This window comes from Planotetraspora thailandica, assembly GCF_016863335.1.
Taxonomy (GTDB): Bacteria; Actinomycetota; Actinomycetes; order Streptosporangiales; family Streptosporangiaceae; genus Planotetraspora; species Planotetraspora thailandica.
This window is the reverse complement of record NZ_BOOR01000004.1, coordinates 112,168-167,679: the sequence shown is the minus strand read 5'-3', so window position 1 is coordinate 167,679 and position 55,512 is coordinate 112,168. Positions and strand designations below refer to the sequence as shown.

Genomic DNA, 55,512 nt, shown 5'->3' with positions numbered 1-55,512 from the left:
CTCGCCCCGGCGAACCCGCTGCGCGGCGTGGCGGCCGACTCCGCCTACCTGACCAGCATCCTCGCCACGCTCAGTGGCCCGCTGGTGCTCGTCGCGCACTCGTACGGCGGGATGGTCATCACGAATGCCGCGACTGGCAACGCCAACGTGAAGGCGCTGGTCTACGCTGCCGCGTTCACCCCCGATGAGGGTGACACGCTGCTGGGTCTTCAGACGAAGTACCCGGGAAGCAAGCTGGACGAGACGGCGCTGGACTTCCGCCCCTACGGTGGGGGCCTCGTCGATGGATACGTCAAGCACGAGGTCTTCCGTGACGTGTTCGCCGGCGACCTGCCGAAGGCGACCACCGAGCTGATGTGGGCCGGTCAGCGGCCGAGTGACTTACGCGCGCTGCAGGAGCCCTCCGGCGCGCCGGCGTGGAAGGCGATTCCTTCCTGGTACCTGGTGGCCCGCAACGACAAGGTGCTTCCGGCCGAGGCGCAGCGGTTCATGGCGCGGCGGGCCGGAGCGCGTGTCACCGAGGTCAACGCCTCGCACGTCGCGATGATCTCGCAGCCTGCCGTGACGGCCGACCTCATCAAGAGCGCCGCGCGCTGAGGTCGGCGATGCTCGAGCGTTCGAGGCGCCGGAATGAGATCCCTGTCCAGAAGGGCCCAAGCCGTCTCAGCGAAGGCAGCGAGACCACACGGAGGAACCACGTGAGCGACGCTGCGGGGCAGCGCGGTCCGGCCCTGGATGACGAGCAGGCCCGCCGGCTCGCCGAGTACGGCGAGGTGGAGCACGCCGAGGCCGGCCAGGTTCTGTACGCGACCGGCGACGACTCCTACGACTTCTTCCTGCTCCTGACAGCCACCGTGGACATCGTCCGGAACGCGACGGCGATCGAGCCAGAACGTCTGATCTACCACGGTGGCCCCGGCGATTTCCTCGGCGAGCTCAACCTGCTGACCGGTCAGTACGTCTACCTGACCGCTCGAGTGGTGACCGCCGGGACACTCGTCCGGATCGGTGCGGTGATGTTGCGCCGGGTCCTCGCCGAACAGGTCGACATCGCCGACCTGTTGCTCGAGGCGTTCCGGGAGCGACGCGAGTTCATCCGCTCGGTGGCCGGCAACGCCCTGGAGATCGTCGGCCGGCCGGACGCCGCGGAGACGCTCGAGCTGCGCACCTATGTGACGCAGTTGCTCCTGCCGCATTCCTGGCTCGATGCGACCTCGGAGTCCGGGCGCTCGCTGATGACATCGGCCGAGCTCGCAGCGGACGAACTTCCGGCGGCGATCGTCGGCGGCTCGGTGCTGCGACGCGCGACGCCCGGAACGGTCTCGGAGGTGCTCGGTCTCACCTACCGGGCCGACGGACATCCCGTTGATCTCGTGGTTGTAGGCGCGGGCCCGGCGGGTCTTGCCGCCGCCGTGTACGGGGCGTCCGAAGGCCTGGTCACCGTGCTGCTGGACCGCAGTGGGCTCGGCGGCCAGGCCGCCAAGAGCGCCCGGATCGAGAACTACCTGGGCTTCCCGCACGGGGTCAGCGGCGCGGACCTCACCCGGCTGGCGATGGTCCAGGCGCTCAAGTTCGGTGTGCGGATCTACTCGCCATGCGCGGCGGCGGGACTCGATCTCTCCGACGATCGCCGGTCAGCCGTCCTGCTGGAGGACGGCTCACGCATCGAGTGCCGCGCGGTGATCGCCGCCACCGGGGCCCACTACCGGCGCCTCGACATCCCGCGATGGGCGACCTTCGAGAAGTCGGGCTGCATCAGGTACGCGGCGACCGAACTGGACGTCCGAGAGTATGAGAACCAGCCGGTGACGGTCGTCGGCGGCGCCAACTCGGCGGGGCAGGCAGCCCTCTCCCTTGCCGCCCACGGCGCGACGGTGGATCTGATCATCCGAGGCGACGAGCTTGGAGTTCGGATGTCGTCCTACCTGACCGACCGAATCCGCGCGCATTCTCGGATCCAGGTCCACACCAGCAGCACGGTTCGCGAACTGGCCGGCGACGACACTCTCGCATCGATCGTCGTCGAGAGGTCCGGTGGACGCCGAGACTGGCTGGCGTGCCGCGCGCTGTTCTGCTTCATCGGCGCCGACCCGGTGTCGAGCTGGCTGACCGGCGTGGTCAAGGACGACGACGGCTTCATCCTCACAGACAGCCGGTTGCCCACCGGATCGTCCCGTACGCCACTGCCGTTCCAGACGAGCGCACCCCGGGTCTTCGCGGTCGGCGACCTCCGCTCGGGCTCGACGAAACGAGTCGCCACCGCCATGGGCGATGGTGCGAGCGCGGTCTCATCCGTCCACGCGGCGCTCGCGAGCGACTGATGTTCATCGGCCGCCGTGAGCTTTCGTCTCTGTCGATGTTCGAAGAGCCGAATCGAATTGCTGAACGTGGCACAGACGCGGCGTCCCGGGGACGGCGGGGAGCACTGCACTGAAATGACTGAGCCGCTGCGGACGCTCGCGACGGTCGGACTGCCCGTCGCTGTCTGACTCGCCCTCTCTTCTGGCCGCCGACCCAGATGCGTGCCTCTCCGGCCTGCACCGGGGAACGGACCCATACTGACCTCGTACGTCGAGGTGGTTACGAAACGAAGCAGAGAGCCCCTCCCGAGGAAAAGGCTCTCTTCTACCTCTTCTCTCAGCGCTCAGTCTTGGCTAGAGCATCTAGAACAATTGTTGCTGCTGGCGAGTCAATGCGAAATCCGCCGCTTTCCTGTGAGATAAGCGAAACGAATCCGTATGATTCCCGCGAAACTGTTCACGCGCCTAACCGCAGCGTCAACCTTCGCCACCGAAGTCCCACGGTCGGATGGGGTTGGATGCCGGATTAGGGTCACCATGAGTCCCAGGCCTGAGCGCGGCGATGGCGTCGAGGATGCGCTCGAGCCCCTGCTGGAAGCGCTCGCCGGGGGCGAGATGGGCGGTGCGGGAGTCCAGAACCGACTGGCTGAACAGCGGGAATGCGCCCGATTCGACGACCTGGCGCACGTACGGTCCCATGTAATCCCGCTTCCAGCGCTCGGGGTCCAGGCCGGTACGGCGAGCCTCCTCCAGCCAGCCGATCTCGCGGCGGATCGCGCTGTGGATGTAGTCGTTGAGCATGCCGACGAATCCGGTGATGTCGTCGATGTCGAGTCCGGTCCTCTCGAACGCGCCGAGCGCGAACTCGTGCACGCGCAGCAGGTTGGGGCCCAGCGTCGGCCGGCTGGTGAGCAGCGCGATCAGCCAGGGATGGCGTAGGCCCGCGGCGCGGATCTGCCGGGCCAGTAGCGTCAGGGCGGAGCGCCAGTCACCGGAGGGGCGGTCGGGGAGCTCGATCTCGCTCATCGCCAGGTCGATCATGAGGTCGAACAGGTCGTCGCGCCGGGGCACGTAGCGGTAGAGCGACATGGCGCCGGTGCCCAACTCGCACGCGATCCGCCGCATGGTCGCCGCTTCGACTCCCTCTGCGTCGGCGATCCGGACGGCGGTCCGGGTGATCTGATCCCTGCTGTAGCCAGGACGCCGCCCCGGCCCGGAGCGCTCGTGCCGCTCCGGCTGCATCCAGATGCTGGTCGGTTCCTCGTCGGCCACCCGTGCCCTCTCTCCGTATTTGCGTACATGGTACCTGAATGACTATGGTCCATTTCGAGTACGAGGTACGCGAAATGGAGGACGCATGGATCGATCTCTTCGCATGGCCGTGATCGGCGCCGCCACCGCGATCGCGTTGAAGGAGCGAGCATGCCGCACAGCGTGACAGTCCAGATCGTGGCGGATGTGATCTGCGCGCACTCCTATCTTGGCTACACCCGCTTCGCCCGCGCCGCCGACCGGCTCAGGGCCGAGGGGGTGGAGGTGACGGTGGAGTTTCTGCCCTTCGAGCTCGCCCCGGGTGCGCCCACCGACGGACGGCCGCTGCTCGCCGTCCTGGAACAGACCTTCGGCCCCGACGCGGTGGCCGGCGCGCTCGCCTTCGCCGAACACGCGGCCCGAGAAGGCCTCCGGTTCGAGTACGGCAAGGCGATCGCCACCGGCACCTTCGAGGCACATCGCCTGATCGCCGACGCCGCACTCCAGGACAAGGCCGAACCCATGGCGGAACGCCTCTTTCGCGCCCACTTCACCGACGGACTGCACGTCGGCGACCCCGCCACCCTCGACCAACTGGCCGCCGAGGTCGGCGTCACAACCGGCCGCGTGCCTCCCGCGACCGTGCGCGCCCGGCTCGGCCGCGTACGTCGCCTCGACATCACCGGCGTGCCGGTTTTCCGCATCGAGAACCTGCCCCCGCTCACCGGATCCCCGACCGAGACCACGCTGCTGGCGACCCTGCGGCAGGCCGCCGCTACGAAGGGAGGACACCGTGAGCGATGACCCGACACGGCCGGCGGTCGTGGGCGCGGGTCCTACGCGGCGCCGAGGCCACCATCCCTGCACGGTAGGAAAGGAAGGCAGAGCACGTTGATATTGACCGGAAAGACGGCATTGGTGACCGGCGCGAGCCGGGGCATCGGCCGCGCCATCGCCACCCGGCTGGCTCGCGAAGGCGCCCGCGTCGCCGTGCATTACGGCGGCAACCAGGCGGCCGCCAAGGACACCGTCACCGCCATCGAAGCGGCCGGCGGGCAGGCCTTCGCCGTCCAGGCCAAGCTGGGCGCGCCAGGTGACGCCGAAGCCTTGTGGGCCGGCTTCGACGCGCACGCCGACGGGGTGGACATCCTGGTCAACAACGCGGGCATCCTCGGCGGCCAGACCGAGATCGACGGCGTCACCCGCAACGGCTTCGAGCGCCTGTTCGCGGTCAACGCCACCGCCCCGTTCTTCATCACCAAGCTCGCCCTGCCGCGGCTGCGCGACGGCGGCCGGATCATCACCGTGGGCACCATGCTGACCCGCGGAGCAGCGATGCCCAGAGCCCTCGACTACGCCATGTCCAAGGCCGCACTCGACGTCCTGACCACCGCCCTGGCCAAGCAACTCGGGCCACGCGGCATCACGGTCAACATCGTGGCCCCCGGGGTCATCGACACCGACATGCACCAAGGACGCCTGGTCGGCGAAGCCTTGGCCTGGCTGTCGTCGCAGACACCCCTCGGCCGGCTGGGCACACCGGAGGATGTGGCCGACACCGTCGCCTTCCTGGCCTCCGACGACAGCCGCTATGTCACTGGACACCGCCTCGACGTCTCCGGCGGGACGACCATGTCATAGCGCCACACAATCGAGCCGTCCGGCGTACGTCTGCCCGTCCCGGTGAGCAGACGTACGCCGCGCGGTCCCCGCCGTTGACCCGAAACCGGCCCGAGCCGTTGAACGAGGTCAGCGGGGGGTGAGGAGGCAGAACTCGTTACCTTCCGGGTCGACGAGGACCGTCCAGTGGAGGTCGGACTGGTCGATGCCTGGGTCGGTGGCGCCCAAGGTGCGCAGGCGGGCTTCCTCTGCCGACAGGTCGTCGCCCGGGTAGGGGCAGATGTCGAGGTGGACGCGGTTCCACACGGTCTTGGTGTCGGGGGTGCGGACGAACTCCAGGTAGGGGCCGACGTCCTTGGCAGAGCGCATGATCGCGTAGTCGTCGGTGACCTCGTGCAGGGTCGAGTCCATCGCCTCGCCCCAGAACCGGGCCATCGCTCGAGGGTCGGCGCAGTCGACCACCACTGCGGCGATCGGCCCGGTGCCCTGGTAGAGCGGCCGGGGCTCCAGGACGCAGAATTCGTTGCCCTCCGGGTCGGCCATGACCGTCCAGGGGACGTCGCCCTGGCCCACGTCGGCGGGCGTCGCGCCGAGATCCTTGAGGCGCCCGACCAGCTCCGCCTGATGGGCGGCCGAGGTGGTGGCCAGGTCGACGTGCACCCGGTTCTTCACCGTCTTGGGTTCTGGGCGGGCGATGATGTCGATGCAGACGGCGGAGGGGTCGGGGTAGGCGAAGCCGACGGGTTCGAGGCTGGTGCCGAACTCCTCGCTGTCGCTGCCCCAGCCGAGCGCCTCCGCCCAGAACCGGCCAAGCGCGGCGGCGTCCCGCGCCTTCATATTGATCTGCACCAGTCTCGTTGCCATGCCGGAGAGCCTAAAGGCTGCCGTCACCTGGGCCGCCGCTGTCAAAAACCCTGCGCGACTACTGACAAAACTCTGTTTTTGTGCTGGTAGAGCTGCTAGGCCAATGGCGTCCCAGCCACTCACTCGACTGCGGCCACCCGAGGTTCTCCCACGGCCCAGGCGCGCCCGTCCGCTGGTGACGACCACGGCCGTAAGGGCGTGCCAGGGCACGATCGCGACGAATGACGGAGCCCTAAGGGGGCATTTGCAACATTTGCACCATGACAGCCGCTCTTACAGATCTCTAGAGTCGTGTCACGTGTGATCTTCGGCCGCGCGGTTTTCCAACTGCACTGCCGGCCCCTAAGGGAGGGTCTGGTGAAAGCGAAATCCCTCATGGCGGGTGCGGTCGCTCTGGCAACGGCTGCAGCACTGCAGCTGTCCGGAGCTGGCTCAGCATTCGCAGACAAGCCGTCCGACCCGAGTCCGTCCAGCAAATCCGCTCATGGCGGTCCGGTCATCGACGACGTGCACAACGTCCCGACGACCGCAGTCGCAGGCCACGTCACGTTCATCGACAACGTCAAGGGCGTCAGCGGCTACTCGGGTCTGAACTTCATCCACTACGACAAGTACGGCTACGACTTCATGTTCGCCAACGGCACCGGCGGCCTTGCCGTCTGGTCGCTGAAGGACCCCAAGCACCCGGCCCTGATCTCCAAGATCACGGCGGCCGAGCTGCGCCAGCCGGGGGACACCCAGGACAGGTTCTGGGAAGGCGAGAACATGACCGTCGACCCGAAGCGCAAGCTGGTCTTCCTCAGCCGGGACCCGCGCGGCTTCGGCGGCACCGTCTCCACCGGTCAGTCCGGCGTCTACATCGTCGACGTCAAGAACCCGTGGAAGCCGGAGACCGTCATCTTCCAGCCGGTCCCGGCCGGGCACACAGCCACCTGCATCAACGACTGCACGTACCTGTGGTCGGTCGGTCCGGCCAACACGGGCACGCCGGGCCAGGACCCGTCCTGGAAGGGCGTGCCGATCCGGGTGACCGACATCCGCGACATCAAGCACCCGCGTACCTTCGACGGGGCGCTCGACCTCGGCCGGTTCGACGGGACCACGGACTACGTGCACAGCGTCGACGTCGACAAGAACGGTGTCGCCTGGGTCTCCGGTGAGGGCGGCGTACGCGGCTACTGGACCAAGGGCAGGCACTACGACCCGGTGCAGAAGCGCAAACGGGTCGCGACGGCGTACGACCCGGTGCCGTACGCGGGCGGCACCGTCGTCCCCACCAACCCGGCGGGCACCGCCTTCTTCGACTTCTTCGACCACAACGCCTACCACAACACCGAGAAGCTCGGCTCCTTCGACAAGGGCGAACTCCTCTACATCACCAACGAGAACATCACGGCCTGCTCCCAGGCGGGCGAGTTCAAGATCGCCTCGCTGAAGGGCAGCTACGACGGCGAGAGCTGGCGGTCCACGCCGGAGAAGCCGTTCCGGCTGAACCTGATCAGCCACTGGTCGCCGTGGGGCAAGGAGGGGTCGGCGACCACCGGTAGCTGCTCCGCGCACTGGTTCACGGTGAACGGCAACATCGTCGCGCAGGCGTGGTACGGCCAGGGCACCCGTTTCCTCGACGTGTCGGATCCCAAGAACCCGACTCAGGTCGGCTACTTCCGGGTGCCGGCGGGGGAGGGCGTGACCGCCGGCTCGGCGTCGGCCGCCTACTGGCACAACGGACTGGTCTACGTCGCGGACTACAACCGAGGCGTCGACGTGCTCCGGTTCGACGGCAAGCTGGCCGGAAAGCCGGACAAGAAGATCTGCTGGAACTCGTGCGACAAGTGACCGTCTGAGTCGAAAGCCCCGGCCCGAGCGTGGCGACGCTGCGCTCGGGCCGTCTTTCGGTGGCGACGGGCATGGAGGTAGGACGGGCGTGGAGGTGGACGGTGGGACGCCGGGGTGCCATGCGCGCGGTCGCGCGGGACTGGTGGTGAGCGGTCTGCTCGGCGCCGGCTCCGCCTCCGATGAGGGCAGAGGCGCCCCGAGGCCGCGCGGCGAGATCACGTTTGGGGTGCCGACCCCTCTCTCGGGCGACGGCACGCTGCGTACGGACCAGCGCGGATGACGGGCGGTGTGCACCTCGCGGGCCGTAGTCGGGCCCGGCTGATCACGCGGCTGGCGGTGGTCGCGATCCTCGTGGCGTGCGGCCTGGTCGCGGATCTCGTCTCCGCCGCGGTCACGCATCCGGCGTACGCGCACGCCTACCTAGTAGAGACCTCGCCGGTCGACGGCCAGGTGCTGCGCTCGCCTCCGGCCGACGTCAGGCTCAGCTTCAACGAGGCGGTGAGCTTCAACCAGCGGTCGTTCCAGCTGCTCGACGTGACCGGGAAGAAGCTGGCGATCGGTGCTCCCGGTTACGTGGACGGGAAGGCCAACACGGCGCGGGTGAGCCTTCCGGCGAGTTTGGTGGAGGGAACCTACGTCCTGGCCTGGCGGATCACGTCCGCGGACTCGCACGTGGTGTCGGGGGCGTTCAGCTTCAGCATCGGCCGCCCGAGCACGCTGGCCGCCCCGGTGGAGGATGATGTCAGCCCTGCCGTTCCCGTCGTCGACGCCGTCGGTCGCGCCCTTGCGTTTCTCGGTCTGGCTCTCGCCCTCGGTGGTGGACTGTTCGTCGCCGTGCTCTGGCCCGCCGGCCGCGACGACCGCCGCGCCCGGGGCATCGTGTGGTCCGGCTTCGCCGCCTTGACCGCGGGCACCGTGGTCGTCCTGCTCGTACAGGGGCCGTACGCCGCGGGCACGTCGCTGACCGGGGTGTTCGACCCTGAGTTGCTCGGCGCGACGCTGTCCACGCGGTTGGGTCACGCGCTGTCGGTGCGGCTGTTGATCGTGCTCGCTCTTGGTGTGGCCTTCTGGATCGCTGTACGCCCCTCCTCGTCCCTGGCTGACGTCCGGACGGACGGCGCCAGGACGTCTGGCGTCGGAGTGGCCGGCCTCGGGGCCGCCTGCGCCGTCGCCCTGCCGTTCACCTGGACGCTGGCGGATCACGCACAGACCGGCGAGCAGACCTGGCTGGCCGTACCTGCGACCAGCCTGCACCTGCTCGCCATGGCTCTGTGGCTCGGCGGCCTGATCGCGCTCGCGGCCTGCGTGCTCCTCCCAGGGAGGGGGCGGAAGCCCACCGGCGCCATCTCCCTGGAACCCGCGCTCCCAAGGTTTTCCACGCTCGCGCAGATCTGCTTCGCGGTGATCGCGGTGACGGGGGTGTATCTGGCCTGGCGGCAGGTGGGAACGTGGGGTGCGCTCGGCGGGACGGACTTCGGGCGGCTGCTTCTCGGCAAGCTCGCCGCCGTCCTCGCCGTGGTGGGTCTTGCCGCAGGAGCGCGGCGGTTCGTGCGGCGGCGCGGACGCGACCCCCTCGGCCTCGATGCCGCCCCTTACACCGCGGTGCGCCGACTGCGCCACTCGGTCGCGGGTGAGGTCGTGCTCGGGGTCGCCGTCGTGTCGATCACGGCCGTGCTGGTCAACACCGCCCCGGCCCGCACCAGCTACGCGCCGCCGGTGCATACCACGGTCCCCATTCCCACGACCGTCGCGAACGCGGCCGGCTCAGCCGCCGGGCTGGGGGGCGGCTCGGTTGAGGTGAAGATCGAGCCCGCGAAGCCGGGAAGCAACGTGGCCGACATCTACATCACCGGGCGGAACGGCTCGCTGGTCGCGGTGCCCGAGGTCTCGGGTGCGCTCGAGTCGCGCGACCGCAGCGTCCCGGCGCTGCCCGTCAAGGTCTCCGCGGCCGAACCCGGCCACTATGTGGCGAACTCGATGTCCATCCCCTACCCGGGGGAGTGGGTCCTGCGGCTGGACATCCGAGTCTCCGACTTCGACGAGACACCCGTGCGTGTCCCGTTCACGGCACACTGAAAGGCTGGTAACACACATGCGAGGCGCTGACAGGAAGGCGTCCCGGTTCCGAGCGACCATGACCGCTGCCGGCATGATCGCCCTCTGTGTCCTGGCGGGCTGCTCCAACGGGGCTCCGCAGCCGCTGACCAAGCCGCCCTACACCGTGACCTCCATCCGGTCCGGCCTCGTCAGCCCCAGCGACCTGGGAAAGGGCGCCACCGAGTTCGAGGACACCGACCACGCCTCGCACGTCATCTACACACCCCCGAACAGCATCCCGACCTGTCCGTACGTCCAGCGCTCGGAGGACGCCAAGGTCGACGTGCAGCCGGCGATCGAGCCGGTGGGTGGGAATCCGACCGGGCGGTTCATCGTCGGCCCGCAGCGCGTGGGGCCCTCATCGCTTCCGGTCGTCACCCAGGGCGCAGTGGTCTTCCAGAGCCCCTCGCTCGCCGGCGGCACGATGGACACCGTCGTGGCCGAGTCCGCCAAGTGTCCGGAGGCGTTCAGCGTGCTCGGCGGGCCGCCGTCCGTCGTGGGCGCTTACAAGGTCGGCAGCCAGCCGATCGAGATGGATGGGTGGAAGGGGTTCGCCCAGCATCTCGTGCACACCTCGCCCCCAGAGATGAACGCGGACACCTACGACGACCTGGTCACCGTCGTGGTGCACAAGGCCAACGCCATCATTTACGTCGGCTACGCGCAGATCAAAGCGGTAGGCCAGCGTGCCGACACCGACGAGAAGGTCAAGGCGTTGATGACGACGACGCTGGCCCGCCTCGGTTAGCGATCTTCCATGAAGATCACCTATTGAGGGTCGAAGAACAGTGAGAGTCTTACCTGCTGGAGGAGCGTTGAGCGCTAGAGCCCCCCTGACGGGCACTGCCGTACCCATCACGCCCGCGCTGCGGATGGGGAACCTGGGCCCGGCACACGCGGGCACGTCGCCCGGTCCGGTCGGCTCCGGCACGGTCGGGGCCGCCGAGGCCGAGACGACCGGCGCCCGATCGTCTGACATGACCCGGAGAGTGCGTATGCTGCGCCGCGCCGTACGTGGCCTTGTAACCGTGGGGGTGGCGGCCTGCCTGGTCGGCGTCATGCAGGCGGTGGCGTTCGCGCACGTGACGGTGAACCCGGAGACGGCCACCCAGGGCGGCTACGCCGCATTGACGTTCCGCGTCCCCAACGAGCGCGACGACGCGAGCACCACCGAGATCGAGGTTCAGCTCCCGACCGACTCCCCGCTGGCTTCGGTCTCGGTGAAGCCACATCCCGGCTGGTCGTACGAGATCACGAAGATCAAGCTGGCCACGCCGATCGAGGTGCACGGCGCGCAGATCAGCGAGGTCATCGGAAAGATCACCTGGACCGCGGCGGATTCGAAGTCAGCGATCAAGCCGGGTGAGTACGACGAGTTCTCCGTGAGCGCCGGACCGCTGCCCGAGACCGACCGTCTGGTGTTCAAGACGCTCCAGCACTACAGCGACGGCGAGGTGGTGCGCTGGATCCAGGAGCCGGCCTCCGGTGCCGACGAGCCGGAGCGGCCTGCGCCAGTGCTCCGGCTCGTACCCAAGGGGGACACGGCATCATCTTCGTCGACGGGCACCGCCCGGGCGGCTCTGGCCGCGAGTAGCACGTCTGCGACCGGGTCGGGCGCGGGAGTTCCGTGGGCGGTCGGGCTGTCCGTGGCCTCGCTGGTGATCTCCCTCGCGTGCGCAGCGACGATGGCCGTGCGGTCGCGCCGGACGCGATAACGCCTGCTCCTGCGGGAGTCGCGCCCGGATGGAGGGGTTCTGCCCCTGCGCTTGCCGATGGGGATGATCAGGTCGGGCTGGATCTGCCGTGCCCGCTGGGGTCGTACATCCCCGCCAGGGTCCGGCGAGCTTGGTTTCGGTGCTCACGTGATCACCGGGCGGTCCGCAAGGGTGCCTTGGGCGGCGCGTCAGTCCGAGGTGCCGCTGCGCCGGGCGTAGGCACGGGCGGCGCGGGCGCGGTCGCCGCAGCGGATGGAGCACCAGTGGCGCCGGCCGTGGGTGCGCATGAGGAACCGGTCGCAGGGGGCGGAGCCGCAGGCGGCGAGGATGCCGGCGTCGGGACCGGTGAGCAGGTCGGCGGCATCGGCGGCGAGGGTCGCCAGTGCGTGGTTGACGGCCAGGTCGATGGGGTGCGCCTGGATGCGGCGCAGTCCCTGGGCCCCGTCCCAGGCGAGGAGGGGTGCGGTGGGTACAGCCGTGAGTGCCTCGTTCACCGCGCGCAAGGAGCCTTCGGGCGGGGTGGTGCTGTCGACGCGGGCGGCGAACAGAGCGCGTACGTGTGCGCGAAGCGCGCGCATCCGCTGTGCGCACACCTCGTACAGCTGCACGTCCGGGGTGGACAGGTCGTGCGCGGCGAGCCAGCGCATGGCGGATCCGGGGGTGGCGAGCAGGTCGTAGCTCTGGCCGGCGGGCAGGGTCGCGGCGGTGTCGGCGAAGTCCAGGGAGCGGTACTGGTCGGCACCTGGAGCTGGGGGCAGAGCGATCTGCGCTGTGTCGGCGGCCAGGGTGTCGTCCATGCCTCTCATGGTAGCGATTGCATTTTTCCGTGATGGTCGCCTAGCCTTGTGTCACGTTAAACACGGCTTTTTTTCGTGAGAAGTGAGGGAGACGTGATGTCACAGCTCAATGCCGATCAGTTCCTGGTCCGCACGTACGGCGGCCCGACCGCCTTGTTCGAGTACGGCGGCCTGCGGTTTTTGACCGACCCGACGTTCGACGGCCCCGGCGACTACGGCCTCCGCGTGATCCTGACCAAGACCGCCCCCTCCACCGGCACCCCCGCCGACCTCGGCCCCATCGACGTGGTCCTGCTCTCCCACGACGCGCACGCCGACAATCTCGACACCTCCGGCCGTGCCATGCTCACCGACGTCCCCCTCACCCTGACCACCCCCAGCGGCGGTGAGCGCCTCGGGCAGAAGGTCAAGGGCCTGGCCGACTGGGAGACGGTCGAGTTGGAGCGCCCGGGTGGCGGCACTATCACCGTCACCGGTGTTCCCGCCATCCACGGCCCCGGCCCGCGCGAGGAGGTTGAGCCCTTCACCGGCCAGGTCGTCGGCTTCGTCCTGACCGGAGAGGGCCTGCCGACGGTCTACGTCAGCGGCGACAACGCGTCCCTCGACGCCGTCAAGGAGATCGCCGAGCGCTTCGCCCCGGTGGACACCGCCATCCTGTTCGCCGGCGCACCTCGTCATCCCATGCTTTTCGACGGCAACCTGCTCGTCCTGGACAGCGCGCAGGCCGCCGAGGCCGCCCGGATCCTCGACGCGCGCCGTGTCGTCCCGGCCCACCACGACAGCTGGGCCCACTTCACCGAGGGCCGAGAGGACCTGGAGGCCGCCTTCACCGCCGCGGGCCTGGCCGACCGCCTGGACCAGGACTGGACGCAGCGCTCCACAGCCTGAACCGCCGCCCAGAACCGAGACATCATGCCGGGGTGGGGCCCGGAACACGCCGGGCCCCACCCCGGCAGCAACCCCACTGTCAGAACGACCTGCGCTCACCAATGAGGACGCCCCGGGCGGGGGAAGGTCTCAGACTGATAACTTGCGGGAATTGAACATCTCCCAAGTGATCGGTCATCCTCGATCGCAACAGATCATCTTTTCTGACTTTCTATTTCTAGAAATCCAGAAAAACGCCTAAAGTGGCGGCTCATGACGACCCCCGCGACCCCCGTCACGACGCCCTGCAAGCACTGCGGAAACCCGATCGAGCAGAGGAGCGGCCGGGGGAGGCCCAAGGAGTACTGCCCGGAGGGCGACTGCCAGGCGGCGGCGAAAAGAGAACGGGAGATACGCCGGTCGACGCCTGGCCTCGACGGCGCGCTCGCACGGGTCGAGGATCTGTACGACCGGATGGAGAAGGGGCTCGCCGCGGCGATCGCGCCCCTCGCTCAGGTGCTGGCGGAGGAACTTAGCCCGGCCGGCGTGGAGGCGAAGCTGAGCGCGGTGCAGGCGGAGGCGCACACGCGCATCGCGATCGCCCACACCGAGCGCGAGCAGGCGCTGGCCCAGGTGCGGCTCGCACGGGAGACCGTTGAGGAGGCCAAGGCGGAGGCCGAGCAGTCACGCCTGCGGGCCGAGGAGGCGCACGCCGAGCGTGACGGCGCCTTCGCCGACGCCGAGACCGCCCGCGAACAGGCGCTGGCGGCCTTGCGTGAGGCGTCGGCCACCGAACGCCGTGCCAGGCAGGAGGCCGAGGAGGCGCATCTCCGTGCCGATGCGGCCGAGGCCGCCCGCGACCAGGCGGTGCGTGAACTGGCCGAACGGCTGGAGAAGGCGAATGCGGACATGCGCCAGGCGGAGGCGAGAGCCGTACAGGCCCGGCAGGGACGCGAGCGCGCCGAGGAGGAGGCGCTCAGCGCGAACGAGAAGGCGGAGTCGGCGCAGCGTGCCCGCCGGGAGGCGGAGCAGGCCGCGGCCGCGGCGCTCGCCCGCGCCGAGGCGGCCGAGGCCGAGCGCGACCGCGCGGTGTCCCGCGCGGAAGCCGAACGTGACCGGGCGGTGGCCGTGGCGGAGGCTCAGCGTGATCAGGCGGTCGCCCGGGCGCAGGCCGCCGAGTCCGACAGGGTGGTCGCGCTCGCGGATGCGGCCAGGGCGGGGGCCGAGACCGCCCAGGCGGCGGCGCGTGAGCAGGCCGCGGCCGAGGCACTGGCGCGCATGACCGGCGACGCCCGTACGGCGGCCGCCCAGCGCGAGCGCGCCATGAGCGAGCTGGAACTGGAACGCTCACGCCTGAGCGACCTGCGTGCCCAACTGGACGCCGCACGGACGGAGGCGGCCGAGCTGCGCGAGCGGGCGGTCACCGCTGAGCTGCGTCTTCGCGACCTCACCTAGATGCCGTCGCGACCCGACGTGGCATGACCCGACGGATATGTGCTGGTGCTGCGACTGGAAACGATCACCGGGTTCGTGCCTCGACGAGGCCGTGTTCAACGCTCCTCCGTAGCCGCCTTGCCTTCTCGCCTATTCCTGCGAGGGCGCTTTCACGTGAATACGACAGAAAGCGTCTAAGGGGCGAAGCGGTCAGACAGTGGCGAAGTCGGTATTGGTGAGCCTCGCGGACACGTTCCACAGCTCCGGACCGAGTTCGGGGTCACGGGCGGCGAGGCCCGGCCGGTGGATCTCGGGGTTGCCTCGGAGATGGCCCATGCCGTCGGGGCCGACGTAGGAGCCGCCGGGAACATCTGCCGTCGCGGCGTAAAGAGCGGGATAGGCACCGTGATCGGCGTCGTTGAACATCCATAGCGTGGCAAGGAAGAACATCTTCCTTACCCCGGTGACGTGATCATTGAGACTGGTTCGGGCGATGCCGGGGTGGGCGGTAATCGCGCGGATGCCGCTGCCGGCGGCTTCAAGCCGGCGTTGCAGTTCTGCGGTGAAATACACGGTGGCGAGCTGGGAGTCGCGGTAGGCCTGCAGGGCGTTGTACTTGCCCTTCGTGCCGTCGACGTTGTCGAGCTTGATCTTTCCGCCGATGTGGAGCTGGGAGGACATCGAGACGACGCGACTGGTCGATGCGTCACGCACGTACGGCAGGAGCAGGTTGGTGAGTGCGAAGGCACCGAGGTAGTTGGTGCCCATCTGGAGTTCGAACCCGTCGACGGTGCGGCCTTCGGGGACGAGCATGATTCCTGCGTTGTTGATCAGGATGTCCAGGTCGACGGACCAATCGTCGGCGAAGGAACGAATCGAGGCCAGGCTGGAGAGGTCGAGCCGGCGCACTTCGGTGCTGCCGGGAAGCTCAGCTGCGACTTTCCGGCCTTTGTCGGCGTTGCGGACGGCGAGGACGACGTGGGCCCCGGCTCGTGCGAGTTCGCGCGCTTCGACGATTCCCAAGCCCGAGCTGGCGCCGGTAACGATGGCAGTTCTCCCTCGCAAGTCGGGAATGTTGTCGGGTGTCCACCGGTGTCTGGCCATGGTGGGGCCTTTCTGGACGGTTGATCAATTGGAGTGATCGCTGCCCACGACCTCGGCTGCCGGGTCTGGGCTGCTGCAGTTTGGGATGTGCCGACAGGAGTGCAAGCACGCTGGGGCCAGCCGCGCGCTTGGTTCGCCGGAAGCCTCGACAGGCGCGGGGGAGTCGACGCTCACGCGCACGGGCCCCTCCCATGGGATGATGTAGATGCAACACCATTGGAGACAGACTACGGGCACTGGTGATGTACATGCAACACATGCGGGATGGAGAGACGATTGCCGCACAGGCACGGCGCATGGCCTTGGAGGTGCGGCGCTCCTGCCTCGGCGTACGGATCGGGCGGCTGAACCGGCTGGTGGCACGTCGTTTCGAACACGCTCTGCGCCCGCTCGGGCTATCCCTCGCTCAGGTGGAGGTGCTTGGCGCGCTCGTCCTGATCCAGGACCCGGCCCGTCCGGCCGACCTCGTCAACCTGCTCGCCGTCGAGCGGTCGACCATCAGCCGCAATCTCGCGCTGCTGGAAAAACGCGGCTACGTCACGACGACCAAAACGTCTCCCACGGGACGCTCGCAGCGAGTCACCGTCACTGCGGAAGGCCAATCCGTGCTCGCGCATGCCGAGCAGGCCTGGGCCGAGGCGCAACGGGTTGTGGCCGACCAACTGGGTGCCCACGCCCTGCCGACTCTCGATGCGTGGCTGGAAAAGCTGGCGAGCTCAGACGAGGAGGGATACCCGTCTCCCTGAAATAGGCTGCTCGGGGCGGGCAGGCCCCACGAGGTGCTTCCCCTGCCTCGCGCGAACCACGTGGTCATGAACGGAAACCTGCTCCTCCACGAGCTGGACTTCTTCCGCCGCTCTCGACCTGCCCGCAAAGAACGTCCGTTAAGAGGGTCCGGTGGGGAATCGTGTCGAACCGGTGGAAGCTGTTCGGCGTGGTGCGACCCGGCGAACCGCGGTGGACACCGCCTCCGGCTCCGCCGTACGAAGCTCTGCCTGAGCCGCCGGAAGATGCCGGCCGCGTTCGAAGACGTGGAACGCGGCCCGGCACACCAGCAGCGCCGCGGCGAACGCGGGGAGCCACGCCAGGCGGGGGACGATCCAGCCGGGGTCGTCGGGAGCGGTGTGCAGGCCGGGCAGAGGACCACCGGCGAACAGGCCGATCCCGGTGACGGCGATCATCGCGGTCTGGTGCCACAGGAAGATCGTCACCGCCGATAGGTTGACGAGTGCGACCACCGCCCACGCGGCAGGGCGCCGCATGACCCGGCGCAACCGGCCGAGGAGCAACAGGGCCGCTCCGCATTGGGTGAGCCCGAAGGCGGCGGCCGCAAGCGTGGGCGGGGACTGGTTGGAGATCGGGGCGCCGGGCACGCCCACCATGGCGGCCGGGTAGCCGGCCCACAGGATCAGTGCTGCGGTCGCGGCGCCGCCGCCGAGCAGCAGCGCCCATCCCGTCGCACGGCCGCGCAGCCGGCCGCGCGCCCATGCCGTGCCCAGGCAGTACGGCACCAGCCAGCCCGCCGCCACGTTGGTCCAGGCGAGCCAGGAGGGGCCGCCGAGGCCGTAGCGGACCACGTCGACAAGCGCGACGACGGCGAGCGGCCACACCGGGTGCAGGCCGGTGACCAGCGGGGTCGCCGCCGTGAGCGCCGCGAAGACCAGCAGGAACCACATGGGCGACAGCACCAGCTTGACCAGCGCGTGCACCGTGCCGAGGTCGGCCCCGGCGGCGAGCATCGCACCCGCCGCCACGCTCCAGACGCCCAGCACGGCGGCGACCGGCCGGAACAACCGGTGTAATCGGGCGGCGAGCCATCGCCGGTAGGTCTGGCTCCGATGGCGGGCCCGGGCGTGGCTGCTCGCCGCCATCTGGCCTCCCACCAGGAAGAAGATCGCCATCGTCTGCAACAGCCACGAGACGGGTGCGAGCTGCGGCATGTGCCGCAGGGGGCTGGCGGTGCGCAGCGTGCCGCTGTCGGCGACCAGGGCGGTCACCAGCCAGTGACCGAGGACCACACCGAGGATGGCCAGGGCGCGCAGCGCGTCGACGCCCCGGTCACGGTCGGAGGGAGTGCCGGCGTCGATGCGCCGGATGAGTTCACGCACCTCGGGCCACCTCGGCGGTGGCTCGGCCGGAGACGATCCGGGCGATGTTCTCCAGCGACGGGGAATCGGCTTTCAGATAGTCGCTGTGGCCTCCGCCGCCCGCCGCGAAGATCCGCGCGCCGAACCGCGGGGAGACCGGGTCGGCGCCGAGCCCGACGGTGGCGAAGGGCAGGTGCAGCCGCGTGTGCGGAACACGGGAGATCCAGTCGCCGGACCCCCGGCCCGCCCAGACGGCCGCCCGGGTGTGCAGTGCGGAGACGTCGGAAACTCCGATGCCCGCGCTGCCGCACAGCACTATGTCCGTGACGTCCAGCCCGGATGCGGCACGGCCGCAGACCACGGTTCCGTACGAGTGACACACCAGGGAGATGCGGGCGCCGGGCTTGGCCGCGCTCAGCTCGCGCACGAACCCGCGCAGGCCGGGGACGGCCTCGTCGGCGCGGGCCGTGGTCAGCACCGCCAGGCTCACGGTCCTCGGCGTCGGATAGCCGAGCCAGGCGATGACGGCGGACCTGCCGCCCATCGCCTGCTGGAGTCGAATCGAGCCGCCGCGAAGGAGCCCGTACTTGTCGAGGTTGATGTCGGAGCCGGGCACCAGCACCGCGATCCGTTCTGCGGCCGACAGGTCGCCGAAGACCTCGACGGCTCGTCCTCCGTCGCGGCCGTCGAAGGACAGGAACTGCCGCGCCGGGTCCGCCATGGCGCGCAGCATGGCCGCCCGCCACTGATCACCATGGTCGGCGGCCATCCGTTCGGCCGCCAGAATTCCGGCCCGGCCTGCGGCGTACCGCTCGGCGAGGGCTGCGGGGGTGCTTCGCAATAGGGACAGGTGAGCAGGATTCGGTGCGGGGACGGCGCCGGGGCGGGCAGCTCCGGTCAGCGGCACGGCCAGCGCCACGCTGACGAGAGCGGCGAGCAGACAACGGAGGAGGCGGCGGCCGAGGGGTACGCCCGGGTCGATGACGTCGATCACCCGGTCGACGCTCCCGCAGCCCGCCCCCTGGCCGCATCGGACCGACGGCGGCATTCGCGACGTCGCCGGTGGACCACGGGTGTACGACCGTGGTCCGATGCCCGGGCGGCACCTGCGCGTTTACGATCTGGCGCATGCAGGCCACACCACCGCTGCCGCTGTTCAAGCGAGTGCCACCCGGCGCCTGGACGATACTGACCTGGTGTGCGGGCATGGTTTTCACGTTTCTCACGCGGACGAAGCTCCCGGGTGAGTGGGTCCCGGCAGAGCATCCCGCGGCCCAGTTCTACCGGCTGGACGGGCTGACGGCCCTGGCGCTCTCCACCGTCATCGTGCTGGTGGCCGGCGGCCTGCTGTCCCGCCGCCCGTTGGCGGGGGTGGCTTTGTTGATCGTCGCCGCGATCATCGCGACCACGACCCTGGGCGCAGGGGAGATCCCGCTGCCCCAGTACCTGGCGGTCGACATCGCCCTGTACTTCATCGCGTCCACGCGAACGCGCAGAACCGGAGTCGTCGCGATCACGATGGCGCTCGTCGTCCTCGCCGGCTATATAGCCACACGGATGGCCTACGGCTGGCCCGCGGGCATCTCCACCGAACTGGCCGTGGCGATGACCGCCGTCATCGCCTGGCTCCTCGGCAATTCGGTGCGCCAGGCCCACGAGTACGCCGAGGGACTCCGTGCCACGGCCGCGGCCCAGGCGGTCACCGCCGAACGGCTCAGGATCGCCCGCGAACTGCACGACATGGTCGCGCACAGCATCGGCGTCATCGCCCTCCAGGCCGGGGCCGCGCGGCGCGTCATCGACACGCAGCCGGAACGGGCACGTGACGCGCTGGGAGACATCGAGACGGCCGGCCGCGAAACGTTGTCGGGGCTGCGCAGGATGCTCGGGGCGCTCCGTCAGCCTGAACCGGGACGGCCACCCGAGGACGCGCCTCTCCAGCCGGCGCTCGGTCTGGCCGACGTCGAGCGGCTGGCCGCGGCGACGACGGACGCCGGCGTGCGCGTCGACGTGCGCTGGCGCGGCGAACGGCGTGCGCTGCCCGCGGACATCGACATGTCCGCCTACCGCATCATCCAGGAGGCGATCACCAACGTGGTGCGCCATGCCGGCGCAGCCTCCTGCGAGGTGTCCATCGGCTACGAGGAGGACGAGCTGTTCATCGAGGTGCTCGACAGCGGCCGCGGCGGCACAGGAGACGACGGATTCGGCCTGGCCGGCATGCGTGAGCGGGTCGGGCTGCTGCACGGGACCCTCAGTGCCGAGCCCCGTCCCGAAGGCGGATTCCGCGTGGCGGCCCGGCTGCCCGTGCCGGCAGGTGTGCGATGAGCGTCCGCGTGGTGCTCGCCGACGATCAGCCGCTGGTCCGCTCCGCTCTGCAGATGGTCATCGCCGACGCGCCCGACCTCGAGCTCGTCGGGGAGGCGGGAACCGGCGCAGAAGCGGTGCGGCTGGCCCAGAGCCTCCACCCCGACGTCGTGGTGATGGACATCCGCATGCCCGGCATGGACGGCATCGAGGCCACCCGGCTGATCGGCGCAGGTTCAGGCACGGCACGCGTTCTCGTCCTGACCACGTTCAACGACGACGACTACGTGTACGGCGCCCTCCGGGCGGGGGCATCCGGATTCCTCCTCAAGGACATGGCGCTGGACGACATCCTCACGGCGATCCGCGTCGTCGCCGCAGGGGACGCCCTGATCGCGCCGAGTATCACCCGCCGCCTGATCGAGGAGTTCGCGGAACGGCCCGCGCCTGCTCCGCGCCGCCACGATCTCGCCGGCGTCACCGCGCGTGAACGTGAGGTGCTGGCGCTCATCGCACGCGGCATGTCCAACGCCGAGATCGCCGCCGATCTGGTCATCAGCGTCGCCACCGTCAAGACCTATGTGACCCGGCTGCTCGCAAAGCTCGACGCGCGTGACCGGGTGCAGCTGGTCATCATCGCCTACCAGGCCGGCCTTCAAGAAGGCTGAGTGCAGAAATCGGCGCATCTTGGTGGGCGCGCGTCCTGCAGGCGTAGTCGCGGCCGGGCACATCATTCAGATGGAAGCAAACATGAAGCAGGCCCACACGACTCCCGAGACGTTTCTCGGTGTCGGTTACACAAGAGACCGAGCTGGGCTGCCGCTCGAGGCGGTGCGTGTCCCCGTCCCGCAGCCGGCGGCCGATCAGGTTTTGATCCGCGTCGCCGCTTCGTCGCTCAACCCACTGGAGTACAAGCTGGCCGACCTCAATTTCATGGGACGGACACCCCCCGTCGTTCTCGGTTTCGACCTCGCCGGCGTGGTGGTCGGCGTGGGTCATGACGTGAGTCGCGTAGCCGTCGGTGACGCGGTGGCCGCCATGGCCGACTTGAACGGTGACGGGGGCTGGGCCGCAACGGGCGGTCGCGGCGGCGCCTACGCCCTCGCACGCCAGTTCCTCACCGTCCGCAAGCCGCCGTCTCTGAGCTTCCGTGACGCGGCGGCGCTTCCAATGTGCTTTCTCTCCGCTTTCACGGCTTTTTACGGGGCCGTCCAGGCCGGTCACACGATCTACATCCCGGGCGGTGGGGGCGGTGTCGGACATCTGGCCGTTCAGATGGCGGCACGTGTCCTGAAGGCCCGAATGGTCATCAGCAGTGGCGGCAGGCCGCAGTCGATCACACTGGCTCGGCAGTCCGGCGCCCATTTCGTCTTCGACTACAAGCGTGACGACATCGCCGCCGAGATCGCAGAGCTGACGAATGGCCGGGGCGTCGACCTTGTCTTCGACGCCACCTACAACGAGCAAGGCTTTGTCGAAACCGCGAAGACCGTCCGGCGGGGTGGCAGTTGGATCGTGCTTGGTGTCGGCCCCGGCAAGACGACACGTTTGGCCGAAACGCACAGCCCGGTGGATGCCATCTTGGCCGAGCGCGGAGCCAGGCATGTCAACGTCAATCTGCTGCGTTACTTCTCCGAACCCGCCACGTTGGACAGCGAGGCGCGTGGCCTTCTCCAGCGCGGGATGGACCTGGCGATGGAGTGGGCGACGCAGGGACTCGTCGTCCCGCATGTCAGCCAGACCATCGACAGCACCGTCGAGGCGATCAACACAGGACTGCAGTCGCTGAAGGCCGGCAACGGAGTATTGGGCAAGGTGGCGGTGATCGTGGATCGCGACCTGGTCGCGGTGGCGTCGCGGTCTCAGTGACCGTCCGGACGCGCCGGGCCGTCCAGGCGGTGGGTCAGGCCCGTGTGCCGGCGCCCCGCGCCCTTCGTCCGTACGGCCTGGCCGAGCGCGCGGCGTGATCCGACGATGACCACGAGCTTCTTGGCGCGGGTGATGGCGGTGTAGAGCAGGTTGCGCTGCAGCATCATCCAGGCGCTGGTCGCCAGCGGGATCACCACGGCCGGATATTCGCTGCCCTGCGAGCGGTGGATGCTGACGGCGTAGGCGTGGGCCAGCTCGTCCAGCTCGTCGAAGGAGTAGTCGACGCTCTCGTCCTCATCGGTGAGCACGGTCAGCTTGCTGTCCTCGGAAGACATGCCGGTGACCACGCCGACGGTGCCGTTGAACACCCCGGCCGCGCCCTTGTCGTAGTTGTTGCGCAGCTGGGTGACCTTATCGCCCACGCGGAAGACGCGCCCGCCGTAACGGCGTTCGGGCATGCCCTCCCGTGAAGGGGTCAACGCCTCCTGCAGAGCGATGTTGAGCGCGCCCGCCCCCGCGGGCCCGCGGTGCATGGGGGCAAGAACCTGCACGTCGCGCCGCGGGTTCAGGCCGAACTTGGCCGGGATTCGCCGGGCCACCACGTCGACGGTGAGCGCGGCGATCTCCTCGGGCTCCTCGCAGGGGAACAGGAAGAAGTCCGGAAAGTCGCGCACCAGCGGTGACTGGCCGGTGTTGACCCGGTGGGCGTTGACCACCACTCCCGACTCCTGGGCCTGGCGGAAGATCTGCGTCAGCCGTACGCGGGGGATCTGCGGCGCGGCGAGCAGGTCGCGCAGCACCTCGCCCGCGCCCACGGACGGGAGCTGGTCGACGTCGCCGACGAACAGCAGGTGGGCGCCGGGCGCCACCGCCTTGGCCAGCTTGTTGGCCAGCAGCAGGTCGAGCATGGACGCCTCGTCGACGACGACCAGGTCGGCGTCGAGCGGGTTGTCGCGGTCGAAGGTGGCGTCGCCGCCCGGCCGCAGTTGCAGCAGCCGGTGCACGGTGGTGGCCTCGTGGCCGGTCAGCTCCGAGAGCCGTTTGGCCGCGCGCCCGGTGGGCGCGGCCAGGATCACTTTGGCGCGTTTGGCCCTGGCCAGGGTGACGATCGAGCGCACGGTGAAACTCTTGCCACAGCCCGGCCCGCCGGTCAGCACCGCCACCTTCTCGGTCAGCGCGAGCCGTACGGCCTGGGCCTGCTCGGGCGCGAGCTCTGACCCGGTCCCGCCGCGCAGCCAGTCGAGCGCGGTGGGCCAGTCGACGTCGGCGAACGCCTTGAGCCTGTCGTGGCTCGATGCGAGCAGCCCGCGAAGCGTTCCGGCGAGCGACAGCTCGGCCCGGTGGAAGGGCACGAGGTAGACGGCGGGGACGGTGCTGTCCCCGGCGGGCACCTCCTCCCTGACCACGCCCTCCTCGGCGACGAGCTCCTCGAGGCAGGCCGCGGTGAGGTCGGGGGTGACCTCCAGGATCTTGACCGCGTCGGCCACGAGGTTGGGGGCGGGCAGATAGCAGTGCCCGTCGTCGGCCGCCTGCGACAGCGTGTAGCGCAGCCCGGCCTTCACCCGCTCGGGGCTGTCGTGCGGGATGCCCACGGCCTGCGCGATGGTGTCGGCGGTCTTGAACCCGATGCCCCAGACGTCGTCGGCGAGCCGGTACGGCTCCTTGCGGACGACCTCGATGGACTCCTCGCCGTACTGCTTGAAGATGCGCACCGCGATCGACGTGGAGACCCCGACGCCCTGAAGGAAGATCATCACCTCTTTGATGATCTTCTGCTCCTCCCAGGCGGCCCCGATCATCTTCGTGCGCTTGGGGCCGAGCCCCGGCACCTCAACGAGCCTGCCCGGCTCCTCCTCGATCACCCGGAGGGTGTCGGTGCCGAAATGGTCGACGATGCGCTCGGCCATCTTCGGGCCGATGCCCTTGATCAGCCCCGATCCGAGGTAACGCTGGATGCCCTGGATCGTGGCCGGCAGGACGGTGGTGTAGGACCACACCTCGAACTGCCTGCCGTACCGGGGGTGGGAGCCCCACCGTCCGGTCAGCCGCAACGACTCCCCGACCTGCGCGCCGAGCAGGGGCCCGACCACGGTCAGCAGCTCGGTGCCGGAGCGTTCGGTGGCCACGCGGGCGATCGTGTAGCCGGTCTCCTCGTTGGCGTAGGTGATGCGTTCAAGGACCGCGTCCAAATTGGTAACAGCTTTTTCCTGGCCCCCGGTCACCAATGTGCTCCCTCCTCGGCCTGGGGCGAGACTAGACCAAGGGTGCGAGGGAGGCCACGTGACGAAAGCCGAAGCGATTGCGGCGGCTGGCAAGATCCTCGCTCGCGCCCGGGCGGAGCGCGACGCACTTCCGGTCCGCGAGGCTGCGATCGCAGCGCACCGGCCAGGAGGTCCTTCCGTCGACGAGCTGGAGGACCTCATTCGCACGCAGCGTGTAAGGGCCATGACCGGCACCGTTAGCCCGGCGGCCTGACGCAATCAATTTCGCTTTCCTCAACGCCGCTGTGAAGTAGCGGCGGGCCGCCCATCGGCCGTGCCGTCAAGAACGAACGTAATTGCGCCCGCTCATGAGCATCCCTCGTTTTACATGGCTTTGACCTGGCGCTTCGTACTCTGTCCGGCATGCGGAGCCCCCTTGCCGAGTTCCTTCGTGCTCGGCGTCAGCTCGTGTCCCCCGATGAGGTCGGCTTGCCAAGCGATCACGACCGCCGGCGCACGCCGGGCTTGCGCCGCGATGATGTGGCTTTGCTGGCGGGGGTCAGTGTCAACTACTACACGAGGCTGGAGCAGGGCAGAGAACGCCGCCCGTCGGATCAGGTGCTCGACGCCCTGGCACGCGTGTTTCACCTTGACGCCGAAGCCGCCGAGTATCTTCACCAGCTCGCCCGTACCCGGGCGCGCAGGTGTGGGGTCGATGGCGAGGACGAACAGGTCACGCCGCATGTCCTGCGGCTCCTGGACAGCTGGGACCATGGGCCGGCGCACGTGCTGAACCGTCGAACGGACGTGCTGGCCCAAAACGCGCTGATGGTCGCCCTCTTCGAGGGGTTAGAGCACACGGACAACGTTGTGCGGATGCTTTTTCTCGACCCGGCCGCCAAGGGGTTCTGGACGGCCTGGGAACAGGAGGCCCATCGCGTGGTGGCGCACCTACGTGCCGTCGTGGGGGCAGACCACGAGGATCCGTCCCTTCTCGAGCTGGTCGAGGAGCTCTCGGAGGAAAGTGAAGACTTTCAACAGATGTGGGCTCGCCACGACGTGCGCTACAGGCGCGGCGACGCCATTCCGTTTCGCCACCCCCTTGTCGGCGACCTGATCCTCTGGCAGGAGGCGTTCTCTGTCGACAGCGCCCCCGGCCAGCGTCTTATCACCATGCAAGCGGAGCCAGGCAGTCCCTCCGAAGAGGCTCTGGCCAAGTTGGGCGCCATGAGAGCCTAGTCTGTACTGGTCACAGGCGGCGATAGGCGCTGAAGTCCGTCAACTCGACCAGGTCCGCCAGGTCGACGTGGGCCGCCACTTCCGCGGGTGTGCGGCAGTACGCGATCAGGTAGCGGCGGTCGCCGACCGTCCGGGAGACGCGCAGCCGCTGTCGGCCGTCGAGGTTGATCGCTTCGACCTCGTACCCGTGCAGGCCGACCATGCGTAACACCACCCGGTCAGGCTAAGAAACCGCAGGTCAAAGGACAACCTCCAGGCCGGCGACCCCCGACACGCGTTCGGTCCCCGTACAGGGGATGACGGATCCGGCCGCGACGCACATACCCAAACTGCGTCTGACCGAAGGGAGGGAGGCCCGCAGCTAAGCGGAACTGGAAGTTGCGGCCGGTCGCGTCCAGGTCGATGATCCATCCGCCCTTCGGCCACAAGCCTTCGGGGATGTGATAGCCCTCGCGAAGGGCACACATGCGGATGGCGCTCTGCTGGATCTCCGGCGAGATCCTCTCCTCCGTGGGATCGCAGCTCGGTCCTGCCCCTTCTGGTATCAGGCGTCCCGGCCCGTGAAGGGGCCGTTGGCCGTGAAGGCCAGCGTGGCGAAGCGCTCGCCGATGCGGCGGTGGGTGTCGGCGTCCGGATGAAGCTGGTCGGGCAGCGGCAGCTCGGCGAAGTCGGCGTCGCCGTAGAGGCCGCGACCGTCGAGGTAGTGCAGATTCGGATCCTCGGCCGCCCGCTGTCCCACAATCCGGGCCAGCTCGTCCCGGATGACGCCCAGGGTCAGCTTCCCGCTCGCGCGCTCCGCGGGATCGCCGGTGGCCCGGAAGACCAGCCGCCCGGAGCTGAGGGCGGTGAGGTCCGTGGCGGTGGGGCCGGGCGTGTCTTCGTGGATGGGGCACAGGATGGGGGAGACGACCAGCAGCGGAGTGGTGGGGTGGCCTTCGCGGATGGTGTCGAGGAAGCGGTGGACGGCAGGGGTGAAGGCGCGCAGGCGCATCACATCGGTGTTGACCAGGTTGATGCCGATCTTGATGCTGATCAGGTCGGCGGGTGTGTCGCGCAGAGCGCGGGCCGTGAAGGGGTCGAGCAGGGCGCTGCCACCGAAACCGAGGTTGATCAGTTCCACACCGCCGAGGGCGGCGGCCAGTGCGGGCCAGGTGGTGGTGGGGCTCGCGGCGTTGGAGCCGTGGCTGATCGAACTGCCGTGGTGCAGCCATATCCGGCGGCCCGGGTCCGGGGCGGGCTCGACGGGGGCGTCGGTGCGCAGGGCGACGAGTTCGGCGGTCTCGTTGTACGGCAGCCAGATTTCAACATCTTTGAGCCCGTCGGGCAGGTCGGTGAAACGGACGGTGCCGACCGGCCCGGGATGGTGCTCGGTGGCCCCGGTGGTCATGTCGATGGTCAGAGTGTTTCCCCCGGTCACGTAGGCCTGGCCGGCCGGGCGGCCGTCGACGAGCAGGTCGTACAGGCCGTCCGGGCGGGGCGGCGCGCCGACGTAGACGCGCTTGGTGGGCAGCGTGTCCAGTTCGACGGCGGTGGCCCGGGTGCGGAACGCTAGCCGTACGCCGGAGGGCTGGGACTCCGCCATGGCCAGTTGTCCGTCGGCGACCTGCGCGCGGGCCCAGGCGGGCAGCCGGTGCGGCAGCACACCGTGTTCGGTGCGTTCCAGGTCGAGGGCGCCGCGCAGGAGTTCCGCGGTGATGGGCGTGATGATCCAGTTCGGTTCGTCGTGCATGCTTCTCAGCCTGTCGATTCGGGGGTTGTTCGGATTCGCGGGTACGTCAGGCCGCTGCGGGGCCGGTCAGGACGCGGGCCAGTTGCGCAGCAGGGCGTCGAGGGCGTCCATGACCCGTGACCAGGTTTCCTGTGTGTCGGGGGCACTGTGGCTGAACCCGCCGCCCATCTCAAGGCTGACGTAACCGTGGAAGACGCTGCCCAGCAGCCGGACCGCGTGCGTCTGGTCGGGCTCCGTCAGGTCGTAGCCGCGCAGGATCGCCCGCGTCATCTGTGCATGCCTGCCGCCGGCGCTGGCGGCCGCCGTCTCCGGGTCGAGCCTGAACTGGGTTGCGGCGTAGCGGCCGGGGTGTTCCCGGGCGTAGTCGCGGTAGACGTTCGCGAGGGCGGTCAGCGCGTCCTTGTCGGCCCGCCCGGCCATGGCGTCGGCGGCCCGGTCGGCGAGTTCTTCCAGGGCGAGCAGGGCGATCTTGGTCTTGAGGTCCTGGGAGCTCTTCACGTGGGAGTACAGGCTCTGGACCTTGACGTCGAACCGCCTGGCGAGCGCCGAGACGGTCACCTGATCGAAGCCGGCCTCGTCCGCCAGTTCCGCCCCCGCCCGGGTCAGGCGTTCGGTGGTCAACCCTACGCGTGCCATGTCCTTCCCTTCACTCGCCTGAATCGATTATGTATCTGCCTGAATGATTAAGGCAAATTATTGAATCGCTCAGGAAGTCGGGCCGGCAAGCTCGCGGTCCGCTGCGTGGCGAACCTCAGTGGGCGGCTGTGACCAAGCGGCTCAAGACGGGAAGCACACTTCGCAGGTCGTCGTCATCCACCGAGGCTGTCGCCACCGCCCGCGCTCCCGCCGAGGCGTTGAACGCCACGCTCAATCCGACGGACGCGAACAGCGGCAGGTCGGATCGGCTGTCTCCGACGGCTCCGCACGAGTGGGGGGCCAGCCCCAGCTCTCGCGCCTGGGTGAGGGCGAAGTCTCGTTTGTCGTACTCGTCGAAGTGGCAGGCGACACGTCCCGTGAACCGGCCGTCGGCGATCTCCAGCCGAGGTCCGCTGAACGAGTGGAAGCCGAAACGCTCTGTCAGGTAGCCGCCGACCGGGAACCAGGCCAGGGTTGCCAGCACAGGCACCAGCCCGCTCCGCCGGCACCACGCCACGGTTTCCGTGATGCCCGACACCAGGGGAAGCCCGCCGAGCCAGCCGGTGACCTGTCCTTCGGACACGCCCGCCCAGCCCGCCGCATCCAGTTCGGAGACCTGCCGATTGTCCAGCGTGCCGGAGGCGTAGGCGTCCTCGGCCTCGGCCAACTCGTCCCGATGGCCGAGAAAGCCGGCCAGGAAGACCGACGAACTCGTCCCCGGGACAAGGGTGCCGTCCACGTCGAAGAACACAGCGCCTACATGGTCAGGTGAGAACACCGGCCAAGGATGCCACCCGTCATGCGAAACGCCTCGACGCATTCCATTCCGTACGACGCAGTAACTCTTGCGTCCCGGTTGCAGCAGGGCGGCCGTCCGGGCACCGTGAGGAAAAACCTCGGGGGCGTGTCGATCCGGCCGCTTCCCGTTCGTCGTCATGGAGTACGGCACCCGCGGCGCTCGCCACGGGTGCGCGACCGAACACGAAGGAGCCGGACCATGAAGTACATGCTGCTGATCTACAGCGGAGCGGGAGACTCGGCCGACGCGTGCAGCTTCGAAGACTGGGTGGTCTACGACAAGGCGCTGAAGGAGGCGGGCGTCCTGGTCTCCGGGGACGCACTCAAGGACCTGACCACGGCCACGACGGTCCAGGTCGGCCCGGACGGGGAGCGGACCGTCACGGACGGGCCGTTCGCCGAGACCCGCGAAGTGCTCGGCGGCATCTACGTGATCGACGTGCCGAACCTCGATGTCGCGCTCGAATGGGCGGCCCGCTGCCCCGGTTCGCGCGACGGCGGAGCGGTCGTGGTGCGGCCGGTCGACGAGTTCGGGGACTGAGGGGGCTGACGGCGTGGAGGGGCGAGCCGCCGAGTCCTCCGCGGAGCAGTACTCCGCGGAGCGGTGCACGGACGAATCCGTGGAGGCGTCCGTGGAGGCGATGTTCCGCGAGGAACGGGGCCGGCTGCTCGCCTCGCTGGTCCGCCGTTTCGGCGACCTCGACCTGGCCGAGGAAGTCGCCTCCGAGGCGGTCGAGGCGGCCCTGGTGCACTGGCCGGTCGACGGGGTCCCGGCCAGGCCCGGCGCCTGGCTGCTGACGACGGCGCGGCGCAAGGCCGTCGACCGGCTTCGGCGTGACCAGGTCTACGCGGCCAGGCTCGCGATCTTGCAGGTGGAGGCGGAGCGGGCCGATCCCGCCTCTCCCGCGGACGCGGGCGGCGATCTGCCCGACGAGAGGTTGCAGCTGTTCTTCACCTGCGCCCACCCGGCCCTGCCCGCGGACGACCGGGGCGCGCTCACCCTGCGCTGCCTCGCCGGGCTGACGACGCCGGAGGTCGCGCGGGCTTTCCTCGTCCCGCCGGCGACGATGGCGCAGCGAATCGTGCGGGCCAAGCGGAAGATCCGCGAGGCGCGGATCCCGTTTCGCGTGCCCGGGACCGACGAGTTGCCGCAGCGGCTGCCTGGCGTGCTCCAGGTCATCTATTCGATCTTCACCGAGGGGTACGTGGCCAGCTCGGGTCCCCGGCTCCAGCGGCCCGATCTCGCCGAGGAGGCCATCCGGCTGGCGCGGATTCTGCGCCGGCTGCTGCCGGGCGAGCGGGAGGTCGCCGGCCTGCTCGGGCTGATGCTGCTGGTCCACGCGCGGCGCGAGGCCCGCACCGGCCCAGAGGGGGAGATCGTGCTGCTCGAACACCAGGATCGCGGCCTGTGGGACCAGGCGATGATCGAGGAGGGCCGCGGCCTGGTCGTGGCCGCGCTCAGCGGCGGACTTCCCGGACCGTACGGCGTGCAGGCCGCGATCTCCGCGCTGCACGATGAGGCCGTGGACGTCGAGAGCACCGACTGGCCGCAGATCGTCGCGCTCTACGACGTGCTGCTCGTCCTGACCCCGTCCCCGGTCGTCGCGCTGAACCGCGCCGCGGCCGTGGCGATGCGCGACGGCCCGGAGGCGGGCCTGGCGTTGCTCGACGACCTGGCGGAAGAGCCGCGACTGCGCGGCCACCACCCCTATCCGGCCACGCGGGCGGACCTGCTGCACAGGCTCGGCCGGCTGCCGGAGGCCGCGATCGCCTACCGGGAGGCGCTCGACCTGGCCTGCACCGAACCCGAACGGGCCCACCTGCGTCGCAGGCTCGCCGAGATCGAGCAGCCCGGGTGAGACCCGGGTTCGGGGACTCGAATGTCGTGGAACGGCAGGCCACGCCGTACGGCCAGGCGGGCGCTAGCCTGGTGCGATCACGACACGGAGGGTCACGAAGATGGTTCTTGAGGCTACGGCGCGGGCGTTGCTGCGGAGGCTGGCGGAGGAGCAGGCGGGTTCCCGCGTGCCGTCCGTGGTGGCGGCGCTCGTCCGGGACGGCGAGACCGTCTGGTTCGGCGGCCGGGGCCGGGTCGGCGAGGAGCGTCCCGGGGAGCACACGCAGTACCGCATCGGGTCGATCACCAAGAGCATGATCGCCGTGCTGGTGATGCGCCTGCGCGACGAGGGCCGGCTCGATCTGCTCGACCCGCTGGACAAGCACCTTCCCGGCACCCCGATCGGCGACGTGACGATCGCTCAGCTCCTGTCGCACACCTCGGGATTGACGGCCGAGCCGCCCGGCCAGTGGTGGGAGCGCACGCCCGGCGTCCCGGCGACCGCGTTGATCGACGCAATGGGACCGGAGTCGGCAAGGCACCGCCCGGGCCGCCGTTACCACTACTCGAATGTGGGATTCGCGCTGCTCGGCGAGGTGGTCGCCCGCAAGCGCTCGGTCCCCTGGGAGCACGCCCTTCGCGAGGAGGTCCTCCAGCCTCTCGGCATGCTGGAGACGACGCCGCGGCCCCGCGCCCCCCACGCGACCGGGTATGCCGTGCACCCCTGGGCCGACGTGCTGCTGCCCGAGCCGGAGAACGACCACGGGGCGATGGCCGCGGCCGGCCAGCTGTGGTCGACGGCCGCCGATCTCGCCCGATGGGCGGCGTTCGTCGGTGGCGACACCGGCGGCGTGCTGCGGCCGGAGACCGTCGCGGAGATGCGCGAACCGGCCACGGTCGAGGACGGCGACACCTGGTCTCGGGGATACGGCCTCGGGTTCCAGCTCGCGCGGCACAGCGGGCGCGCCCGGGCCCGCAGGCTCGCCGGGCACACCGGGTCGATGCCCGGGTTCCTGGCGACGGTGTGGGCCGACCCGTCGGACGGCGTCGGCGTGCTGTTCATGGCGAACACGACCGCGGGGGTGCGCGCCGACCTGCTCACCGATCTGCTCGACATCCTCGCCGAGCATGAGCCGCCGCTGCCCGCCGAATGGACACCGGCTCCCGTCGACGACGATCTCCTCGAGCTGGCCGGGCCGTGGTACTGGGGTCCGACCGCCTACGCCTGCCGGGTGCTGCCGAAGCGCGGTCTCGCGCTCACCCCGATGGGCTCCCAGGGCCGGGCCTCCCGATTCGCCGCCCAGGCCGACGGCACCTGGATCGGCCTCGACGGCTATTACGCGGGGGAGACGCTCCAGGTGGTCCGCTCCGACGGCGGGGTGCATCTCGACCTCAACACGTTCATCTTCACGCGGGAGCCGTACGACGCGGCCGCTCCGGTGCCGGGAGGCGTCGACCCGCAGGGCTGGCGCTGACGGGACCTCAGCCGTCGAGATAGCGCAGGATGGCGAGCACCCTACGGCTGTAGCTGGGATCACGTGGCAGGTCGAACTTGTCCATGATGGCGTTGACGTGCTTTTCGACGGTGCTGAGCGACACGTGCAGGCGTTCTGCGATCGCCGCGTTGACGTAGCCCTGCGCGAGGTGTCTCAGCACCTCCGTCTCGCGTGGGCTCAGCCTGCTCAGCGGGTCGGCGTGGGTGGTGCGGGCGAGCAGTTGGCGGACGACCTCGGGGTCGATGACCGTCTCGCCCGCATTTACCCGCGTAAGGGAGTCCAGGAAGTCGGAGACTTCGGAGACCCGGTCCTTGAGCAGGTAACCCAGCCCTCCGGCGGTGCCCGCCAGGAGCGTGGCCGCGTACGTCTTCTCCACGTACTGCGACAACACGAGCACACCGACGTCCGGCCGGCGTTCGCGGATCTCCAGTGCCGCCCGCACCCCTTCGTCGGTGTGGGTCGGCGGCATGCGCACGTCGACGACCGCCACGTCGGGCCGGTGCACGGCGACGGCGTCGAGCAGCGCCGGCGCGTCGCCGACGGCGGCTACGACCTCGTGTCCTGCGTCGGCGAGCAGCCGGATCAGGCCCTCGCGGAGCAGCACCGAGTCGTCGGCGAGGATCAACCGCATGGCACCTCCTTCGACAGTGTCGCCGCGATCTTGGTGGGGCCGCCTTCCGGGCTGTCCGGTCCCCGTAGCGTTTGCACAATCCGTTGAGACTGATCACGCCGGTCAACGCTAGGCACGCCGCCGGGTGGCCACCATGGTGGCGAACCTCCGACTTCGATGGCGGAAAACCGTAAAACGCGGGCCTGCTCAGTGGCGATCGCTTCGGCGCTTTACCCGATTCCCCTTGCCCTGTGGAGGCGGCGAACGATCTGCCACGTCCGATCGTCCGGGCGTTTACCCAACTCCTGACAGGTAAAATCTGACTTGCCCTTACTTGACCGGTATGGATGCGTCTATTACCTTTTAGACAACTCAAGGCATACCTGTCCGTTTCTTTAGGAAAAATCAGGTTTGCCCGTTTCGGACCGACGGCCTCTCCTCCAGGGAGGTCGCCACCGCCGAGTCCGCGCCGACGCGGAGCCGGGGACCCACCTCTCTCTCGGGGTGAATCGGCACAGCACGTGCCGTAGGGCGCCTTCCAGCCCGAACCCGTCAGCTAACCCGGTAGGCGGCCTGGAAGTAAGGGAGTAGACCCCAACATGCGAGCCCTCAAGAGCTGTATCCGTGTCGCGCTGGCCGGCGGCACTCTCGTCTCGGCGGTCGCCGCCGGGCCGGTCGCGGCCTTCGCGCAGACCCAGGGTGACGGACAGGCCGTAGCCGGCAACTCGGATGTCACCCCCCTCTCCAAGGAAGCGGCGGGCCTGCCCAAGGTCAGCCCCTCCCAGCTGCTGAAGCTGGCGGAAAGCCAGGTCGGCATCCACGAGAACTCCTACGGCGGAGGCACCAAGTTCCAGGCGTGGTACATGTCCTCTCCTCGCGCCCAGGAGACGGTCGCCCGTGACGGCGGCAACGTGTCCGCCTACGCCAACGCCGCCTGGTGCGACATGTTCGTCTCCTGGGTCGGCAACAAGCTCGGCATCCGGCCCGTCCTGGGCTCGGACGCCTACACCGTCGCGCACGCCCGGTGGTTCGCGCAGAACAACCGCTGGGGCAGCGCCCCCAAGCCGGGCGCCGTGGTGTTCTTCGCCTTGAACGGCGGCAAGAGCATTGACTCGATCGACCACGTCGGCTTCGTGATCAAGGACAACGGCAACGGCACGATTCAGACGGTCGAAGGCAACACCCTCTCCGGAGAGGTCGCGATCCGGACCCGGCCCACGTGGCAGGTGGCCGGATACGGCTACCCCTACTACACGGCGAGCGACCCCGCCTGATCAGGCGAAGCCGTACGACAACGACGAAAGCGCGCCCGGGAGGTCTCCCGGGCGCGCTTTTCTCACTGCGCTGGGCCCGGCCTGCTGTCCGGCCGGTTGGCGGAGGTCACACCTGTACGAGGTCTCCGGCGTCGGCCGCCGGAACGGCAGCGGCGGCACGGCGGCGGGCGAGCAGCCCGGAGAGCCAGTAACCCGCGATCATCACCGCGATGACGGCGATGGTCTCGGCGGTGCCGAAGACCCAGGTGGAGGTGCTGACCTCCTTGGCGGGAAGCTTGGGCAGATCGCTGAGGGGCACGGCGGAGTGCTGCGCGACGTCGGCTTGGAAGGCCTGGTTGCGGGCGGAGCCGTGGAGGAAGGGTGCGACGAACAGCACTGTCATCCCCAGCAACGTCTCGATGGTGATCAGAACCGGGAACCTCCGTACCAGGAGGGTGTGCAGGGGGCGCTGATCGCCGGCGGCTCGCAGTGCGTCGACCCGCGGATGGAGCCAGAACTGGTTGAAGGCGCCGAGTAGCAGCAGCGTGCCGAAAATGAGGATCTTCACCCCCAGTACGCGTCCGTACATGGTGGTGAGCAGTTGTGAGGGGCCGTCGACATGCTCCCAGTAAAGGAACAGCCCGGACAGGGCGATGGCGGCGACGCAGCTCATGGCGGCGGCGGAGAAGCGGCGGATCGCCGGTGACCAGAAGGCGCCTCGGTCGGCGGCGGCGATCGCGCCGGGGACGGCGAGCAGTGCCAGGCCGGCCAGACCGCCCAACCAGACGGCGCCACCGAGCAGGTGCAGCATCCACACGACGGTCTCGACGGTGGTGCGGCCCCAGTCGTCGGGCACCTCGTCGGGGAACTTGGTGGTGCCCAGCGCGATCGCTCCCGCGCCGAGCCCGGCCGCGAGCAGCCACCGCCTCGCCGGCCCGGACGCTGCCTTGCGGAAGGCCAGCGGGGCGGCCAAGGCGGCTCCGACCAGGATGAGGGTCACCTCGAGCCCCGACAGCCGACCGGCATTGCTGCCGTCGTACAGGGAGCTCCAGGCCGCGCGGTAGTCGTAGCCGCCGCCGTCTCCGGAGTGGGCGAGGTCGGTGAGCACTGCGGGTACGGCCAGGACGCCCAAGACGACCGCCGCGCGCGCGAGCCGGGCGGTCACTGCCGCGAGGGTGCCGGCGCCGATCCGACGGGCCGCCGGCCCCGCGGTCACCAGGGCCAGGGCGGTGACACCGACGAACCCCATCAAGGTCACCCAGGTGGCCCACGCCACCGCACTGTCCGCGAACGGGCCAAGCGGCGTTGAGGGGGGCGGGGCCGCAGGGAGCAATGCGGACAAATCACCAGATAGAGGCATGGATGATCACTTTCAGGGGCGGGCGCGGGGAATTCGGACGTTAGGTTAGCCATGCCTAAGTTGTTTGGCAATACGCGTGGGACAGGAAGGGTGTGACGAGTAAAAGGCCCGCGAGCTCGCCGATCGCTACCATGCCGATCATGGACAAACTGGATCCCCGCCGTACCGCATTAGTCCTTATCGACCTGATGACGCGCATCGTCGAGCAGCCCACGGCACCACATTCCGGACCTGCCGTGGTCACCCGCTCCCTCGCACTCGCCGACGCGGTGCGAAAGGCCGGCGGTCTCGTCGTCGCCGTGCGAGTCGAGCGGCCAGGCGTTGTGGAGCAGCCACCGGGCAGCGAACTGGTGGAAGGGGTACTCGGCGACCTGGAGATCGTGAAGGGCACCTGGGGTGCATTCCACAACACCGGGCTTGAAGAGGCGTTGCGCAAGCACGCCGTCGACACCCTGATCATCACCGGGATCGCCACGAACTTCGGCGTCGAGCAGACCGCGCGCTTCGCCGACGAGTTCGGCTTCAACGTGATCTTGCCTGAGGACGCGGTCACCGCACTCGACGCGCACGCCCATGAGTTCGCCTTCGACTACATCTTCCCGCGTATCGCAACTGTCAGCACGACCGCCGAGGTCATGGCAGCGCTGGCCTGAGACCAGTGCAGACGCGAGCTTGAACTGGTCAGGGTGTCGGCTCAGGCGGCGGCGGGCTCGCCGAACAGGCCGTCCAGCCAGGTCTGCCAGGCCCGCTGGGCCTCTTCACCGTCGGGGGACGGCCCGTCGGTGAAGATGTGGTGGCCTAGGACCACCACGTCGCCCCGCTTGGGGCCCGAATGGATGAAGCGGTAAAGCCCGTCGCCGGTGCGCACCCCGATGAAGGTGGGCAGGCCCGCGTAGTCGACGACCCCCTCGACCGGGGGCGCGCCCTCGACGGCCAGGCGCACCGGGTCGCCCACGGCGACCTCGGCGCCCAGACCCAGCCGCTCCTTGATCACGGCCCACGCATGGTCGCGCCCGGCCGCCTGCGGCTTGAACGCCATCACCACGGTGGCGTGCCGTCCCCGGAAGTGCGTGAGGTACTGGCCGATGCTGTGCAGGTAGATGTCCCAGCCCTCGGTCAGCGCGTCGTATTCGGTCTCCCAGTCCCCTGACAACACGCCGCTCTGCACCAGGCGCAGCACGGTGCTGCCCCCGTCCCGTGCCTCGATGAGGTATTCGAAGGCCATGAACGCGCCGTCGTCGCCTGTGGCGGAGGAGTGGGCCAGCCGCTTCATCGGCTCCCACGCGGTCACCGTGGACTCCGAGGTCTCCCCGGCCACGGTCATCCGTATGGTGCCGCCTTCCCGCGGCTCTACCTCGTTGCGGCCCATGAACCACGCGTCGATACCGGGGCCGGTGGCGATCGCCTCCCACACCTGCTCGGGGGTCGCGTCGAGCTCGACTTCCTTGCGCAGCTCGAACTCTTCGCCCATCTCGGCTCCTCATCTCGGTCGTGTACGGCCTGCGGAACAGGCGTCAGCCTTACACCGACAAATTTTCTTGTCAAGACTGTTCTTGCGATCAGGGCCGGCTGGACGCCGTGCGGCCTGAGCGTCCACGCTGAACGGCGCACCTGAAAGCCCGGCAGTGGCAGGAGTGACCAGGGTGTTTCTGGATTGCCTAGGTTGATGCGGGCCTGGTTGTCGGGATTCTCGACGGCGAGGCTGGTGCCATGACCGACAGCACACTTGAGACGACCGATAGGGGCGCCTTCTACAACCGTGCCGTCCTGATCACCGGCGGCACGAGCGGAATGGGCCTGGCCACCGCACGTCTGCTTCTGGACGAAGGCGCCCACGTGATCATCACCGGCCGCGACGACGCCCGTCTCGCCCGCGCGGCCGAACAACTGGACAAGCCCTCCGGGCGGGGTGCCCGCCTGCTCACGGTCCGGGCGGACGCGGCCGTCCTCGCCGACCTCGACCGGTTGACGGCCGTGATCCGGGAACGCCACGGGCGGCTGGACGGGGTGTTCGCCAACGCAGGCGTCGGAGTGTTCCAGCGCACTGCCGAGGTCGCCGAGGACGACTTCGATCACACCGTCGATGTGAACTTCAAGGGGGTGTTCTTCACCGTCCAGAAGGCCCTGCCGCTGCTCGACGCGGCGGGCGGCGGCTCCATCGTGATCAACGCCTCGTGGACCCTGCACCGGGGCCTGGCTGTGGCGCCGGTGTACGCGGCCACCAAGGCCGCCGTGCACAACCTCGCCCGTACTCTCGGGAGCGATCTCGCCGAACGCGGCATCCGGGTCAACTCGATCAGCCCGGGCTACATCGTCACCGAGATGTTCGACGCCGCCAACCCGGACCCCGCCTCGCACGAGGCCATCCGCGCCGGGGTTCCCCTGAAGCGACTCGGTCAGGCCGAGGACATCGCTGAGACCGTGGCCTTCCTGCTCTCTCCGCGGTCGTCCTACATCACCGCCCAGGACATCGTCGTCGACGGCGGCCTGACGACCGCCGTCCCGGCCTCCTGACCGGAGGTGTGCTGCCTGGCACCGGCAGGGCCAGGCAGCACACGCCCACAACCAGACAGAATCGTCGTATGAGCACCGCGACCAGCCTGAGCGACTTCCTCCGGACCCGCCGCGCCGGCCTGCACCCGCAGGACGTCGCCCTGCCGGACTTCGGCGGCGTGCGCCGGGTGGCGGGCCTGCGCCGCGAGGAGATCGCCCAACTCGCCGGGGTCAGCGTCGACTACTACACCCGGATGGAACAGGGCCGCGTAGCCAACCCCTCGAGCACGGTGCTCGACGCCCTCGCCCTCGCGCTGCGGCTGAACGACGACGAGATCCGGCATCTGCACCACCTGGCCCGACCGCAAAGCGCCGCCCGGTCGGCCGACCGGCACCGGACCCGCCGGCAGCTCGTGCGGCCTATGCTCCAGCGACTGCTGGAGGAGTTGAAGGACGTGCCGGCGGTGGTGATGGGCCGGCGTATGGACATCCTGGCCTGGAATCCGGCGGCGTCCGCCCTCTTCGGCAACTACGCCGCCCTGGACCCGTCCGAGCGCAACATCGCTCGAATCACCTTCCTCGACCCCGCGTCCCGAGAACTGTACGGAGACTGGACTTCGTGCGCCCGCGAGAACGTCGCCTACCTTCACCTGGAGGCAGGACGGCACCCCGGTGACCCCCGGCTGGCACACCTGATCGGGGAGTTGTCGATGCGAAGCGAGGACTTCCGCCGCTGGTGGGCAGAGCACCCGGTCCGGGACAAGACCTCGGGCGTCAAGCGGTTCCACCACCCTGTGGTCGGCGACCTGGAACTGACCTACGAGACCCTGCGCGCGGCCGACGATCCCGCCCAGGCTCTGATCACGTATGCGGCCCAGCCGGACACCCCATCCCATGACGCCCTCAGGATGTTGCTCGCCTGGACCGCCCCCGCAGCCACCGGCGCTCGTCAGGTCAGGCGGTCTGCCGGTTCGCAGGAGTGATCGTGAAGGCGGCGACCAGCAGCGCGGCCAGATAGAACGCACCGCCCGCGAGCAGAGCCGTGGTGTAGCCGCCGGTCACGGATGCGGCGTCGGCCGGACTCGTGGTGGCGGCCGATGCCACCGCCGCCAGTACGGCCAGGCCCAGGGCGCCGCCGATCTGCTGGCTGGTGTTGACCAGGCCGGAGGCCACCCCCGTGTCGCGATCGGCCACCCCGCGCACCCCGGCGATCGTCATGGTGACGAAGCCGAGCCCGAGACCGACACCCGCGACGAACTGCGCCGGCAGCAACACCGCGGCGTAGGCCGTGGCCGGGGTGAGCGCGGACAACCAGGCCGTCCCGGCGGCGGCAAGGGCGAGCCCGGCGACCGCGACGGTGCGCTCGCGCAGGTGCCCCAGCAGCCGAGGACCGAGCCCTCCCGCCCCCAGCCCGATTCCGAGGGCGAACGGCAGGTAGGCCGCCCCCGTCTCCAGGGGGCCGTAACCCTTGGTGCCCTGCATGTAGAGGGTGAGGAAATAGAAGGTCGCGAACATGCCCGCCCCCATGAGGAACATGACCGCGTTGGCGCCGGCCCTGCCGCGGTCGCCCAGGACGCCGGGCGGGACCATCGCGATGGGACTGCGCCGCTGGATCAACGTGAACGCGACGAGGAGGACGGCCGCCGCGGCGAAGAACGCGATGGTGGCGGGCGACGTCCAGCCGTGGGCGGTGGCCCGGTTGACCGCGTAGACCAGCGCGGCCAGGCCGAGCGTTCCGGTGACCACCCCGGGCAGGTCGACGCCGCCGTCGCCGCGCTCGCCCTCGACCAGCACGGCGGTGCCGGCCAGTACCGCGACCGCGATGGGCACGTTGACGAACAGCACCCAGCGCCAGTCCAGATATTGGGTGAGGGTGCCGCCCAGCAGCAGTCCGACGACCGAGCCGAGCCCGCCCATCGCGCCGTACACGCCGAGGGCCTTGGTGCGGGCGGGTCCGGCGGGGAAGGTCGTGGCCAGCAGGGACAACGCGGTCGGTGCGGCGATCGCCGCGCCCGCGCCCTGCAGGGCCCGCGCCGCGATCAGCACTCCGGCGGTGGGTGCGAGGCCTCCGAGCAGTGAGGCGAGGGTGAACACCACCAGGCCCGCGCGGAACACCCGGCGGCGGCCGAACAGGTCTCCCGCGCGCCCGCCCGCGAGCAGGAGGCCGCCGAAGGTCAGGGCGTAGGCGGTGAGCACCCAGTTGAGGTCGGCCGGGGCGATGTGCAGCGAGATCTGGATGCTCGGCAGGGCCACGTTCACGATGGTCCCGTCGAGCACCAGCATGAGCTGGGCGGCGGCGATGACCAGGAGGGCCAGGCCCAGCCGCGTCCGGGGTGGTGCGGGGGCGTGCGTGCGCACGGACATGGGGTTTGTCCTTCCGGGGTCACGCGTAGTGACCGAGGCTGGCGTAGGCGGCGCGCCACTCGGGGTAGGCGGCACGGATCTGCTCCGGCATGCGGCCGAGGATGAGCGCGGAGGTGCGGTCGTCGGCGCCGTCGAGGATCCACGGCAGGTAGCGAGGGGCGTCGCCGCCGACCCGTTCACGGTGGACCTGTGAGAACCGCTGCCACTGCTGCTCGGTGAAGGTGGCGTCGATCAGTGCGAGGCCCTCCGACTCCTCGTGGCGCAGGTGCCCGGTCAGGGTCGTGAACAGGGCGTCGACCAGCCCGCCGAGCCGTTCGGCTCCGTGGTCGCGATCGGCCAGCGCGGCCTGCACGTCGGCCAGGAGCGGGTCGATGGCGGCGTGCTCGGCCTCCATCGCGTCGAGCAGGGCCAGGTCGTCCGGGCGTGCGGCCGCGATGTCGCGCATCACCGGCCACAGGGCGATGTCCTCGGACGTGTGGTGCACCCGCAGGAAGGTGGTGAACAGCTGCCAGCCGGTGGCGGTCGCCAGGATCCGCCGGGGGTCGTCGCCGCCGCGTGCGGCGAGCCGGGCGATGCGCTCGAGGTCGCGCCGGAGCGCGTCGTGCATCGCGAACATCATCGTCATGTCGAGCCTGTAGGCCATGGGTTTCCTCCTGAGAAGACGTCAACGACGCTAACCATCGCTATTCCAACTGTCAACATGCCAACTATCTTGTCGGCAACCATCACGGGCTGGGGTAAAATCCGGCCCCGGAGGTGGGTCGGTGGAGGACGAGGCGCTCGCGACGGCGCTGGACGCGTCGGTCGGCAAGATGCTGCGCCGGGTCTACGCGCGGTTCACGGCAGAGGCGGTGCGCGACGATCCCCAGGCGCGCGACTTCGTGGTGCTGGACACCCTTGCCGACCAGGACGCCGACTCCCAGCACGAGCTGGCGGAACGCCTCGGCATCAACCGGACGATCATGGTGCGCCTGGTCGACCGGCTACAGGAGGCCGGATATGTCACCCGCACGCGCAATCCGGCCAACCGGCGGTCCTACGTGTTGTCCATCACCGACGAGGGCCGCGCGGCGCGCGACGCGATGAAGCAGTCCGTCGCCGCCCGCGACGCGAAGATCACAGCGGCGCTGAGCCCCGCGGAGCGGCGCCGCCTCAACGAGTTGCTCAGCCTCCTGCTCCCCGAGCCCGAACCCCTCCAGACGACGTCCTATCTGGTCGCCCAGGCCCACTACCGCCTGCGCCGCACGGGCGACGCGCTCCTGTCCGACGTGGGCCTGCGCACCCGGCACTTCGGCTCGCTCGCAGCGATCGACGAGCTGGGGCCCGGCCCTCAGCAGCGGCTCGCCCGGCATCTGGACATCACCGAGCCCGCCGCCGCGCAGGTCATCGACGAACTGGTACGGCTCGGGCTCGTGGCGCGGGGACAGGACCCGCACGATCGCCGGCGCTACGCCCTGGAGCTCACCGCCCTCGGGCGCGAACGGCTCGTCGTCGTGCGTGACGCGATGGAGCGCCTGCAGGCCGAGGTGCTCACCATCCTCGGAACCGACGCGGCGGCGGAGCTGAGCCGCCTGCTGGCCAAGCTCCTGCCCGAGAGCTGACGGGGGGCCGCGCGGGGCGGTGAGCGTTCAGGAACCCAGCAGTTCCTGGTCCAGCGCGGAGAGCTGGCCGGCGATCCCCTGCTCACGCCAGGCGGGCTGTTCGTGGCCGTCGAGGAAGGCACCTTGCTCGGTGAGCAGGAGGCGGGTGCCGTCGCCTTCTTCCCACAACTCCACCGTGGTGAGGGACACGGTGGCCGGGATCTGTCCGGAGTAGAGCACGGAGGCGCTCACGATGCGCCGGTCGACGACGATCTCGTGATAGACGGACTCGAAGGTCAGGATCGTGCCGCTCTCGTCAGGCCCCCGGACGATCTCCTTGCCGCCGACGCGGAAGTCGATCTCGTGGTCGTTTCCGAGGGTGGCGAACCAGCGGGCCCTGGCACCCGGGTCGGTCCACGCGGCGAAGACGCGGGCGGGTGAGACCGCGTAGACGCGCTCGAACGTGAGCGTGGTGTGCGTGACGGAACGATCGCTCATGATGTCCTCCCTGGCTCCGTGTTCTCGGGGTGTTGCGCGCTTTCGGGATGTTCCGCGCTTTCGGAATGTTCGGCCAAGTAGTCGCCGAACCGGTCCAGACGCCGCTCCCAGACGGTGCGCTGCCCGACGATCCATGCCTCAGCCGCCCGCAACGCCTCCGGTTCGATACGGCAGGTGCGGACCCGGCCGACTTTCTCCGACCTGACCAGGCCACACGCCTCGAGCACCTGCAGGTGCTGCATGACCGCCGGCAGGGACATCGCCAGAGGCTCGGCCAGATCACTGACCGAGACCGGGCCGCGGACCAGCCGCCCGACGATGTCACGCCGGGTACCGTCCGCGAGCGCTTGGAAGATCCTGTCCAGCGACCCGCCATGGTTAAGCATGTCATTAACTATCTGTCGCCCATCCCGAATAGTCAAGCAACCTCTTAACTAATTGCGGGCGGCTGGGAGGACATTTCGGCGGGGGCCGAGACGTCAGGCCCCTAGCGTGCGGACATGACGCATGAGCCTCCCTTCGCACACGACGGCCAGTGGCATGTCACCCGGCATGCCGACGTGCGTGCCGTGCTGGCCGGCCCCGGCTTCGCCGTACCGGAACCGCCGGGCGGCCCAACATCCGGCCCCGCATCCGGCCCCGCATCCGGTCACGCCGGCGGTCGCGCGCCGGGCATGGGCTGGCTGCGCGGCTCCGTGAGCAGGTTCAGCAACGACGAGGAGCACAAGCGGCGCAGGTCACGCGTGGTCGCCGCACTCGCGGGGCTCAACGCCGCGCTCCTTCGCCGGGAGGCGTTCGACCTGGCCACCGCCGAACTCGCGGCCGCCGGTCCTACCGTCGACGTCATGGCGCTGCTGGCCCGCCGGGTGCCCGTCGGCGTCCTGGCGGTGCACCTGGGGGTGGCCACCGAGAACCGAGAGAAGGCGGTCGCCGCGGTCGCCGGGATCGCGGCCGCCTACCATCCACGGCCCGCCGGCGCCGACGACGGCCCCGACGAGCACCCGAGCGGCCTCCCTGGCGATCATCCAGGCGGCGATCCCGCCGACGAGGCGGTGGGCGTGCTCGCCGGCCTGCTGAGAGATCCGGCGCCGGATCATCTCGCCGCCGTGGCGGGGCTGCTCGTCCAGGCGTGCGACGCGACCGCCGGCCTGATCGGAAACGCCCTGTCCCTCGTGACGCACCTGCCGTACGACCTGATCACCCGGTGGCCGGCCGAGGCCGTTCTGACGGAGACGCTCCGCTACGACCCGCCCGTACGGCTGACGCGGCGGGTGGCGAGAGCCGATGCGGTGGTGGGCGGCGTCGTCATCCCCGCCGGGGCCGTGGTGGTGCTCGATCTCGCGGCGGCGGGACGCGACCCGGACGTGTTCCCCGACCCGCACCGGTTCGATCCCGGCCGGAGGCTGCTCACGGGTGCGGGTCACCTCGGTTTCGGCAGCGGGTTGCGGCCCTGCCCGGGAGACACGATCGCGCTCGCGCTCGCCGCGGGGGTCCTGGAGGCCACCCGGGACCACACGGCGGCCGATCCGGGAGTCGTGTACGAGCCGTCGCCCAACCTCCGGGTGCCCGTACAACTGTGGTTGAAAGCACCCAATGTGTCGCAAACGTTGTGTAACAACGGACTGACTGACAGCCTTGATCATGTTTGACGCGGACCTTACTCCGGTGAGACTCAAATCGGCAGGTGCGGCGACCAAACTGTGACCTAACGGGGCTGAAAATTGCACATATCAGTGGCTACCCCTAATAAGGTCTTAGGTGCACTTTGCGCCCATGGGGGAGAAGCTGTGCTGAGCAATAACAACCGTTCCAAGCTGCCCATCGCCGGGGCAGCCGTCGCCATGGCAACACTCCTGGCGGCATGTTCATCCGCGTCGGGGTCGTCGGGGACGCCGGGGGGCGCCGACGCTCCCGGTGGGTCCGCGAGCGCGACGCCGGGACCGTCCATCAAGATCAGTCCGGTCAAGGGCAGCTCGAAGGTGAGCCCGGACAAGACCGTGACCGTGACGGCGGACGGCGGATCCCTGGAAGAAGTCGTAGTGGAGGCCAACGGCGTCCCGGTCGAGGGGAAGTTCGACTCCACCCGGACCAAGTGGACATCGAAGGAGCCGCTTCGGCCGTCGAGCAAGTACACCGTGACTGCCAAGGCCACCGGCGATGGCGGACCCGCCACCGCCACCAGCCAGTTCAGCACGTTGAAGCCTAAATATCCCTTGTACGTCGCCGACGTCACGCCGGGCGTCAAGGGGGAGACCGTCGGCGTCGGCATGCCGATCATGGTGACCTTCAACCAAGCGGTGACCGACAAGAAGTCGGTGGAGAAGGCGCTCGAGGTCAAGGCGCAGAAGCCGGTCCAGGGTGCATGGCGGTGGATGAGCTCCAAGCAGGTCATCTACCGGCCCGCCACGTACTGGCCCGCGCACCAAAAGGTCAAGTTCGCCGCCCACCTGTCGGGCGTGCGCGGCGGCAAGGACATGTACGGCGTCAAGGACGCCAGCGCGACGATCAACATCGGTGCGGCCTGGATCAGCACGGTCAACACCAAGACGCACATGATGGTCGTCAAGAAGGACGGCAAGACCATCCAGACGATGAAGATCAGCGCCGGCAACGGCACCACGCGCGAGTACACCACCACCAGCGGCGTTCACCTGACCATGGAGCGGGCGAACCCCGTCACCATGATCTCTCCGGGCAGGAAGCCGGGTGACCCCGGCTACTACAAGGAGGTCGTGAACTACGCCGTGCGCATCTCCAACAGTGGCGAGTACGTCCACAGCGCGCCGTGGTCGGTCGGCTCCCAGGGCTATGCCAACGTCAGCCACGGATGCGTGAACGCCAGCCCGGCACAGGCCAAGTGGTTCTACGACAACTTCCACCGCGGCGACGTCGTCAAGATCGTCGGCACCACGCGGACGCTGGAGTCGTGGAACGGCTGGGGCTTCTGGCAGATGTCGTTCAAGCAGTGGAAGTCGGGCAGCGCGCTCGCCTAGTGATCCACGCAATAACCTCGAGGGCCCTTCCGGAAGATTCTCCGGAAGGGCCCTCGACGTTTACCGGGTCATGCGCGCCTGGGGGGACTCCCGCGCCTTGCCGCCGCGCCCTACAGGACGCCGAAGCGGAAGAGCAGGAAGACGCCGACGATCTTCAGAACCATGATTCCCATGATGACGCAGAAGACGATCAGCGCCGGGCGATGCTCGAAGTGCTTGCCCTCCTTCAGCGGCGGCAGGTTGGCGACGCGCTCAGCAATGCGCTCCTCGATCGGCTTGCGATGGAACATGCCTAAAAGGCTACCGTTACCGGTCGGGGGTACCCTCGGCGGACGTCACATCGTCGCCGCCGGACAGGGCAAGCCGTACCGCCCGTGACAACGGGGTGGCCGAGCCGGCCCGCAGCGGCTCGCGCAAGATGATCGGCCCCTGCGACATGAAACGTGGCCGCGTGCCCCGGTGCGCCTGCGCGGCGTGCACGAGGAACGGGTGGCACAGGTAGACGTCGCCGGGCAGCCCCGTCGCCAGAACCTCACGACGGTGCGCACTCGCCGAATCGAGCACCGGACCCGACTCGAAGAACGGCAACCCCTTCTCCCCGTACGGCTCCAGCGCCCTGGCGGTGTCGAAATGCGAGCCGACCCGGATCCGGGTGGGGGCGTCGTCCGGTCCCACCTCGGAGAACACCATCAAGATGAGCAGGTTGTGCGGCCTGGCGGTGACGATCCCCCATGCCCCTTCCGGGCCGGGATCGTTCTGGTCGATGTGCCAGCCGGTGTCGCCCGCGTCCGTGGGGAACGGGAAACGGATCGGGAGCATGCCGACGGTCCCGCGCGGGAACCAGGTGCCCTCGCCCGCGATCGCGTTGAGCGCGGCGGCGATGCGCGGGCTGCGGATCGCCTCGCCGAGCGCCCCCGACCCGTCCTCGTCCATCACCCATCTCACCGGTTCCGTCCACTCCGACGGCCGGTCGGGCGACAGCCCCATCCGTTCCCAGAGCTGGGCCTGCGCGCGCTCGCCGACCTCGCGGGGGAACGCCTCCTCGATCTTGAGGAATCCGTCCTCGATGAAGGCGTCCACGTCATGTCCGTTCGCGTCCTGGCCCACTCGCATGCGGGCAGACTAGACGAGACCGCACGCCTGTTTCACCGGGTTTTCCCCGCCCCGCCGTCGCCGTCCGTCACCGTGACTCCGACCGCGACGGCCTGGAGCAGGCGCGTGAGGCGCGGCTCGAAGTCGAGGGCGACGTGTCCCCAACGAGGGTGCTGGGCGTAGAGCTCGGCGAGGCTGGGCGTGGGGTGGGAGACCTGCCACAACTGCGCGGTCAGCCCGAGCGCCGCAGCGATCACGTCCTGGACCTGGGTGGTGGTGAGGGTGTCGGAGGAGGAGGTGAGGGCCTCCACGATGCCGTCGTAGGCCGCGAAGGAGTTGGTCTTGTAGCGGCGGGCCCGCTCGATGCCGACCTCGCCTTCGAGGCTGAGCGGCACGTGGGTGAGCAGGTCGCAGAAGAGGGGCTGGGCGACGAGGGTGGCGGCCACGACGGTGGCGGACTCGACGGGGGTCAGCCCGCGGGCGCCGGCGAGGCGCGCGGTGAGGATGTCGCGCCACTGGTTCCACCCGCGTTCGGCCAGTTCCAGCAGCAACTCCTCTTTGCTGTCGAAGTAGCGCCGCACGGCCGACGGATGCAGGCCGGCGGCTTCCGTGACGGCCGCGAGGGTCACGTGCCGTACTCCGCCGAGGTCGGCGGCCAGGGTGCGGGCGGCGTCGAGCAGGTCTTCCGCACGGCGGAGTTTGGCCTCCGGGGAGCGGGCGCGACTGTGCATGCCCCCAACTTTAACGCATGTGGGATGCGTTAGCTCGCCGGATCGTGCTAGCGTGTTAACGCAATCGGATTGCTTTAAGTGATCTGGTGTGGTCCCGACACCTAAGGAAGAGCACGGTGAAGACACTCAATCGCCACTACGTCGACGGCCGCGTGGTGGCCGCCCATGGCACCGACACCTATCCCGTGACCAGCGCGATCACGGGTGAGCAGATCGCCGAGGGGGTGCTCGGTGACGCCGTCGACGCGAACGCGGCCGTCGAGGCCGCCAGGCGGGCGCTGCCGGCATGGTCGGCTACCACTCTCGACCAGCGCCGCGACTACCTGGGCAGGCTCGCGGACTCGTTCGCGGCGCGCCGGGAGGACATGATCTCCGCACTCGTGGAGGAGTTCGGCACCACCACTGCGACGGCGACGTTCATCGTCGACGAGTCCCCGCAGTGGTTCCTCGACGCGCAGCGCCTGCTGGTGGAGGACACGTTCGTACGGCAGGCCGGACGGGCCACCGTCCACCGCGTACCGGCGGGCGTGGCGGCCCTCATCACCCCCTGGAACGGAGCGAGCTGGTCCATCGCCATGAAGGCCAGCGTGGCGCTCGCCGCCGGCTGCACCGTGGTGATCAAGCCCAGCGAGCGGGGCATCTGGCAGGCACAGCCGGTCCTGGACGCGATCGCGGCCGCCGGACTGCCCGCCGGCGTGATCAACGTCGTCTTCGGCAAGGGGGACCCGGTCGGAGGCATCCTCACCACCCATCCGGACGTCGCGAAGGTGTCGATCACCGGCTCCACCGCCACCGGCAAGATCGTCGCCCGCAACGCCGTCGACACCCTGAAGCGGGTCACCCTCGAACTCGGCGGCAAGTCGCCGACGGTCATTCTGGACGATGCCGACCCGGCCCAGGCCGTTCCCTTCGCAGTGCAGGCCGGCCTCTTCAACAACGGGCAGGCCTGCGTGGCCGGCACGCGCATCCTGATCCCGCGCAGCCGGGAGGAGGAGTTCAAGCAGGCTCTGTCCGAGGCGGTCGCGGCGCTCAAGGTCGGAGACCCGCGCGAGGCCGACACCGTGATCGGTCCGCTCCTGGACCGCGACCAGTACGACCGGGTGCAGTCCTACATCCAGTCGGGTATCGAGGAGGGCGCCGAAGTGCTTGCGGGCGGCCTCGGCCACCCGGAGGGCCTGGAGAAGGGCAACTATGTCAGGCCCACGCTGTTCGCCGGCACCAACGACCAGACGGTGGCCCGGGAGGAGATCTTCGGCCCGGTCCTGTCAGTGATCACCTATGACGGGGAGGACGAGGCGGTCGCCATCGCCAACGACACCCCGTACGGTCTGACCGCCTACGTCGCCACCGGCGATGCCGCGCGAGGGCAGCGGGTCGCGCGGCGCCTGCAGGCCGGACGCGTGATGGTCAACGGGATGGTCGGCTCGCGGGACGCGCCGTTCGGCGGGTTCAAGCAGTCCGGGATGGGGCGCGAGTTCGGCTCCTGGGGAATCAGCGCCTTCCTGGAGGAGCAGGCGGTCTTCACGGCCTGACCCGTGGTGGCCTGAGGCCGGCGGCTCCCCCTTTTCGGCCGAGAGTCGCGACCTCACCGAACCGGGGAGGGCCGCCGGCGAGGCGCCTGGGTCGTTTCGTTTCCCCGCCGGCCCGGCAGCTCTGTCAGGAAATGTCGGATAGCCTCCCGGCATGTTCGACGGTCTTGATCGCGTCCCGTGGCCCGACCTGCACTACGCCTACTCGGGCAGGGTGGACGTCCCCGCCCTGTTCCGCGCCCTGATGAGTCAGGACGACGCCCTCGGCGCCGCCGACGAGCTGTTGAACGAGCTCTACCACCAGGGGGGCTTCGTCGGGTCGGCCGCGGTGGCCGCGATGCCGTTTCTCGTGGAGGCCGCCGAATCGGCCCAGGTCGCCTGCCGCGCCGAGGTGTTGGAGATCGTCGGCAGGCTCGCGCGGACCGCGCGGAAGGTCGCGCCCCGCTGGATCGCCGAGGCATGGACGCAGACCGTGGCCCGGCTGCTCGTGCTGCTGGACGACGACGACCGCCACGTGCGGCGCGTGGCGAGCTCGGTGCTGGAGGAGGCGGTGGACCAGGCGGACGAGGTGGTCGACGCCCTGCGCGCGCGATGGGACGCCCAAGACGACCTCACCCGCCTGGACCAGATCCTCGTGATCGGCTCGCTCGCCCGATCCCTGACGGCCGCGACGCTCCCGGAGACCCTGATCTGGCTCCGCGACCTCACCCGCCGCCGGGACGAGCAGGTCGTATTCGCGGCCACCCTGGCCCTCGCGAAGGCCCTTCCCGGCAGGCCCGCCGAACTCGGGCCGATCGTCACGGGTCTGTCCGGAGACGTGACGGCCTGGGCCGGCAGTGAACATGCCGTCGGCACTCCTGCGGGGATGGTCCAGTGGGCGGCCACGCGCCTGGGCGACGACTTCGACGCCCGGGAAGAGATCTGCGTCGCGATGCTCGCGCATCCCGATCCCGGCCGTCGTCGCGGCGCCGTCAAGGCCGCCGCCGATCTGCTCTCCGTCTCGCGGCGTCCCCGCCGGCTCCTGCCTGCCTTACGGGAACACTCCGCTGACTCCGACCTCGAGACCCGCACCCACGTCCTCCACCTTCTCGCCGCGCATGCCCGGCCCGGGGGAGGCGACGCGGACCTGTTCGCCGAGCACCTGCACGACCAGGACGTCGCCGACGTGGCCGTCTGGGGCCTGGCCTGGTCAGGCGACGAACGCTGCCTGCCGGAACTGACGGAACGGATCGGCGCGGGGCGGCCGGGATACTCCCTGTCGTCCGCGCACACCGGCAAGAGCGTGTACATGTATTCGCCGCCGTCGCTCCAGCAGGTCCTGGCGCCCTGCGCCAGCTGGGCGCCGGCGCTGCTGCCCGCGGTCCTCCAGCGGCTGCACCCGAACACGGACGCGGACCTGGGACGCACGCTCCTGCAGACCCTCAAAGCCTGGGGCCCCTCCGCGGCCCCGGCGGTTCCCCGGATCATCGAACTGCTCTACGGGCCGCTGCGGCACTGGGCGGCCGACACGCTCGGCGCGATCGGCCCGGACGCGGCGTCCGCGGGTCCGGCATTGCGGGCCCTGCTGGACGACCCGCAAGCAGGTCTCGACCATGCGTATGCCCGCCGATCGGCGGCCGTCGCCGTCCCATGGGCCTACTGGCGGGTGACCGGCGATCCCGAACCCGCCCTGCACACCTTGGGCTCTCAACTCGGCGGCGAATGGCACACGGCAACGCACCGCCTGGCCGACCTCGGCGGGCACGCCGTCGGCCATGTGCCGACCCTCCGGCTGCTCGCCCGATCCCACGAGACGTGGACGGCGGTGGAGGCGGCGCACGCCCTCATCCGGATCACCGGCGACGTCGATGAGGGCGTCCGCGTCCTCATGCGTCCCGTGCGGGATCTGCTCGACGGCACGGCGATGCCCGTCGTCCGGGCATGCGTGCGCTATCTCGCCGAACTCGACGACCTCCCGGCTGGGCATCTCGCGGCGATAGAGGCGGTTCTCGCCGTCGACCACCGCCTCAGCTGGGATGGCGGCTGGGCCGCCATCCACGACGACCAGGAACTCCGGGCCGTCCTCCAGACGATCGCGGACAAGTCTTCTAGACGAGGGTGAGCTGTTTGGTCGGCGTCCGGCGGCGGCGCCATCGCCGTGCGGCCTGGCCGATGCCGTACGCCTCGGCCAAGCCATGCACCTGGTCGGCGATCCGCTGCCGGTAGGCCGGGTCGGCCGTGGGGGCCTTGCCGTACAGGGCCTGGTAGCGGGGCACGAGCCCGGGATGCTCGCGTTCGAGCCAGCTCATGTACCACTCGCGGGCGCCGGAGGGCAGCCGCAACACGATCGGGGTGATGCTGACCGCGCCCGCGTCGGCGGCCCGGCGCACGGTGGCCTGCAGATGGTCGGCGGAGTCGGTGATCAGGGGGAGGATCGGCGCCATCAGCACGCCGCAGGGAATGCCCGCGTCGTTCAGGGTGGCGCAGATCTCCAGGCGGCGCTGCGGGCTGGCCGCGCCCGGCTCGACCGCCCGGCGGATGCGGTCGTCCACGAAGCCCACCGACACGGCCGCGGTGACCTGGGTGACCTTGGCCGCGTCGCGGAGCAGGTCGAGGTCGCGCAACACGAGCGGGCTCTTGGTCAGCACCGTGAACGGGTTGGCCGCGTCGGTGAACGCGCGCACGACCCGGGGCATCAGCTGGTAGGTCTCCTCGGCGGGCTGGTAGCAGTCGCCGGTCAGGCCCAGGGCGACCGTCTCGCCGTGCCAGCGCGGCGAAGAGAGTTCGCGGCGTAAGCGGTCGGCCAGATTGGTCTTGACGACGATGCGCGAGGCAAAGTCTTCTCCGGCATCCAGCCCGAGGTAGCGGTGGCCGCGCCGTGCCATGCAGTAGCGGCAGCCGGCCTCACAGCCGCGGTAGGGACTGGCCGCCCAGAGATAGGGCAGCTCGGCGGCCTCCGGCACCTGGTCGATCGCGACCCGGGCCGGAACCTCGTAGCAGGTGATGCCGTCGAACGTTCGTGTGACGGCCTGCCGTTCGACACGGGGCCGGGAGGGCCCTGCGTCGAGGAGCGACTGCTGGACCCCGGGAACGGTGGCGGGGCCGGGAGGGGCGTCGCGACGCATGGGGGACAGTAGAACACGCATTCGACGCTCATGCCAATCGCCGCGCCGCCGAACAATGCGCGTCCCCCACGGGTACGGCAGGCCGCCCTGCGGGAATCCCCCTGGTCCCGAAGGGTGAGCGCGATTAAACTGGTACACGCGTACCGGTTTTATGGAGGATTCCCATGGCGTGGTTACTGCTCGGTGCGGCGATCGTCTCAGAAGTCCTGGCCACCTCGGCACTCAAGCTGAGCGACGGGCTGAGCCACATCGGATGGACGATCGTGGTCGTCGCCGGATATGTGGCCTCGCTGCTCCTCCTCGCATGGGCCCTGAAACTGCAGATGCCGGTCGGCATCGCCTACGCGGTCTGGGCCGGGATCGGGACGGCGGCCATCGCCGTGATCGGCACGCTGTTCCTGCACGAGGGGATGAACCTCACCAAAGCCGCCGGTATCGTTTTGATCATCTGCGGTGTGGTCGTGCTGAACCTGGCAGGCGCCCATTGAAAGGCGACCGGCGGCCACGCCATCACGTCGTCTCATCGAAGGCCGTTCCTTGAACGAAGCGGACGCGGGCGATCGGGACACGCTGCACGACAGCGCGCGGGAGCGTCCCGGCGACCCGGCTGCGCCCCAACGCCGGCGCCGGACTCAAGGACGTCACACGCAGGAACGGGCTCTGCGCCGCCGGGAGGCGTTGCTGAACGCGGCCGCCGACCTGCTGGGGGAGGGCGGCTTCGCCGCCGCGACGCATCGGGCCGTGGCCCGCAGGGCGGGCATCCCGCCGGCCGCCACCACCTACTACTTCGCCAGCCGTGACGAACTGCTCGCGCAGGCGTTCGCCCTGCTGGTCCAGCGCGAACTCGCCGACATGCGCGCCTCGCTGCTGGAGGCCATGCGGGGGGAGTCGACCGAATACCTCGCCGAGCGGCTCGCCATGGCCTACGCGCTGGACCGGCCACGCCAGCTCGGGTTGTGGGAGCTGTATCTCCAGGCGGGCCGGGACCCCGCGCTGCAGGACATCGCACGGGCGTGGACCGACGGATGCGACGAGATCGTCAAGACGGTGCTCGAACGCGCCGGCTACGCGTGCGGGCACTCGGAGGTCCGGTTCGTCACCACCGTGCTGTCGGGGTTGTGGCTGGAGGACATCGTGGAGGCACGTCCGGAAGGCCGGGAGCGGGCCCGGGACGTGGTGGCCCGCGCGCTCAAGTCGATCAGCTGACCCGTAAGCTCGGCCCATGCTTTTTCACCTCGCACTGGCGTCCGACTGGGAACGCGCCGAGAAGGCGGGCGAGTACCGCATGTCCACCCTGGGGGTGACGCTGGAGGAGGAGGGCTTCATCCACGCCTCCGCCGACATGGACCAGGTCAACGGCGTCGCCGAGCGTTTCTACCGTGGGGTCGCCGAGCCGTTGGTGCTGCTGGCCGTCGACGAGAGCCTGCTGGGATGCCCGGTGAAGTTCGAGGTGCCCGAGGGCACGACCGAGGCCTTCCCCCACATCTACGGCCCCATCCCCACCACCGCCGTACTCACCGCCACCCCCTTCACCCCCACCCCCACCCCCTCGGCGTGATCATGCAGAAGTTCGCCGGCACCCCGCCTCACCTGCCCAAACCCGTTTTGTGATCATGCAGAAGTTCGCGGGCGCTGTATCCCACCTGCGAAAACCACGTTCGTGATCATGCAGTAGCTCGGCGACCACTACGCTCACCAGGGCAGATCCGGTTCGTGATCATGCACCCGTCCCGGCGCCACCCCGCAGGCGCCGGGACCTGCCGGCCGGAAATGCGTTTGCGCGCCATCACGACGCTCCGATAGACCTTGCACCCGAATGCCCCGCTCGCCCGAGCAGGCACCGACCGAACTGAGAGGAGGGATAAGCCCATGATCCCCACGATCACCGCGCTTGTGTCCTCCCGGGTCCTGGACCACGTCTGACCCCCTGGAGTCACGGGCGCCTTCCCCGGAGTGCGCCTTGACCTTGGAAACGAACAACCTGACCATGCGTCCGATCACCGGACGCGACGAACTCGACCTCTTCACCCGCTTTCCCTACGCCCTCAACTCGGAACTGGCCGACGACCTGGACGCCGGGCGACGCCGTACGGACTGGATGTGGGTGGCCCTCCACGGCAACCGCCTCTTGGGCAGGGCCGCCTGGTGGGGCCGGCCGGATTCCGCCGACCCGCTCTACCTGGACGTCTTCGACATCGACGACGACGCCGGTTCCGCCCGGATCGACATCGGCGCACAGCTGTTGCGTACGACGATGGCCGCGGCCCTGCCGCCGGGCGCGACGCCACCCGAGTACATCCGGTTCGTCCCCCCGGACTGGCGGGACGGCGAACAATCGCGGCGCGTGGTCGACGGGCGCATGGCCGCCCTCGAGCAGGTCGGCGCCCGGCTGTTCGTCGAACGGCTCCGCCTGGAATGGCGGGCCGGAACGCCGATCCCTCCGGCGAGCCGCCGTCTGGAGTTCCGCCCGGTCCACGACGACGAGGAGATCCTCGCCTTGATGACGTCGGCCATGGACGGGACGCTAGACGCGCACAGCCGCGACGACATGACCAGGATGCCGGCGCGGGAAGCAGCCGAACTGCACTTCCACGACGAACTCGCCGGTTATTCGAGCCCGCGCGAATGGTGGCGGATCGCGACCCTGCCCGGCGGTGAGCCGGTGGGCTTCGTCTTCCCCGCCCGCAACGACTACAACCCGATCATCGCCTACATCGGCGTGGTGCCGGCGCATCGCGGCAACGGCTACATCCACGACATCCTGGCCGAGGGAACGCGAATCCTCGCCGAACAGGATGTTCCCCGCATCCGGGCCGCCACCGACCTCGGCAACCAGCCGATGGCGAACGCGTTCGCCCGGGCCGGATACCTCACCTACGAACGGGCGATCACGATGACCTGGAGCTGAGCGCCGGCGTCTGATTCATTCAAGACGGTGCCGTGCTGGTCCCGTAGCGTGACCCGCATGGCACCTTCGTTCAATCTGGTCGGCCTCGTGGTGGCCGACATCGGCGCGTCACTGGCGTTCTACCGCCGCCTGGGGCTCGACCTTCCCGAGTCGGCCGACAACGAACCCCACGTCGAGACCACGTTGCCCGGCGGCCTGCGCCTCGCATGGGACACCGTCGAGATCATCCGCTCCTTCGACCCGGACTGGACACCGCCCACCGGCGGCTCCCGGGTCAGCCTGGCCTTCCTCTGCGACGACCCCGGCGAGGTCGACAACGTGTACGCCGATCTCGTCAAAGCCGGTTACGAGGGGCACCGGCCGCCGTGGGATGCGGTCTGGGGCCAGCGCTATGCGGTCGTGCTGGACCCGGACGGCAACACCGTCGACCTGTTCGCCCCGCTTTCCGCCGGGGAGGGATCCTGACGTACGGCCCGCCTAACGGATGAGCACGCCGAGCGGAACGCCGGTCAGCGACCTCACCTCACGCGCGAGGTGGGCCTGGTCGGCGTAGCCGGCCGTCGCCGCCACGGCCGCGAACGGGATGCCGGACCGGGCCAGATCGACGGCACGGTTCATCCGCAGGATCCTGCCCAGGGTCTTGGGCCCGTATCCGAACGCCGCCAGGCAGCGCCGGTGCAACTGCCGCTCGCTGAGGCCGGCCGTACGGGCGGCGGCTCCCGCCGAGGAGCCCTTCCGCAGCAGCGCGGCGACGCCTGTCATGACGGGATCGGGCTGCGTGAGCGCGAGGCGGTCCCGTGCGATGGCCTCCAGCACCGCGCCGAGGCCGGCGCCCGTCTCCCAGGCCGCCTCGAGTAGTCCGCCGGCCGGGCGGGCCTGCGCCGACGGCCACAGATCGGTGAGCGGCACCCGC

56 protein-coding genes and 1 riboswitch (2 of these 57 cut by a window edge) are annotated in these 55,512 nt (G+C 69.6%); of the genes, 33 read left to right on the top strand and 23 right to left on the bottom strand.

The annotated features are described in order from the left end of the window. Positions 1-597, top strand: partial view of an alpha/beta fold hydrolase gene (locus Pth03_RS01720; protein WP_203942277.1) — the 3' portion only. The gene continues 201 nt to the left of window position 1, outside the view; only the last 597 of its 798 coding nucleotides appear in the window; its start codon lies off the left edge, out of view; its stop codon occupies positions 595-597. 101 nt (positions 598-698) lie between these two features. Continuing rightward, a complete protein-coding gene (locus Pth03_RS01715) occupies positions 699-2,321 on the top strand; it encodes an FAD-dependent oxidoreductase (RefSeq protein ID WP_203942276.1) in 1,623 nt (540 codons plus the stop codon). 456 nt (positions 2,322-2,777) lie between these two features. On the opposite strand, the gene Pth03_RS01710 is transcribed toward Pth03_RS01715, so the two are convergent. Continuing rightward, on the bottom strand, positions 2,778-3,572 hold the full coding sequence (locus Pth03_RS01710) for a TetR/AcrR family transcriptional regulator (RefSeq protein ID WP_239118686.1): 795 nt from the start codon (positions 3,570-3,572) through the stop codon (positions 2,778-2,780). 150 nt (positions 3,573-3,722) lie between these two features. On the opposite strand from Pth03_RS01710, the gene Pth03_RS01705 reads away from it, so the two are divergent. Together Pth03_RS01705 and Pth03_RS01700 are read left to right on the top strand one after the other, a co-directional pair. After that, on the top strand, positions 3,723-4,355 hold the full coding sequence (locus tag Pth03_RS01705) for a DsbA family oxidoreductase (RefSeq protein WP_203942275.1): 633 nt from the start codon (positions 3,723-3,725) through the stop codon (positions 4,353-4,355). 87 nt (positions 4,356-4,442) lie between these two features. After that, positions 4,443-5,192 (top strand): SDR family oxidoreductase, encoded by a 750-nt coding sequence (locus Pth03_RS01700; protein WP_239118685.1) that lies wholly within the window; start codon positions 4,443-4,445, stop codon positions 5,190-5,192. A gap of 108 nt (positions 5,193-5,300) precedes the next feature. On the opposite strand, the gene Pth03_RS01695 is transcribed toward Pth03_RS01700, so the two are convergent. Next, positions 5,301-6,035 (bottom strand): VOC family protein, encoded by a 735-nt coding sequence (locus Pth03_RS01695; RefSeq protein WP_203942274.1) that lies wholly within the window; start codon positions 6,033-6,035, stop codon positions 5,301-5,303. 357 nt (positions 6,036-6,392) lie between these two features. Here Pth03_RS01695 and Pth03_RS01690 point away from each other — a divergent pair, with 357 nt between their 5' ends. The 4 genes from Pth03_RS01690 (at position 6,393) to Pth03_RS01675 (ending at position 11,683) form a co-directional block, all read left to right on the top strand. Further along, positions 6,393-7,871: an LVIVD repeat-containing protein gene (locus Pth03_RS01690; protein ID WP_203942273.1), complete on the top strand. Its 1,479-nt coding sequence runs from the start codon at positions 6,393-6,395 to the stop codon at positions 7,869-7,871. A gap of 276 nt (positions 7,872-8,147) precedes the next feature. Beyond that, positions 8,148-9,947, top strand: a complete 1,800-nt coding sequence (locus tag Pth03_RS01685; RefSeq protein ID WP_203942272.1) for a copper resistance CopC/CopD family protein — start codon at positions 8,148-8,150, stop codon at positions 9,945-9,947. A 58-nt stretch (positions 9,948-10,005) separates the two neighbouring features. Further along, entirely contained in the window at positions 10,006-10,716 is a 711-nt protein-coding gene (locus Pth03_RS01680; RefSeq protein ID WP_203942271.1) for a hypothetical protein, read from the top strand. Between the two features lie 67 nt (positions 10,717-10,783). After that, on the top strand, positions 10,784-11,683 hold the full coding sequence (locus Pth03_RS01675; RefSeq protein WP_203942270.1) for a YcnI family copper-binding membrane protein: 900 nt from the start codon (positions 10,784-10,786) through the stop codon (positions 11,681-11,683). Between the two features lie 188 nt (positions 11,684-11,871). Here the strand turns inward: Pth03_RS01675 and Pth03_RS01670 are convergent, their stop codons facing one another. Then, on the bottom strand, positions 11,872-12,480 hold the full coding sequence (locus tag Pth03_RS01670) for an ABATE domain-containing protein (protein WP_203942269.1): 609 nt from the start codon (positions 12,478-12,480) through the stop codon (positions 11,872-11,874). A 96-nt stretch (positions 12,481-12,576) separates the two neighbouring features. Here Pth03_RS01670 and Pth03_RS01665 point away from each other — a divergent pair, with 96 nt between their 5' ends. Both Pth03_RS01665 and Pth03_RS01660 read left to right on the top strand, forming a co-directional pair. Next, positions 12,577-13,368 carry an MBL fold metallo-hydrolase gene (locus Pth03_RS01665; protein ID WP_203942268.1) on the top strand — a complete coding sequence of 264 codons (792 nt, stop codon included), beginning with the start codon at positions 12,577-12,579 and terminating at the stop codon, positions 13,366-13,368. 252 nt (positions 13,369-13,620) lie between these two features. Continuing rightward, positions 13,621-14,802 (top strand): coiled-coil domain-containing protein, encoded by a 1,182-nt coding sequence (locus Pth03_RS01660; RefSeq protein ID WP_203942267.1) that lies wholly within the window; start codon positions 13,621-13,623, stop codon positions 14,800-14,802. 189 nt (positions 14,803-14,991) lie between these two features. On the opposite strand, the gene Pth03_RS01655 is transcribed toward Pth03_RS01660, so the two are convergent. Next, positions 14,992-15,885, bottom strand: a complete 894-nt coding sequence (locus Pth03_RS01655; protein ID WP_203942266.1) for an oxidoreductase — start codon at positions 15,883-15,885, stop codon at positions 14,992-14,994. A 257-nt stretch (positions 15,886-16,142) separates the two neighbouring features. On the opposite strand from Pth03_RS01655, the gene Pth03_RS01650 reads away from it, so the two are divergent. Further along, positions 16,143-16,631 (top strand): MarR family winged helix-turn-helix transcriptional regulator, encoded by a 489-nt coding sequence (locus Pth03_RS01650; RefSeq protein WP_203942265.1) that lies wholly within the window; start codon positions 16,143-16,145, stop codon positions 16,629-16,631. Positions 16,632-16,769: 138 nt separating this feature from the next. On the opposite strand, the gene Pth03_RS01645 is transcribed toward Pth03_RS01650, so the two are convergent. Continuing rightward, on the bottom strand, positions 16,770-17,993 hold the full coding sequence (locus Pth03_RS01645; RefSeq protein ID WP_203942264.1) for an acyltransferase family protein: 1,224 nt from the start codon (positions 17,991-17,993) through the stop codon (positions 16,770-16,772). Beyond that, positions 17,986-18,966 carry an alpha/beta hydrolase gene (locus Pth03_RS01640; RefSeq protein WP_239118683.1) on the bottom strand — a complete coding sequence of 327 codons (981 nt, stop codon included), beginning with the start codon at positions 18,964-18,966 and terminating at the stop codon, positions 17,986-17,988. Before Pth03_RS01640 ends, Pth03_RS01645 begins: the two co-directional genes overlap by 8 nt. 134 nt (positions 18,967-19,100) lie before the next feature. On the opposite strand from Pth03_RS01640, the gene Pth03_RS01635 reads away from it, so the two are divergent. From Pth03_RS01635 to Pth03_RS01625, 3 genes are all read left to right on the top strand, one after another. Continuing rightward, the gene (locus Pth03_RS01635; protein ID WP_203942262.1) at positions 19,101-20,300 is read left to right on the top strand and encodes a sensor histidine kinase; all 1,200 of its coding nucleotides are present in this window, start codon (positions 19,101-19,103) and stop codon (positions 20,298-20,300) included. Next, positions 20,297-20,947 (top strand): response regulator, encoded by a 651-nt coding sequence (locus tag Pth03_RS01630; RefSeq protein WP_203942261.1) that lies wholly within the window; start codon positions 20,297-20,299, stop codon positions 20,945-20,947. The genes Pth03_RS01635 and Pth03_RS01630 overlap by 4 nt, the downstream gene beginning before the upstream one ends. An 82-nt stretch (positions 20,948-21,029) precedes the next feature. Continuing rightward, complete coding sequence (locus Pth03_RS01625; RefSeq protein ID WP_203942260.1) at positions 21,030-22,148, top strand: quinone oxidoreductase family protein; 1,119 nt, start codon at positions 21,030-21,032, stop codon at positions 22,146-22,148. On the opposite strand, the gene recD2 is transcribed toward Pth03_RS01625, so the two are convergent. After that, a complete protein-coding gene (recD2, locus tag Pth03_RS01620; protein ID WP_239118682.1) occupies positions 22,142-24,337 on the bottom strand; it encodes an SF1B family DNA helicase RecD2 in 2,196 nt (731 codons plus the stop codon). The genes Pth03_RS01625 and recD2 overlap by 7 nt on opposite strands. 91 nt (positions 24,338-24,428) lie before the next feature. On the opposite strand from recD2, the gene Pth03_RS01615 reads away from it, so the two are divergent. Beyond that, positions 24,429-24,623 (top strand): hypothetical protein, encoded by a 195-nt coding sequence (locus Pth03_RS01615; protein WP_203942258.1) that lies wholly within the window; start codon positions 24,429-24,431, stop codon positions 24,621-24,623. A gap of 149 nt (positions 24,624-24,772) precedes the next feature. Beyond that, positions 24,773-25,588 (top strand): helix-turn-helix domain-containing protein, encoded by an 816-nt coding sequence (locus Pth03_RS01610; protein WP_203942257.1) that lies wholly within the window; start codon positions 24,773-24,775, stop codon positions 25,586-25,588. A gap of 10 nt (positions 25,589-25,598) precedes the next feature. Here the strand turns inward: Pth03_RS01610 and Pth03_RS01605 are convergent, their stop codons facing one another. From Pth03_RS01605 to Pth03_RS01590, 4 genes are all read right to left on the bottom strand, one after another. Continuing rightward, on the bottom strand, positions 25,599-25,802 hold the full coding sequence (locus tag Pth03_RS01605) for a hypothetical protein (protein ID WP_203942256.1): 204 nt from the start codon (positions 25,800-25,802) through the stop codon (positions 25,599-25,601). A gap of 330 nt (positions 25,803-26,132) precedes the next feature. Further along, complete coding sequence (locus tag Pth03_RS01600) at positions 26,133-27,317, bottom strand: GDSL-type esterase/lipase family protein (RefSeq protein WP_203942255.1); 1,185 nt, start codon at positions 27,315-27,317, stop codon at positions 26,133-26,135. Positions 27,318-27,383: 66 nt separating this feature from the next. Beyond that, on the bottom strand, positions 27,384-27,953 hold the full coding sequence (locus Pth03_RS01595) for a TetR/AcrR family transcriptional regulator (protein ID WP_203942254.1): 570 nt from the start codon (positions 27,951-27,953) through the stop codon (positions 27,384-27,386). Between the two features lie 115 nt (positions 27,954-28,068). Beyond that, positions 28,069-28,731, bottom strand: coding sequence for an HAD family hydrolase (locus Pth03_RS01590; protein ID WP_203942253.1), 663 nt, complete (start codon positions 28,729-28,731; stop codon positions 28,069-28,071). A gap of 219 nt (positions 28,732-28,950) precedes the next feature. On the opposite strand from Pth03_RS01590, the gene Pth03_RS01585 reads away from it, so the two are divergent. The 3 genes from Pth03_RS01585 to Pth03_RS01575 all read left to right on the top strand — a co-directional run bounded on the left by Pth03_RS01585 (position 28,951) and on the right by Pth03_RS01575 (position 32,063). Continuing rightward, positions 28,951-29,292 carry a YciI family protein gene (locus tag Pth03_RS01585; RefSeq protein ID WP_203942252.1) on the top strand — a complete coding sequence of 114 codons (342 nt, stop codon included), beginning with the start codon at positions 28,951-28,953 and terminating at the stop codon, positions 29,290-29,292. A gap of 13 nt (positions 29,293-29,305) precedes the next feature. Beyond that, entirely contained in the window at positions 29,306-30,610 is a 1,305-nt protein-coding gene (locus Pth03_RS01580) for an RNA polymerase sigma factor (RefSeq protein WP_308442327.1), read from the top strand. 100 nt (positions 30,611-30,710) lie between these two features. After that, on the top strand, positions 30,711-32,063 hold the full coding sequence (locus Pth03_RS01575; RefSeq protein WP_203942251.1) for a serine hydrolase domain-containing protein: 1,353 nt from the start codon (positions 30,711-30,713) through the stop codon (positions 32,061-32,063). A gap of 7 nt (positions 32,064-32,070) precedes the next feature. Here the strand turns inward: Pth03_RS01575 and Pth03_RS01570 are convergent, their stop codons facing one another. Beyond that, entirely contained in the window at positions 32,071-32,715 is a 645-nt protein-coding gene (locus Pth03_RS01570; protein WP_203942250.1) for a response regulator, read from the bottom strand. A 425-nt stretch (positions 32,716-33,140) separates the two neighbouring features. Continuing rightward, positions 33,141-33,279, top strand: a riboswitch (cyclic di-AMP (ydaO/yuaA leader). 14 nt (positions 33,280-33,293) lie between these two features. Between Pth03_RS01570 and Pth03_RS01565 the strand changes: the two genes are divergently transcribed. Next, positions 33,294-33,968 (top strand): CHAP domain-containing protein, encoded by a 675-nt coding sequence (locus Pth03_RS01565; protein ID WP_203942249.1) that lies wholly within the window; start codon positions 33,294-33,296, stop codon positions 33,966-33,968. 106 nt (positions 33,969-34,074) lie between these two features. Here Pth03_RS01565 and Pth03_RS01560 read toward each other — a convergent pair whose 3' ends face one another. Continuing rightward, entirely contained in the window at positions 34,075-35,196 is a 1,122-nt protein-coding gene (locus tag Pth03_RS01560) for a CopD family protein (RefSeq protein ID WP_203942248.1), read from the bottom strand. Positions 35,197-35,447: 251 nt separating this feature from the next. On the opposite strand from Pth03_RS01560, the gene Pth03_RS01555 reads away from it, so the two are divergent. Then, positions 35,448-35,960, top strand: coding sequence for an isochorismatase family protein (locus Pth03_RS01555; protein ID WP_203942247.1), 513 nt, complete (start codon positions 35,448-35,450; stop codon positions 35,958-35,960). Between the two features lie 41 nt (positions 35,961-36,001). On the opposite strand, the gene Pth03_RS01550 is transcribed toward Pth03_RS01555, so the two are convergent. Next, complete coding sequence (locus tag Pth03_RS01550; protein ID WP_203942246.1) at positions 36,002-36,778, bottom strand: SRPBCC family protein; 777 nt, start codon at positions 36,776-36,778, stop codon at positions 36,002-36,004. 239 nt (positions 36,779-37,017) lie between these two features. On the opposite strand from Pth03_RS01550, the gene Pth03_RS01545 reads away from it, so the two are divergent. After that, on the top strand, positions 37,018-37,821 hold the full coding sequence (locus Pth03_RS01545) for an SDR family NAD(P)-dependent oxidoreductase (protein WP_203942245.1): 804 nt from the start codon (positions 37,018-37,020) through the stop codon (positions 37,819-37,821). Positions 37,822-37,889: 68 nt separating this feature from the next. Continuing rightward, positions 37,890-38,783: a helix-turn-helix domain-containing protein gene (locus Pth03_RS01540; protein WP_203942244.1), complete on the top strand. Its 894-nt coding sequence runs from the start codon at positions 37,890-37,892 to the stop codon at positions 38,781-38,783. Here Pth03_RS01540 and Pth03_RS01535 read toward each other — a convergent pair. Both Pth03_RS01535 and Pth03_RS01530 read right to left on the bottom strand, forming a co-directional pair. After that, the gene (locus tag Pth03_RS01535; RefSeq protein WP_203942243.1) at positions 38,755-40,164 is read right to left on the bottom strand and encodes an MFS transporter; all 1,410 of its coding nucleotides are present in this window, start codon (positions 40,162-40,164) and stop codon (positions 38,755-38,757) included. The two genes, Pth03_RS01540 and Pth03_RS01535, sit on opposite strands and share 29 nt — an antisense overlap. 19 nt (positions 40,165-40,183) lie before the next feature. Then, positions 40,184-40,807, bottom strand: a complete 624-nt coding sequence (locus Pth03_RS01530; RefSeq protein ID WP_203942242.1) for a hemerythrin domain-containing protein — start codon at positions 40,805-40,807, stop codon at positions 40,184-40,186. 121 nt (positions 40,808-40,928) lie between these two features. Here Pth03_RS01530 and Pth03_RS01525 point away from each other — a divergent pair, with 121 nt between their 5' ends. Beyond that, positions 40,929-41,765 (top strand): MarR family winged helix-turn-helix transcriptional regulator, encoded by an 837-nt coding sequence (locus Pth03_RS01525; RefSeq protein ID WP_239118681.1) that lies wholly within the window; start codon positions 40,929-40,931, stop codon positions 41,763-41,765. A 27-nt stretch (positions 41,766-41,792) separates the two neighbouring features. Here the strand turns inward: Pth03_RS01525 and Pth03_RS01520 are convergent, their stop codons facing one another. Both Pth03_RS01520 and Pth03_RS01515 read right to left on the bottom strand, forming a co-directional pair. After that, positions 41,793-42,242 carry an SRPBCC family protein gene (locus tag Pth03_RS01520; RefSeq protein WP_203942241.1) on the bottom strand — a complete coding sequence of 150 codons (450 nt, stop codon included), beginning with the start codon at positions 42,240-42,242 and terminating at the stop codon, positions 41,793-41,795. Then, a complete protein-coding gene (locus Pth03_RS01515; RefSeq protein WP_203942240.1) occupies positions 42,239-42,628 on the bottom strand; it encodes an ArsR/SmtB family transcription factor in 390 nt (129 codons plus the stop codon). Before Pth03_RS01515 ends, Pth03_RS01520 begins: the two co-directional genes overlap by 4 nt. 114 nt (positions 42,629-42,742) lie before the next feature. Here Pth03_RS01515 and Pth03_RS01510 point away from each other — a divergent pair, with 114 nt between their 5' ends. After that, positions 42,743-43,891 carry a cytochrome P450 gene (locus Pth03_RS01510; RefSeq protein ID WP_203942239.1) on the top strand — a complete coding sequence of 383 codons (1,149 nt, stop codon included), beginning with the start codon at positions 42,743-42,745 and terminating at the stop codon, positions 43,889-43,891. A gap of 138 nt (positions 43,892-44,029) precedes the next feature. Then, entirely contained in the window at positions 44,030-45,235 is a 1,206-nt protein-coding gene (locus tag Pth03_RS01505; RefSeq protein ID WP_239118680.1) for a L,D-transpeptidase, read from the top strand. Between the two features lie 110 nt (positions 45,236-45,345). Here Pth03_RS01505 and Pth03_RS01500 read toward each other — a convergent pair whose 3' ends face one another. Genes Pth03_RS01500 through Pth03_RS01490 form a run of 3 tightly spaced genes read right to left on the bottom strand, consistent with a single transcriptional unit; the run spans position 45,346 to position 47,058 of the window. Beyond that, positions 45,346-45,525, bottom strand: coding sequence for a hypothetical protein (locus tag Pth03_RS01500; protein ID WP_203942238.1), 180 nt, complete (start codon positions 45,523-45,525; stop codon positions 45,346-45,348). A 16-nt stretch (positions 45,526-45,541) separates the two neighbouring features. Next, complete coding sequence (locus Pth03_RS01495) at positions 45,542-46,348, bottom strand: phytanoyl-CoA dioxygenase family protein (protein ID WP_203942237.1); 807 nt, start codon at positions 46,346-46,348, stop codon at positions 45,542-45,544. 32 nt (positions 46,349-46,380) lie between these two features. Continuing rightward, positions 46,381-47,058, bottom strand: a complete 678-nt coding sequence (locus Pth03_RS01490) for a TetR/AcrR family transcriptional regulator (protein ID WP_203942236.1) — start codon at positions 47,056-47,058, stop codon at positions 46,381-46,383. Positions 47,059-47,174: 116 nt separating this feature from the next. Between Pth03_RS01490 and Pth03_RS01485 the strand changes: the two genes are divergently transcribed. Further along, complete coding sequence (locus Pth03_RS01485) at positions 47,175-48,590, top strand: aldehyde dehydrogenase family protein (RefSeq protein WP_203942235.1); 1,416 nt, start codon at positions 47,175-47,177, stop codon at positions 48,588-48,590. A 151-nt stretch (positions 48,591-48,741) separates the two neighbouring features. Beyond that, on the top strand, positions 48,742-50,688 hold the full coding sequence (locus Pth03_RS01480; protein ID WP_203942234.1) for a hypothetical protein: 1,947 nt from the start codon (positions 48,742-48,744) through the stop codon (positions 50,686-50,688). Here Pth03_RS01480 and Pth03_RS01475 read toward each other — a convergent pair. Continuing rightward, positions 50,675-51,691, bottom strand: a complete 1,017-nt coding sequence (locus Pth03_RS01475; RefSeq protein ID WP_203942233.1) for a radical SAM protein — start codon at positions 51,689-51,691, stop codon at positions 50,675-50,677. The genes Pth03_RS01480 and Pth03_RS01475 overlap by 14 nt on opposite strands. A gap of 164 nt (positions 51,692-51,855) precedes the next feature. Here Pth03_RS01475 and Pth03_RS01470 point away from each other — a divergent pair, with 164 nt between their 5' ends. The 5 genes from Pth03_RS01470 (at position 51,856) to Pth03_RS01450 (ending at position 55,064) form a co-directional block, all read left to right on the top strand. After that, the gene (locus Pth03_RS01470) at positions 51,856-52,179 is read left to right on the top strand and encodes a DMT family transporter (protein WP_203942232.1); all 324 of its coding nucleotides are present in this window, start codon (positions 51,856-51,858) and stop codon (positions 52,177-52,179) included. Between the two features lie 49 nt (positions 52,180-52,228). After that, complete coding sequence (locus tag Pth03_RS01465; RefSeq protein WP_203942231.1) at positions 52,229-52,897, top strand: TetR/AcrR family transcriptional regulator; 669 nt, start codon at positions 52,229-52,231, stop codon at positions 52,895-52,897. A gap of 16 nt (positions 52,898-52,913) precedes the next feature. Beyond that, entirely contained in the window at positions 52,914-53,249 is a 336-nt protein-coding gene (locus Pth03_RS01460; protein ID WP_203942230.1) for a DUF952 domain-containing protein, read from the top strand. A 402-nt stretch (positions 53,250-53,651) separates the two neighbouring features. After that, positions 53,652-54,599, top strand: coding sequence for a GNAT family N-acetyltransferase (locus Pth03_RS01455; protein ID WP_239118679.1), 948 nt, complete (start codon positions 53,652-53,654; stop codon positions 54,597-54,599). Positions 54,600-54,656: 57 nt separating this feature from the next. Continuing rightward, positions 54,657-55,064, top strand: a complete 408-nt coding sequence (locus tag Pth03_RS01450) for a VOC family protein (protein WP_203942229.1) — start codon at positions 54,657-54,659, stop codon at positions 55,062-55,064. Positions 55,065-55,076: 12 nt separating this feature from the next. On the opposite strand, the gene Pth03_RS01445 is transcribed toward Pth03_RS01450, so the two are convergent. After that, positions 55,077-55,512, bottom strand: partial view of a helix-turn-helix domain-containing protein gene (locus Pth03_RS01445; RefSeq protein ID WP_203942228.1) — the 3' portion only. It continues 320 nt past the right edge of the window; only the last 436 of its 756 coding nucleotides appear in the window; the start codon falls outside the window, past its right edge; it ends in the stop codon at positions 55,077-55,079.

What these genes read in the sequence shown, in the direction of transcription:
- Pth03_RS01480 (WP_203942234.1), top strand. Translation starts at nt 48,742, where the DNA reads ATGTTCGACGGTCTTGATCGCGTCCCGTGGCCCGACCTGCACTACGCC.
- Pth03_RS01500 (WP_203942238.1), bottom strand. Translation starts at nt 45,525, where the DNA reads ATGTTCCATCGCAAGCCGATCGAGGAGCGCATTGCTGAGCGCGTCGCC.
- Pth03_RS01660 (WP_203942267.1), top strand. Translation starts at nt 13,621, where the DNA reads ATGACGACCCCCGCGACCCCCGTCACGACGCCCTGCAAGCACTGCGGA.
- Pth03_RS01530 (WP_203942242.1), bottom strand. Translation starts at nt 40,807, where the DNA reads ATGGCCTACAGGCTCGACATGACGATGATGTTCGCGATGCACGACGCG.
- Pth03_RS01695 (WP_203942274.1), bottom strand. Translation starts at nt 6,035, where the DNA reads ATGGCAACGAGACTGGTGCAGATCAATATGAAGGCGCGGGACGCCGCC.
- Pth03_RS01540 (WP_203942244.1), top strand. Translation starts at nt 37,890, where the DNA reads ATGAGCACCGCGACCAGCCTGAGCGACTTCCTCCGGACCCGCCGCGCC.
- Pth03_RS01585 (WP_203942252.1), top strand. Translation starts at nt 28,951, where the DNA reads ATGAAGTACATGCTGCTGATCTACAGCGGAGCGGGAGACTCGGCCGAC.
- Pth03_RS01495 (WP_203942237.1), bottom strand. Translation starts at nt 46,348, where the DNA reads ATGCGAGTGGGCCAGGACGCGAACGGACATGACGTGGACGCCTTCATC.
- Pth03_RS01535 (WP_203942243.1), bottom strand. Translation starts at nt 40,164, where the DNA reads ATGTCCGTGCGCACGCACGCCCCCGCACCACCCCGGACGCGGCTGGGC.
- Pth03_RS01475 (WP_203942233.1), bottom strand. Translation starts at nt 51,691, where the DNA reads ATGCGTCGCGACGCCCCTCCCGGCCCCGCCACCGTTCCCGGGGTCCAG.
- Pth03_RS01570 (WP_203942250.1), bottom strand. Translation starts at nt 32,715, where the DNA reads ATGCGGTTGATCCTCGCCGACGACTCGGTGCTGCTCCGCGAGGGCCTG.
- Pth03_RS01600 (WP_203942255.1), bottom strand. Translation starts at nt 27,317, where the DNA reads ATGCACGACGAACCGAACTGGATCATCACGCCCATCACCGCGGAACTC.
- Pth03_RS01565 (WP_203942249.1), top strand. Translation starts at nt 33,294, where the DNA reads ATGCGAGCCCTCAAGAGCTGTATCCGTGTCGCGCTGGCCGGCGGCACT.
- Pth03_RS01685 (WP_203942272.1), top strand. Translation starts at nt 8,148, where the DNA reads ATGACGGGCGGTGTGCACCTCGCGGGCCGTAGTCGGGCCCGGCTGATC.
- Pth03_RS01655 (WP_203942266.1), bottom strand. Translation starts at nt 15,885, where the DNA reads ATGGCCAGACACCGGTGGACACCCGACAACATTCCCGACTTGCGAGGG.
- Pth03_RS01705 (WP_203942275.1), top strand. Translation starts at nt 3,723, where the DNA reads ATGCCGCACAGCGTGACAGTCCAGATCGTGGCGGATGTGATCTGCGCG.
- Pth03_RS01595 (WP_203942254.1), bottom strand. Translation starts at nt 27,953, where the DNA reads ATGGCACGCGTAGGGTTGACCACCGAACGCCTGACCCGGGCGGGGGCG.
- Pth03_RS01555 (WP_203942247.1), top strand. Translation starts at nt 35,448, where the DNA reads ATGGACAAACTGGATCCCCGCCGTACCGCATTAGTCCTTATCGACCTG.
- Pth03_RS01520 (WP_203942241.1), bottom strand. Translation starts at nt 42,242, where the DNA reads ATGAGCGATCGTTCCGTCACGCACACCACGCTCACGTTCGAGCGCGTC.
- Pth03_RS01670 (WP_203942269.1), bottom strand. Translation starts at nt 12,480, where the DNA reads ATGGACGACACCCTGGCCGCCGACACAGCGCAGATCGCTCTGCCCCCA.
- Pth03_RS01450 (WP_203942229.1), top strand. Translation starts at nt 54,657, where the DNA reads ATGGCACCTTCGTTCAATCTGGTCGGCCTCGTGGTGGCCGACATCGGC.
- Pth03_RS01560 (WP_203942248.1), bottom strand. Translation starts at nt 35,196, where the DNA reads ATGGGGTTCGTCGGTGTCACCGCCCTGGCCCTGGTGACCGCGGGGCCG.
- Pth03_RS01550 (WP_203942246.1), bottom strand. Translation starts at nt 36,778, where the DNA reads ATGGGCGAAGAGTTCGAGCTGCGCAAGGAAGTCGAGCTCGACGCGACC.
- Pth03_RS01665 (WP_203942268.1), top strand. Translation starts at nt 12,577, where the DNA reads ATGTCACAGCTCAATGCCGATCAGTTCCTGGTCCGCACGTACGGCGGC.
- Pth03_RS01630 (WP_203942261.1), top strand. Translation starts at nt 20,297, where the DNA reads ATGAGCGTCCGCGTGGTGCTCGCCGACGATCAGCCGCTGGTCCGCTCC.
- Pth03_RS01610 (WP_203942257.1), top strand. Translation starts at nt 24,773, where the DNA reads ATGCGGAGCCCCCTTGCCGAGTTCCTTCGTGCTCGGCGTCAGCTCGTG.
- Pth03_RS01635 (WP_203942262.1), top strand. Translation starts at nt 19,101, where the DNA reads ATGCAGGCCACACCACCGCTGCCGCTGTTCAAGCGAGTGCCACCCGGC.
- Pth03_RS01625 (WP_203942260.1), top strand. Translation starts at nt 21,030, where the DNA reads ATGAAGCAGGCCCACACGACTCCCGAGACGTTTCTCGGTGTCGGTTAC.
- Pth03_RS01510 (WP_203942239.1), top strand. Translation starts at nt 42,743, where the DNA reads ATGACGCATGAGCCTCCCTTCGCACACGACGGCCAGTGGCATGTCACC.
- Pth03_RS01460 (WP_203942230.1), top strand. Translation starts at nt 52,914, where the DNA reads ATGCTTTTTCACCTCGCACTGGCGTCCGACTGGGAACGCGCCGAGAAG.
- Pth03_RS01515 (WP_203942240.1), bottom strand. Translation starts at nt 42,628, where the DNA reads ATGCTTAACCATGGCGGGTCGCTGGACAGGATCTTCCAAGCGCTCGCG.
- Pth03_RS01680 (WP_203942271.1), top strand. Translation starts at nt 10,006, where the DNA reads ATGACCGCTGCCGGCATGATCGCCCTCTGTGTCCTGGCGGGCTGCTCC.
- Pth03_RS01470 (WP_203942232.1), top strand. Translation starts at nt 51,856, where the DNA reads ATGGCGTGGTTACTGCTCGGTGCGGCGATCGTCTCAGAAGTCCTGGCC.
- Pth03_RS01650 (WP_203942265.1), top strand. Translation starts at nt 16,143, where the DNA reads ATGCGGGATGGAGAGACGATTGCCGCACAGGCACGGCGCATGGCCTTG.
- Pth03_RS01490 (WP_203942236.1), bottom strand. Translation starts at nt 47,058, where the DNA reads ATGCACAGTCGCGCCCGCTCCCCGGAGGCCAAACTCCGCCGTGCGGAA.
- Pth03_RS01575 (WP_203942251.1), top strand. Translation starts at nt 30,711, where the DNA reads ATGGTTCTTGAGGCTACGGCGCGGGCGTTGCTGCGGAGGCTGGCGGAG.
- Pth03_RS01545 (WP_203942245.1), top strand. Translation starts at nt 37,018, where the DNA reads ATGACCGACAGCACACTTGAGACGACCGATAGGGGCGCCTTCTACAAC.